Consider the following 57671-nt stretch of genomic DNA (forward strand, 5'->3'; position numbering starts at 1 on the left):
ATGCTCATGAGTTGCGCGTAGCGATCCATTGCATCAACCCAGGCGCTGGTGCATACCCTGCCAGCCACGACGCAGGGTCGTGAGCAAGCCCGAAACTTCGTCGACTTTGGTTGGGTCCAGATCGATGCCGGCGCGATACAGGCGATCGGCGCAATAGTCGTAGAGCCGGCCGAGGTTCTCGCACACTTCGCCGCCATGCTCGAAATCCAGTGCGCTGGACAGACCAGTCAGCATGTCGACGCAACGATCGAGGCTGCGCGCCTTCAGCTCGTAACGGCGGGCTTCGATGTGCGCACGGGCGCGCACCAGCTCTTCGAGCAGGCCGTCGGTCAACAACAGCACCAGTTTCACTGGCGAGGCATGCGCGACCTGCGCACCCAGGTTGACGCTGTGATAGCTGCGGTAGGCTTCGTGATTCACGATCTGGTTTGCTCCTTGGAAGTCGCGACTGACGCTCATGCGGCGGTATTGATCGTCGCGAACAGGCCCGACGTCTGACTCATCTGCGCCTGCAACGCCTGCAGTTGCGTGAACTGCTGGAGATAGCGCTGGTAGACGTTGTCGTACTGGGCATCGAGGCGCGTCTGGCGCGCGGAGAGACTCTTTTGCAGGACCTGGATGCTGTTCTGGCGGTTGGCGATCTGGCCGCCGCCGCTGGTGAGCCACTGATCCAGGTAGCTGCTCATGCCACCGAGCAAGCCGGTGGGTGCCGACACGCTGGCGCTGCCGAACACCTTGTCGAGCACGGCCGGGTCGGATTGCAGCGCTTTTTCAAGACGCGACTGATCCAGCGACAGTTGGCCATTGCGATCCGCCTTGACGCCCAGCGAGGTCAAGCTGACGCCGTCATACTCGGTGCGTAACAGGCTGTTGAGACGGCTGCTGAGCGCCCGAACACCGGCATCCGAAGCTAACGCGCCGGCAGTGCCGCTCTCGCCGCCTGCCTTCGTCAAGGAATCGATCGCAGTGCGCAGAGTGTTGTACGCAGTGATGAACTTCCGCACGTTGTCGGCCGTACCGGATGTATCGTCGCTGACCGTGAGCGCCAGCGGTGCTTCGCTTGCTGTCATGGCGCGAGTGAACGTCAGGCTCACGCCCTCGATGCCAGTGAATGTATTCGACGCCTGTTGCATCCGAACGCCGCCCTGGCCTCCCAACCAAACCACGGCATCCTGAGCAGCAGTCAGTTCACGCCCACCACTCAAAGCATCACGCAGAGCACCCGCGGGCAGCGCGCTGGTGTCGAGCGTGATCTCGCCGGCTTCGCCCGTCTTGGTCGATGTGAGCAACAGCTGAGTCTGCCCGCCAGTGGTGACCACCGAAGCAACCACCTTGCCCTGGTTGTCGTTGGCTTGATTGATGGCGCGAGCAATCTCGGCTTGTGAAATCGTGCCGTCCGCATCGGAATCCGCGGCCACCAGGTTCAGATTGATGGAGCTGCCATCGGCCAGCTGCACGGTGATCGGTCCGCCCAGGGCCACCGGCACAGCGGGCAGATCTTCAAACACGACCTGATGCGCGGTCGCGATCTGCTCCACATGGAACTGATAGGACCCGGCCTGCGCCTTCGAGGTGGTCGTCGCCGTGGCAATGCCGCTGGTGCTGAAGGAGGCAGTGAACTGCTTCAGACCCTTGCTCGAGGACAGCGAGCTGAGCGCCGTATCGAACGCGCTCAGCGCGGAACGCAACGTATTCAGCGCCGTGGATTGCTTCTGCGCATTCTGCGTCTGCGTTGTCAGTTGCGACTGCAACGGCTGCGTGTACGCGGTCGCCAATTGCGAGGCAGTTGTGACTGGGTCGAATGTGGCCATGGGATCTTCCTCGGAACGGAGTCCTTCAGTCGGTGAAAGGCGACAGAGGGGGCGAGGAACTTAAGTCGTTGGTAAAGATATTTCGGGGACGCTACTTGTTACGCCACCACACCTGCGAGGCCAGCTCGTCCTGCTGCTTCCGCTCGCGCACTTGTGTGACGTGGCGCACGTTCGCGTGCTCACGCTGCAAGACCTGCCCAAGCGCTTCCTGCCGGCGCGCGGCATTGATCAGCTCGCGTTGTGACAAAGCGAGCTGCGATTCGTGCAATGACAGATCCATGCGATGTGTGGCGACCATTCTTAACATAGCCTGTTTGTAACCCGCGCTATTCACCGCCAGCACCGGCGAACCGTCGGTCGGCCCGCTGCTCTGGCAAAGCTGCTCCAGGCGAGAGAGATTGCGCAGATAGCGCTCGCGAGTGGCTCGCTTCTCTGCTACGTCGGCGTTGAGACGATCGACCTCTCGACTCTGCAAATCGACCAGGCGGCCCAGGCTGCGCAGACGCTGACGTTCGCTCATGCCATCAATCCTTCGAGTGCAGCAATGGTTTGCGCCAGCGGCGCCGCTTCACGCGTGCCCTGGTGCAGGAACGCTTCGATGCGTGGATACAGCTCTACCGCCTTGTCGGTGGCCGGGTCCGCGCCCGGAACATATGCACCCAGCGGCAGCAGATCGCGCACCTGCGCGTGTTTCGCAACCATTGCAAGGAGATTTCGGGCAGCGCGTTGATGCGGATGGGTGGCGACCAGCGGCATGCAACGGCTGATGGATTGAGAAATATCAATCGCCGGATAGTGACCGCGTTCGGCGAGCTGACGGGTCAACACGATGTGACCGTCGAGAATGGCACGCGCCGTATCGACGACCGGATCCTGCTGATCATCACCTTCGGCAAGCACCGTATATATGGCGCTCATGCTGCCCTCCTCGCGTTCGCCGTTGCCCGCCGTCTCGACGAGTTGCGGCAGCAGGCTGAATACCGAGGGCGGATAGCCTCGTGTTGCTGGCGGCTCGCCCAGTGCAAGCGCGACTTCACGACGCGCCATCGCATATCGCGTCAGTGAGTCCACCAACAGCAACACGTCCTTGCCCTGATCGCGATAATGGGCAGCAATGGAATGACACAGCTCGGTCGCACGCAAACGCATCAGCGGCGACTCATCCGCGGGTGCGACCACGACAACGGCGCGCTTCATGCCTGTTTCGCCGAGAGACAGATCGATGAACTCGCGCACTTCGCGGCCGCGCTCACCGATCAAACCTACAACGACGACGTCGGCGACGGTCTGTCGCGTGATCAATCCGAGCAGCACACTCTTGCCGACGCCGCTGCCAGCCATCAAACCAACGCGCTGACCTTTACCCAGCGTAAGAATGCCGTTGATGGCGCGCACGCCCACATCGAGCGCCTCCTTCACCGGCTTTTTCTTCAGTGGATTGACGCGGGGCGGCTGCGTGTCGAGCACGTGCTCGCCCCCAAGGCGGCCGCGACCGTCGACGGGCTCTCCCAAGCCGTTGACGATCCGGCCCAGCCACGATGGTCCGATACGCAGGACGTCGCGGTCTGTTTGCGGCAGCACGCGCGCCCCTGTGGCGAGACCCTCGGGCCGCTTGAACGGCATCAGATAAGAAATGTCTTCGCGGAAGCCGACGACCTGCGCGTCGATCCAGTCGCCGCTGCCGGTCTCGACGCTGCAACGCTGACCGGTGCTCAACGGACACCCGCGGCTTTCCAGCAGCAGCCCGGAGGCACCGACGAGTCGACCGGTCGGTGTCGCGATCGGCACCGATTCCAATTCGAGGCCACGCAACGCCGCGCCGATCATGACGTGGCCCGCGCCTCGTCCGAATCGGGGAACAAGCGCTCTTCGATCTGTTCCATGCACGCGGCCAGCCGCTGGCTGCAACCGGCATCGGCTTCGCGCGTGCCTGCCTTCACCCGGCACTCACCCGGCTCGAGCTTGTCGTCGGCCCACAGATTCCAGCGTTCGGCCTGCACAGGATCGAGCTCGATGATGCGCTCGCAGTCTTCGGGATTCAGATATACGGAGATTTCATTCGCCGCCACGCGCGGCATCGTCGACAACGCCTCATCCACCAGCGCGAGCATCTGCGTGGGCTGCATCTGGATTTCCTTGCGAATCACCTGGCGCGCGACCTTGGCGACCAGCTCGATCACTTCCTTGCGCATGGCCGCCTGATAGTCGGCCTGCATCTGTTGCAACTGTTCCAGCATCTGGCCGGCGGGAGCGGCGAGTCGTTCGAAACGAGCCAGCGCTTCCTGCCGCCCGGCGTCGAGGCCCTGTTGCCTGCCCTCTTCCCGGCCCTCGGCCCGGCCGGTCTCCATGCCAGCGCGCAATCCGCTTTCGTGGCCTTCGCGATAGCCGCGCTCCATGCCACGTTGATAACCGTCGTGCATGGCAGCCGTGACCTGCGACGGCATCGCACCTGGTCCGGCCCAGGCGTTCGGGTCCGCCAGCTGCGCGAGCGCGGTGAATCGATGTGATCGCCAGACGCGGTTCATTCCAATACGGCCTCCGCGAACAACTGCACTTCGATCTCGCCGGCATCAGCCAGCGCTTTGACCTGCGCCATGATTTCGTTGCGCGCCTGCTCGACACGGCTGCGCGACACCGGACCGCTGCGACGCATGGTCTCTTCGAAGCTCTGCGCCTGCCGGCGCGGCATGGCGCGAATGATGGCGTCGCGCACGGCGGGCTCGGCGCCCTTGAGCGCAATGGCCCATTGCTCCACCGGCACGTCCTCCATGATTCGCAGCAGCGTCGCTTCCGGCTGCCGCGACAGAATGAAGAAGTCGTACATGCTGCGCTCGATCTCCGCGACCACTTCGGCATCGTGATTGCGCAACACCTCGACCATGCGGGCGCGATTGTCGGGCAGACGATTGAGAATCTCGGCCACCTGCCGCACACCGGCGACGCTGGTACTTTGCAAGCCGAGGCTCGCCAGGCAGCGCTCCACCAGCTCGTCCAATTCCACCAGCAACTCGTGATCGACTTCGTTCAAGCGCGCGAGATTGACCAGCACGAGATCGCGAGTCCCCGCCGGCAATGCACCGATTACCTGACCAGCGAGTGCCGGCGGCAGGAACGCCAGGAACACGGTCTGCATGCGCACGTGCTCCTGACTGATGCGATCCGCCAGCCACTTTGGCGAGGCCCACTGCAAACGCGCCAGCTTCGGACGAATGGCATCGCCATAGATGCTGTTCAGCACGCTGTCGGCGATATCCGAACCGAGCGCGAGATCGAGCGAACGCTTGAGATACGAACGCGACGCGCCATGCACGCCGCTCTGCTGACGATACTCATCGAAGAACCGCTGCAGCGAAGTCTTGACCGCTTCGACCTTGATGCCGCTGATGCGCGACATCACTTGAGTTACTTCGAGCAGCTCTTCGCGCGACAGGCAGCGAAGCACGGCCGCGGCCGGCTCCTCGCCCATGCTGAGCAGTACGATGGCCGCCTGCTCGAGCGACGAGGCTTGCGGCCCCGCCATCTGCATGACTGCATTACTCGCGTCGGACATTCTTCTGCACCCATTGCTTGACGACTTCGGCGACGCGCTCCGGCTCCTTGGCCGCCAGCGCGCGCAGATGATCAACCATCACATCGACCGGCGAGCCCGGCGGTGGCAGGTCGTAGTCTTCCAACAGCGGCCCGACCGGGATTGGACCCTTGCTGGTGTTCGGCGTCGGCAGAGCCGTTGCCGCTGCGCCCGCACCTGCGGCCGGCACGGTCGTCGCTTCGATCGACTGCACTGCCGGCACCGACAATGCGAATCGCTGCTTGGCCAGTCGCAACAGCGGACGCAAGATGAGCAGGTAGGCAATCAGAGCGGCCAGGGCGGCCGCGACCCAGCCACCGATGTCGATTACGCGCTCGGGTTCTTGCCACCACACCGGCGGTTCGGCCGGCTTCGGGAACGCGAGCGAAGAAACGACGAGGCTATCGCCGCGAGCCGCATCGATGCCGAGGCCGCTGCGCAAGATACGATCGATGTTGGCGAGTTGGGCTTCGCTCCACGTAGCGCCATTCGGCGCGGCCGCGTCGTTGAGCACGACGGCGACGCTGAGCTTCTTGAGTCGGTTGCGGCTGCGCTGAATCTGAGTGACGCTGCGGTCATAGGCGAACTGGCGCGTGGCCGCATTGCGCTGGGTGCTGCTTTCCATGGCACTGTCCGTGGCCGACGCCACGGCGACGGGCCGGTTGCTCAGAGAGCCCGGTACGCCAAGCGCCAGCGGATCGGTGTCCGTTTCCGCCCGGGTCGATTCGCTCAACACTCGCGGCGTGTCGCCATACAGTTCGCGAGTCTCCTGAATGCGATCATTGTCCACATCAGCGGTGACACTGAGCTTGAAGTTTTCGCTGCCCACGACTGGCGCCAGCAAACTCTCGGCACTGCGCAGCGTCTCTTCCTGATAATGGCTCGCCGCGCTGTTGACCTGCGTGGACTCGAAGCCTTCGGTGAGGTCCACGCGCGATGACAGCAGATTGCCCGACTGGTCCACCAGCGTGACTCGGCTCGCATCGAGGCCAGTGGCGCTGCTTGCGACCATCTGCACGATGGCGGCGATCTGCTCGTTCGACAGCTTGCGGCCCGGCTTCAGACTGACCACGACGGATGCCGAGCTCGGCTCGGCAGTATTGACCACGAACGAAGAAGACTTGGCAATCGCGATATGCACGCGCGCGGTCTCGACTGCGTCGATGGTCATGATGCTCTGGGCCAGCTCGCCTTCCAGGCCACGGCGAAAGCGCACGTCCTGCACGAACTGACTCACGCCGAGCGGATCGCTGCGATCCATCAGCTCGAGGCCGGCAGGCAACTGCGCTACGACGCCCTTGGCAGCGAGCAGCATGCGCACTTCCCCCAGACGATCCTGCGGGACCAGCACCTGCCCGGTGTCGGGATGAACACGGTACGAAATGCCGGCGCCGTCGAGCACCGACATCATGTCCGCCGTCGCGACTTTCTCGCGCGCACCGAACAACGGCTTGTATGTCGACTGATTGCGCCAGGCGAACATCAACACCACCGCGGTGATGGCGATCGCCAGCAGCACGATCGGCAACAGTCCACGCAGCAGCGCCGGCCATTCGAATGGCGCGCCGGCCGGAGCGTTGCCCTCGGCCGCGGGCGCAGCGCCATTGCGTGGCCACCATTTGGCCACTGCAGCTTTCAAGGTACTTGTCACGACAGCGTTACAACGGCAGCTTGATCAGGTCTTCCATGGCGCCGACGATCTTGTTTCGGGCTTGCATCAGCATGGAAAACGACAGACTCGCTTGTTGACTGGCCAGCATGGCGCCGACCAGATCGTCGCTGCGGCCAGCGTCGACCGCGGCCATCTTCTCAGCGGCGATGCGATCTTGTGCATCGACATCGTGCACTGCTCGTTCGAGCAGAGTGGCGAATCCATGGACTGGGTCTCGAGATTGAGTCCAGGCGGGTTGTGGCAAGGATTGCTGTAACGATGCGGCATCGTTGGCGATGCGCGTCTGCACGGCATCGATCGCGTCAGCCATGGTGCTTCGTGCAAGCGGGCTGTTGGAGAACGGCGTTACTGACATCGCTTCATCCTTTCGTCATCAGGGGCGCTCGAACCGCCGCAGTGCGTCGAGCCATCCGTACACGCGTTGCATCGACGCAGCCTCGCCGCAGTTGAGTGCGTATCGGCCCATTTGCTACGCGACGCACACTTTTTTTAGCGCCTTCAGCACATCCGCGCGTCGCTCGTTGCGAGTAAACCCGAACGCCTTGTGAGGCTCGACATGAGCACGCACATGAGATCGATCATGAGACGATCTCGCGAGTCACACAGCTGCAAAATGCGCGGACGCAACTGCGCGACGACGAACACCAAGCGACCCAACTGCATTCGTCATTAAATCTGCGTTGCCGGTTGGTGACGTGAATCACAAGTGACGAACACTTCACCCGAGCGAGCTAAAGATTTCCGATCGTACATGCGATAACCGCCCTGACGCGTGCGCGACCCCGTTGGCGACACGCGAGCGGCGCGGACAAACATTTGCAGACGAGCGAGGTGGACGAGGCAGTGATGACCAGGAAGCAGTCCAACGTCCGCGCGCACATTGTCATAGACCCTCGCACCATGGGCCGGCCGGTGCACTTGCTCGGCGGCTTCGCCAATCAACTGCGCGACGATGTGACAGACTATTTTCGAGCGCGCATCAATCGTCGCTACAAGGCTGGCTTTCAGATCGACGCGGTGTCCTTCGCCGCGGCGCCTGCCGATTCGCAGCGCTGGCTCGCCTACAGCGCCGACGACGGCCACATTCACTTCGCGGTCGACCGGCCGCTGCTGTTGTGCCTGCTGCGCTATCGCTATGGCTCGGTGATGGCCGACGTAGCAGTAGCTGACGGCGTCACGCCAGTAGCCACGGTGGACGAGCCGGAGACCGCCACCGAAGAACGTCTCGGCACCATGCTGGGGCAGCAACTCGCCGAGCTGGCGGTACGCCGTATCGAATCTCTGCAGCGAGTACCGCCCGAGACGCCCGCTGCTGTCTCGTTCCTCGAAGCAGCGATTCACACCGCCGGCGACGGCGACTGGCTGTTGCGTCTCCAGCTCAGCGAATCCCGTCACAACGTCAGCGGGAATTTGCTGCTGAAGATCCCGGGGGTTTGGATGACGCGCCTGTTGCAAGCGCTGGCGCCGAACCGCGAACGTTCCAGACAGAAACAGCTGGCGGCCACCAAGCCATTCCCAGCTCGACTGCAGCTGACGTTGCGCGCGCGCTTGCTGGAAAAGGAAGTGCCGCTGGGAACACTGCTCGATCTGCAGCCGGGTCACGTGCTGCCCATCAGCCTGGGCGATGCCGACGTCCTGATCGGCGATTCCCGGCTGTTCACCGCCAGCATCGCCGAACACCACGGCAAGCTGTGCTTGACTGCCTTGACCGACGTCGATTGAACCTGCCGCAAAGCTAGTAAGGACAGATATCGTGAACACCGCTCCCCTGCCCGCCGATGACAGCCTGCTGGCCGACCTCGAAGACGTGCTCGAAGACGAGGCTCCGGCCGCCGCGCCGGCTGCCGCTCCCCCCAAGCGCAACTTCGCCCAGATCATGCGCCGTATTCCGGTCACGCTGACTCTCGAAGTGGGCTCGGCCAAGCTGTCGCTGCAGGATCTTGCCGAGATCGAGCGCAACAGCGTCATCGAGCTCGACTCGCTGGCCGGCGAGCCGCTGACCATCAAAGTCAACGGCACCGCCATCGGCCGTGCCGAAGTCGTGGTCAGCGGCGAGAACTATGGCCTGAAGGTCATCGAGCTCAGCGATCTGAACCTGGACTCGCTCACGTCATGACCGTTACGCCGGCGCAGCGGAGCCTGCACATGCCGACGTTGATCCTGACGGCGGTGCTGTCGCTCGGCCTGTGGTCGGTTGCCGGCGCCGCGCCCATCGAAGTCATCGGCGCCAGCGCCGATGGCAACACCACCGAGTTCACCGTCAAGACTCAGGTGCTGATCATCATGACGCTGCTCGGGCTGCTGCCCGTGCTGATGCTCATGATGACCAGCTTCACGCGCTTCGTGATCATCCTGGCATTGTTGCGCCAGGCGCTCGGTCTGCAGCAAGGACTGCCGAACCGGATCGTCACCGGCGTGGCACTCATTCTTACGCTGCTGGTGATGCGCCCCATCGGCGAGCATATCTACACCGAAGCCCTGGTGCCCTTCGACAACGAACAGATCACTTTTCAGCAAGCGCTGCAGACGGCCGAGGCGCCGCTGTCCCGCTTCATGCTGGCCCAGACTCACAAGGGTGCGCTGAAGCAGATGGCGCAGCTCGCCGGCGAATCGCACATCACCGATCCCACGCAGCACGGCTTTCTGGTGAAGCTGTCCGCGTTCGTGCTGAGCGAGCTCAAGACCGCGTTCCAGATCGGCTGCGTGCTGTTCGTGCCCTTCCTGGTCATCGACCTGGTGGTGTCCTCGGTGCTGATGGCCATGGGCATGATGATGCTCTCGCCGCTGGTCATTTCGCTGCCGCTGAAGCTATTGCTGTTCGTGCTGGTGGACGGCTGGACGCTGACGGTGCAGACCCTGGTCAGTAGTGTGCAAGCGTATTAGCGCCCCCGGAATGCCAGCTCCATGAACGCCGACGTCGCCGCCAGCCTGGTCAGCTCCGCCCTGCACCTCACCATGATCCTGGTCTGTGTGCTGGTCGTGCCCGGCATGCTGGTAGGCCTGGTGATCGGCTTGTTCCAGGCCGCCACGCAGATCAACGAGCAAACGCTGAGCTTCCTGCCGCGCCTGCTGGTGACGCTGCTGGCGATTGCATTGGCCGGTCACTGGATGGCGGCCAAGCTGATGGATTTCTGTGTCGCCGTCTTCCAAGGCGCGCCGCAGCTGGTGGGCTGAGCCCGTGTCATGGAACTGGTGCTACAGCAATTGCCGAGTCTGCTGAGCGCGGTGTGGTGGCCGTTCTGCCGCGTGCTCGGCATGTTGAACGCTGCACCCATCATCGGCGAGAACATGGTGCCGATCACCATTCGAGTGCTGCTGTCCGTGGTACTGGCCGTGATCTTCATTCCTGTCGCGCAGCCCGTGACCCCCATCGATCCCTTGTCCATGGAAGCGATCGTGATCACGTTGCATCAGGCCCTGCTCGGCTTCGGGCTCGGTCTCGCATTCCATCTCATCATGGCGGTGATGCAGTTGCTCGGCTTCGTGGTGTCCTCGCAGATGGCCATGTCGATGGCCATCATGAACGATCCGATGACCGGCACCTCCTCCGACGTGATCGCTACCTTGCTATATCTGTTGTGCGTGCTGGTGTTCTTCGCCATCGACGGTCACCTGATCCTGGCGCAGGTCATCGGTGCCAGCTTTCGCACATGGCCGGTGGGCGGAGCGCTCGACATCATGACCTTGCGTGACATCGCTTATAACGTCGCCTGGGTTTTCTCCGCCGCGCTGCTGCTCGCGATTCCGGTGGTGTTCTCCACGATGGTGGTGCAAATGAGCTTCGGTCTGCTGAACCGCATCGCGCCAGCGCTGAACCTCTACTCGCTGGGCTTCGCCGCGATCATCGTGTTCGGTTTGTACATGCTCGGCTTCCTGGTGCAAGTGCTGCCAGCTCATTACCTGCGGCTGACGCAGCAGGTGCTCGAACTGCTGCGGCTGAAAACGGGGTGATGCCGTGGCCGAGAACGAGCAGGACGACAAGAGCGAAAAACCGTCAGCGCAAAAACTGCGCAAGTCGCGTGAGCGCGGCCAGGTCGCGCGCTCGAAAGACTGGACCACCGCGGTCGGCATCTTCCTGTGCGTGCAGCTGACCGTCTTGCTGGTCCCCGGCTATCTGGACGACTTCCGGCACCTGTTCGCGCGCAGCTTCGTAGCGATGGATCAGGCCGGCGATCTGGAGAACGCCAACTCCACCCTGTTCGCCACCACCATGACGCTGATCTTCAAGATGGTGCTGCCGCTGCTGCTGGTGCCCTTGCTGGTCGGCCTCGCCTCGATGTTTCCCGGTGGCTGGGTGATCAGCGCCACGCCGCTGAAGCCGAAGCTGGACAAGCTCAATCCGCTCTCCTATTTCAAGCGCGTCTTCAGTCAGCGCCATCTCATCGAGACCCTGGCCTCCATGCTCAAGGCGGTGGTGTTGATCGCGACGTTGTATTGGGTCACTCGCGGCAACATCACCGACTTCCTGGAGTTGCAGTCGCGGCCGCTGCCGGAGGCGCTCAGAGGCGCCGCCAGTCTCATGGTTACCGGTGTGCTGGCGCTGTGCGCGGTGTTCATCATCTTCGCCCTCATCGACCTGCCAATCCAGAGCTTCGTGTTCCTGCGCGAGCAACGCATGAGCAAACGCGAGGTGAAGGAAGAGCACAAGCAGAACGAAGGCCGGCCCGAAGTTCGCCAGCGCATTCGACAGATTCAGCAGAAGATGTCGCGCGGCGCGATTCGCAAGGCAGTGCCGACGGCCGACGTCGTCATCGTGAACCCGCAACACTACGCGGTCGCGGTGAAGTACGACGAGAAACGTGCCCACGCGCCGTTCGTGGTCGCCAAGGGCGTCGACGAGATGGCGCTGTACATCAAGGCCGTGGCCATCGAGCACAACGTCGAAGTCGTGCCGCTGCCGCCATTGGCCCGCGCCATCTACAACACCAGCCAGGTGAATCAGCAGATTCCGGCGGCGTTGTACGAAGCCGTCGCCAGCGTGCTGGCGTACGTGTTGCAGATCCAAGCCTTTCGCAAGGGCCGCCGCACGGTGTTGCCGACACTGCCCAGCGAACTTTCCATGCCACGCTTATGAGGTAGACCATGAGCGCAGAACCTGACAATTTCCTGAGCCGCACCGTGCAATCGCTGCGCCAGCACCGCGCGGCGGTGCCGGTGTTCCTGATGGCGCTGCTGGCGATGATCATTCTGCCGCTGCCGCCGCTGGTCCTGGACGTGCTGTTCACGTTCAACATCGTGCTGGCGCTGATCGTGGTGCTGGTCACCGTGACGAGCCGCCGGCCGCTGGATTTCTCGGTGTTCCCGACAGTGCTGCTGGCGACCACCTTGATGCGCCTGGCGCTCAACGTCGCATCCACCCGCGTCGTGCTGCTCAATGGCCATGAGGGCACGCACGCCGCCGGTCGTGTCATCGAAGCGTTCGGCCATGTGGTGATCGGAGGCAACTTCGTGGTCGGCCTGGTGGTGTTCGTCATCCTGATGATCATCAACTTCGTGGTCGTGACCAAGGGCGCCGAGCGAATTTCCGAAGTGTCGGCGCGCTTCACGCTGGATGCTCTGCCCGGCAAGCAAATGGCCATCGACGCCGATTTGAACGCGGGCCTGATCAATCAGGAGAAAGCGCAGCAGCGGCGTCGCGAAGTCGGCGCCGAGGCGGACTTCTACGGCGCGATGGATGGTGCGTCGAAGTTCGTGCGTGGCGATGCCCTCGCCGGCATCCTGATCCTGCTGATCAACATGGTCGGCGGCGTGCTCATCGGCGCGATCATGCACGACCTGTCGTTCGGCGAATCCTTCAAGCTGTACGCCCTGCTCACCATCGGTGACGGCCTGGTGGCGCAGATTCCGGCGTTGTTGCTGTCCGCCGCCGCCGCCATCATCGTCACTCGCGTTACCGATTCCGGCGACTTCGAGAAGCAGGTCAGCTCGCAGTTGCTGGCTTCGCCGAGCGTGCTCTATGGCGCGGCCGCCATGATGCTGGTGCTGGGCGCTATTCCCGGCATGCCGTGGATGACGTTCCTGACGTTCGCAGCCGTGCTGGGATTTGCGGGCTGGCGGATGAGCAAACATGCCGCTGCCGCACCCGATGCAAACGCAGCTGCGGAAGCCGCAATCATCGCGCAGCCGGCGCCCGAGTTGGATTGGCGCAGCCTGCCCTTCGTCGAGCCGCTTTCGGTCAGTGTCGGTTACAAACTCGTGGGCCTCATCGATCGGACCCAGGGCGCGCCGCTGGATGGGCGGCTCAAGGGCGTGCGTCAGACGCTGAGCGAGTCCATGGGTCTGCTGTTTCCACCGATTGCCGTGCGCGACGATCTCACACTGCCGCCGACGCAGTATTCGGTCCTGCTGCACGGAAGCGTCATCGCCGAAGCGGAAGTGCATCCGGACAAGTTGATGGCCATCGCCTCGGCGCAAGTGTACGGCGAGATCGACGGCATTCCGGGCGTCGAGCCCGCTTACGGCATGCCGGTGATCTGGATCGACCCGAGCGAGCGTGCCAATGCGCTGGGCCTGGGCTATCAGGTCGTCGACGGAGCGAGCGTCATTGCTACGCACGTTTCCAAGCTGGTCCGCGAGCATATGTCCGAGCTGATTCGTCATGAAGACGTGCCGGCGTTGCTCGAACGCCTGGCCGCCATGTCGCCCAAGCTCGCGGCAGCGGTCGAAAAGGCGCTCACGCATAGCCAGCTCTTGAAAGTGTTCCGGCTGCTGCTGGCCGAGAACGTGTCGTTGAAGGACATCGTGCCCATCGCCACGACACTGCTGGAAAGCGCCGACACCACCAAGGACCCGATCCTGCTCGCGGCCGAAGTGCGCTGCGCCCTGCGCCGGCAGATCGTGAGCTCGATCCTGGGCAAGGCCACGCAAATGAAGGCGTTCAATCTCACCGGCGAGCTGGAGAACATGCTGCTGGGCTCGCTCAACCAGGCGACCCAGAGCGGCAAGGTGGCGCTCGACAACTATCCCGTCGATCCGAACCTGCTGTCGCAGCTGCAAACCAACATGCCGGTGATGCGTGAACAGATGAAGCAGCAAGGCGTGCCTCCGTTGCTGCTCGTCATGCCACAGATTCGACCCTTGCTCGCACGGTATGCGCGCCTGTTTGCGCCCGGCCTGGCGGTGCTCTCGTACAACGAGATACCGGAGCAGAGAGACATCAGCATCATCGGTTCGCTGGGTTAGGCCCAATGGTGCTTAGTCAACCGTCTTGGTCGCAGCGATTCGCGGATAGCGTATAGCGGTTAGCCAGAAATGAGTTAAATCCTGGCCTCCGTTCTGCCCTAACCGCTAACCGCCAACCACTGCAGGGCGCCAACTAAGTGCCATTGGGGTTAGGCCGCAACTGCAGGATGACGATGGCCGCCTCCGCCGCCGCTCGAAACAGCGACGCCGATGGCAGCTCCACGATCAGGTTCGGCGGCAGCATTTCCGAAGAATTCTCGTTCACCACGCTGAGCAGCGCGTTGCCATGCGTGACCTGCGCGCGTCGCAAGCGCAAGCCGGCGCGGCTCAGCGCCGACGCGATGTTCGGTAACGCCTGCTGAATCGCCAGCAAGCTGGAGCGCTGCTCGCTGGCGACCAGCAGCTCGACCTCCTCTCCGGACGATTGAACGTGCAGCACGATGCTGCCCATGACTGGCGGCGCCAGCCCGAGCTGCAACGCCAACGGCAGGCCGCGGCGAGCCGGCTTGCGTCGCGCCCGATCGATGGCAACCACCAGGCGCAGCATCAATTGCATGCCCGCCCATGCGTAGACCGGCAACAGCCAGCGTTCGTGTGCTCCAGGATTTGGCATGAGCACCGGCTCACGATACAAAGCCGCAGTGCCGGCACGCGCTCCATTGGCATCAGCAGCGCTGTAACCGGGTGGACGTGTCCAATGCTCTTGCGCGAGCGTGCGCCAGGAATTCGCCAATGCGGCCGGATCGGGCAATTGCCAGGCGATCTGCCGCAGCACGGCTTGATCCAGTTGCATGGCTTTGTGTTGTGTCAGTGGCGATGGCGAGCTGGTGCTCGGCGAGCTCGCGGCCGAAGGGTCTCGTAATGCCAGCTCGAGATGGGGCTCGGTGGCCAGGACCTGCATCAGCAACGTGTCGCCAGGGCGCAGCCCCGCGGTCATGCGATTCAATCCGACCAGACGCAGCTCCGTGCCGTTGGCCATGGTCACGAGCAGATCGTCGCCCGCAGCATCGGCGAGCGTGAGTAACAGTGTATCTCCGGTCGTTGGCGTGGAAGCTGGCGGCGGCCTGCGGTCGCCGCTGCGTTGTTGTATAGCCCGCGGCTGGACGATCGCGGCGACGCGCTCCAAAGTCATGTGTTCCCCTGGGAAGAGGGAGCCAACCGTTGCCACGGCTGGCTCCCGTGCCGTCTGGTGTCACCGCGACTGAAGGCTCGCGGCGCGCTCACTCGCTTACTGCATCAGAGACATCACCAGCTGCGACAGGCTGCTGCTCTGCTTGAGGGCCGACGTACCCGCCTGCAACAGCAACTGCTTGCTGGTCGAATTCGACGTTTCGGTGGCGTAGTCCACGTCCAGGATGCGGCCACGAGAGGCACTCGTGTTCAGGATCATGTTGCCCAGGTTGTTGTACACGTGCTCCAGGCGGTTCGAGGAGGCACCGAGCTGCGCGCGAACCGTGCCCACGGCGTTGATGGCGTCGCCAATGTCCGTGATTACGGAATTGGTTCCACTGAGCTCAGCGCCCGGCGTACCGGCGTACGCAGTGCTGATGCCGCCCAGGGCGGCGATCAGAGTGCCCAGCCCGGTCGAAACGTCGACTTCCATCGTTTCGTTCGCGCTGGCGCCGATCTGGAAAGTGATGGCGGCCGTGCCCAGCAAGCCGGCCGCCGCCGTGGCGTCCGCGCCGTCACTGAACAGCGTAGAGCCACCGAACGAAGTGCTCTTGACGATATTGGAAAGCTCGGTGCCCAGCGCATCGTACTCGGCCTGCAACGCGGCCTTGTCGTCCGTCGTCGAAGAGGCGTTGAACGCTTCGGTCGCGAGGTCTTTCATACGCAGCAGCACGTTGGTCAGCTCGTTGAACGCGCCTTCGGCGGTCTGCATCATCGAGATGCCGTTCTGGGTGTTGCGCTGAGCGACCGCCATGCCGCGGGTCTGCGCGTTCAAACGAGTGGCGATCTGCAGGCCGGCGGCATCGTCCATCGCGCTGTTGACGCGATAACCCGTGCCGAGGCGGGTCAGAGAGGTCGTCAGGGACTTCTGCGTGTTGCCAACCGCATTCTGCGATGACAGCGACGCAGCGTTGGTGTGAAGGGAAAGCATGTCTGAGCTCCTGGTGGTTGTCGTGTCGAGCGCGGCACCATCGGTCATCTCGCGCTCTCTACCTTTGAAGGCGGCGAGGCGCGCGCAGTTCTTAAAGCGTCTCGATGAGCTGCTGACGTCGTTTTCGGAGCCAGACGCGGCGTCGGTCAAACAAAAAAGGAGCCAACCGTTGCCACGGCTGGCTCCCGTATCGTCCAGTGAGCGCCACGCCATCGGGCGCGCGGCGTGCTCACTCTTACTGCATCAGAGACATCACCAGCTGCGACAAGCTGCTGCTCTGCTTGAGGGCCGACGTACCCGCCTGCAACAGCAACTGCTTGCTGGTCGAGTTCGACGTTTCGGTGGCGTAGTCCACGTCCATGATGCGGCCGCGCGAGGCGTTGGTATTCAGCATCATGTTGCCCAGGTTGTTGTACACATGCTCCAGGCGGTTTGACGAGGCACCGAGCTGCGCCCGCACTTTGCCGACCGCATTGATGGCGGTGTTGATCTGCGTGATGCGGGCGTTGGTGCCAGCCGTCAACTCCGTGCCCGTGCCCGGCGTCGCCGCCGCATAGTTGGCACTCACGGCGTTCAACGCGGTGGACAGCGCCTGCAGGTCGGCTTGAACGTTCACGACCATCGTTTCATTGGCGCTCGCGCCGATCTGGAAGGTGATGCCCGTGGCCGAGGCGCCCAGCAAGCCGGCGGCCGCGCCAGCGGCCGGAACCGCCGTGCCGTCAGTGCTGAACAGGGTCGAGCCGCCGAACGAGGTGCTCTTGATGATGTTGGCAATTTCCGAACCCAGCGCATCGTACTCGGCCTGCAGCGCGGCCTTGTCGTCCGCCGTCGAAGAGGCGTTGAACGCTTCGGTCGCGAGGTCTTTCATACGCAGCAGCACGTTGGTCAGCTCGTTGAACGCGCCTTCAGCGGTCTGCATCATCGAGATGCCGTTCTGCGTGTTGCGCTGAGCGACGGCCATGCCGCGAGTCTGCGCATTCAAGCGAGTGGCGATCTGCAAGCCGGCGGCATCGTCCATCGCGCTGTTGACGCGATAACCCGTGCCGAGGCGGGTCAGAGAGGTCGTCAGGGACTTCTGCGTGTTGCCAACCGCATTCTGCGATGACAGCGACGCAGCGTTGGTGTGAAGAGAAAGCATGTCTGAACTCCGGGTGGTTGTCGTGTCGAGCGCGACACCATCGGTTGCCTCGCGCCCTCAATCCCTGAAGGCGGCGGGCCGCACGGAGTTCTTAAACAGCGACAGTTGCTCGCCAGGCCGGAAATCTTGTGACTTGCATCACATTTCGAGCGCCGATTTAGAAGGCGTCGCCGGGCACTCTCACCCAACCTTCCATGAGCACGCGCGCGCTGCGGCTCATGATGGCCTTCGTGACCGTCCATTCGCCGTCGACCTGGCTGGCTTCGGCCCCCACTCGCAACGTCCCGGACGGATGACCGAAACGCACCGTATTTCGCTCGCCACCGCCGGCCGCCAGATTTACCAGCGTACCCGGTATCGCTGCCGCCGTACCGATGGCCACCGCGGCCGTGCCCATCATTGCGTGATGCAGCTTGCCCATCGAGAGCGCGCGCACCAGCAGATCGATGTCACCCGCCTGCACATGCTTGCCGCTCGAAGAGACATAACTTGCCGGCGGTGCGACGAAGGCGACCTTTGGCGTGTGCTGGCGCTTCGCTGCCTCTTCGAGCGTCTTGATCAGACCCATGCGAATGGCGCCGTGTGCGCGGATGTTCTCGAACATCGCGAGCGCTTTGGCGTCACTGTTGATGGCGTCCTGCAGCTCCGTACCCGTATAGCCGATGGCATCGGCGTTGACGAAGACGGTGGGAATGCCGGCGTTGATCATGGTCGCCTTCAGCGTGCCCACGCCTGGCACGTCGAGGTCGTCCACCAGATTGCCCGTAGGGAACATCGATCCGCCCGCGCCCTCTTCGTCCGCGGCGGGATTCATGAACTCGAGCTGCACTTCGGCGGCAGGAAACGTCACACCGTCGAGCTCGAAATCGCCGGTCTCCTGCACGGCTCCATCGGTGATGGGCACGTGAGCAATGATGGTCTTGCCGATGTTGGCTTGCCAGATGCGCACCGTCGCGATGCCGTTGCGTGGAATGCGACTCGGATCGATCAAGCCGTTGCTGATGGCGAACGGGCCGACCGCGGCCGACAGGTTGCCGCAGTTGCCGCTCCAATCGACGAACGGCTTGTCGATGGACACCTGCCCGAACAGATAGTCGATGTCGTGATCGGGCCGGGTGCTCTTCGACAGGATCACGGTCTTGCTGGTGCTGGAAGTCGCACCGCCCATGCCATCGATCTGCTTGCCGTAGGGATCGGGACTGCCGATGACGCGCTGGAGCAGCGCGTCGCGCGCGGCACCCGGCACCTGGGCGACCGCAGGCAGATCCTGCAGACGAAAGAACACTCCCTTGCTCGTGCCGCCACGCATGTAAGTGGCGGGGATTTTGATCTGAGGTGCGTGGGCCATGGCTATGAATGAAACAATCAGGCGACCTTGGACGATTCGAGGAAGTCCTGCGCGAACCGCTGCAACACTCCACCCGCCTCGTAGATTGAGACCTCTTCGGCGGTGTCAAGGCGGCAAGTCACGGGCACTTCGACGCGCTCGCCATTGCGGCGATGAATGACCAGCGTGAGATCTGCGCGAGGCTTGCGCTCGCCGATGACATCATACGTTTCGGTACCGTCGATGTTCAGCGTCTTGCGGTTCACGCCGGGTTTGAACTCCAACGGCAGCACGCCCATGCCGATCAGGTTGGTGCGATGAATGCGCTCGAAGCCTTCGGCCACGATCGCTTCAACACCCGCGAGCCGCACACCCTTGGCGGCCCAGTCGCGTGACGATCCCTGACCATAGTCCGCGCCAGCAATGATGATCAGCGGCTGCTTGCGCTCCATGTAGGTCTCGATGGCTTCCCACATGCGTACCACCGTTCCTTCTGGCTCGATACGCGCCAGCGAGCCCTTCTTCACCTGCCCATCCACCACAGCCATTTCATTGACCAGCTGCGGATTGGCAAACGTTGCGCGCTGCGCGGTCAGGTGATCGCCACGGTGCGTGGCGTAGGAGTTGAAGTCCTCTTCGGGCAAGCCCATCTTCGCCAGATACTCGCCCGCTGCGCTGTTCGGAAGGATGGCGTTGGACGGCGAGAGATGATCTGTCGTGATGTTATCGGGCAGCACAGCCAGTGGCCGCATACCCTGCAAGGTGCGCTCACCCGCCAGCGCTCCTTCCCAATACGGCGGGCGGCGGATGTAAGTGCTTTGCGGCCGCCAGTTGTACAGCGGGCTGATCTTGACCGCGCTGGCAGCGCTCGGCGCGAACATCGGCTCGTACACCTTGCGGAAGTGCTCGGGCTTGACGCTCCTGGCCACGATGGCGTCGATCTCTTCATCGCTCGGCCAGAGGTCCTTCAAGGTGACTGGCTTGCCCTGGGAATCCACGCCCAGCACGTCCTTTTCGATGTCGAAACGAATCGTGCCGGCAATGGCGTAGGCGACCACCAGCGGCGGCGATGCCAGGAACGCCTGCTTTGCATAGGGATGAATGCGGCCGTCGAAATTGCGATTGCCGGACAACACCGCGGTCGCGTACAGATCGCGATCGATGATCTCCTGCTGGATCTTCGGGTCCAGCGCGCCCGACATGCCGTTGCACGTCGTGCAGGCGAACGCGACGATGCCGAAGCCGAGCTTTTCCAGCTCGGGCAGCAACTTCGCCTCTTCCAGATACAGCTGCACGGCCTTGGAGCCGGGTGCGAGCGATGTCTTCACCCAGGGCTTGCGAGTGAGGCCACGAGCATTCGCGTTGCGCGCCAACAAGCCGGCGGCAATGACGTTGCGCGGATTGCTGGTGTTCGTGCAGCTCGTGATGGCTGCAATGATCACGGCGCCATCGGGCATCTGACCGGGCACTTCTTCCCACTTGCCGGCGATGCCGCGCGCGGCGAGATCGGTGGTGGGCAGACGCTTATGAGGATTGGACGGGCCCGCCATGTTGCGGACGACGGACGAGAGATCGAACTTCAGCACGCGCTCGTACTCGGCCGTCTTCAAGCTATCGGCCCACAAACCGGTCTGCCTGGCATAGATCTCGACCAGTTTCACCTGCTCATCGGCGCGGCCGGTGAGCTTGAGATAGTCGATGGTCTGCTGGTCGATGTAGAACATCGCCGCAGTGGCACCGAATTCCGGTGTCATGTTGGAAATGGTCGCGCGATCGCCCAACGTCAGCGCGGCCGCACCTTCGCCGAAGAACTCGATGTAAGCGCCGACAACCTTTTCCTTGCGAAGGAACTCGGTGAGCGCGAGCACCACGTCGGTAGCGGTGATGCCTGGCCCCGGCTTGCCCGTCAGCTCGACACCAACGATGTCCGGCAAGCGCATCCACGACGCGCGACCGAGCATCACGCTCTCCGCCTCCAGGCCGCCGACCCCGATGGCAATCACGCCCAGCGCGTCGACGTGCGGAGTGTGGCTGTCCGTGCCAACCAGCGTATCCGGAAACGCCACGCCATCCACGGCATGAATCACTGGCGACATCCGCTCCAGGTTGATCTGGTGCATGATGCCATTGCCCGGCGGAATCACATCCACGTTGCGGAACGCCAGCTTGGTCCAGTTGATGAAATGGAAACGATCGTCATTGCGACGATCCTCGATCGCACGGTTCTTGGCGAACGCATCCTTGTCGTAGCCGCCGTACTCCACCGCCAGCGAGTGGTCGACGATCAACTGCGTCGGCACCACCGGATTGATCAGCGAAGGATCGCCGCCCTTCTCCGCGATGGCGTCTCGCAAGCCAGCCAGGTCCACCAGGGCGGTCTGCCCGAGAATGTCGTGACAGACCACGCGAGCCGGGAACCACGGAAAGTCCAGATCCCGCTTGCGCTCGATCAGCTGCTTCAGCGAGTCCGTGAGCGTCGCTGGATCGCAGCGACGCACCAGGTTCTCGGCGTGCACCCGCGAGGTGTACGGCAACGTGGCGTAAGCATGCGGCTTGATCGCGTCGACGGCTTCGCGCGCATCGAAGTAATCCAGCTGCGTTCCGGGCAGGCGTTTGCGATAGGCGGTATTCATGACTTACTTGCGTTGCTCGATGGGCACGAACTTCAGGTTTTCGGGACCGGTGTAGTTGGCGCTCGGGCGAATGATCTTACCGTCGATACGTTGCTCCAGGACATGCGCGCTCCAGCCAGAAGTGCGCGAGATGACGAACAGCGGCGTGAACATGGCGGTCGGCACGCCCATCATGTGATAGCTCACGGCGCTGAACCAATCGAGGTTCGGGAACATCTTCTTGATTTCCCACATCACCGTTTCCAGGCGCTCGGCGATGTCGAACATCTTGGTGTTGCCGGCCTCCTTGGACAGATCGAGCGCGACCTGCTTGATGACCTTGTTGCGCGGATCGGAGATCGTGTAGACGGGATGGCCGAAGCCAATGACCACTTCCTTGCGCTCGACGCGAGCACGAATGTCCTTTTCGGCTTCGTCCGGCGTGTCGTAGCGTTTCTGGATCTCGAAGGCGACTTCGTTGGCGCCACCATGCTTCGGACCACGCAGGGCGCCAATGGCACCGCAGATCGCCGAATACATATCCGAGCCGGTGCCGGCGACCACGCGAGCGGTGAACGTCGACGCATTGAACTCGTGCTCGGCGTACAACACCAGCGAGGTGTGCATGGCCTTGACCCACGAACGCGGCGGCTTCTCTAGATGCAACAGATGCAGGAAGTGGCCGCCGATCGAATCCTCATCCGAATCGGTTTCGATGCGCTTGCCATTGTGCGCAAAGTGATACCAGTACAGCAGCATCGAGCCCAGCGATGCCATCAGCTTGTCCGCGATGTCGCGCGCGCCGGCATGGTTGTGGTCGTCCTTTTCCGGCATCACGCAGCCGAGCACCGAAACGCCAGTGCGCATCACATCCATCGGATGAGCCGACGGAGGCAACTGTTCGAGCGCGGCCTTCACCGCGGCCGGCAAGCCACGCAGTGCCTTCAGCTTGGTCTTGTATGCCTGCAACTCGGCCATGGTGGGCAACTTGCCGTGCACCAGCAGGTGGGCGATTTCCTCGAACTCGCACTGCGCGGCGACGTCGAGAATGTCATAGCCGCGATAGTGCAGATCGTTGCCGCTGCGACCGACCGTGCAAAGCGCGGTATTGCCGGCGACGGTGCCGGACAGAGCAACTGACTTTTTCGGTTTGAACCCGGTCTGGGTCGTGTCGGTCATTATGAGTCTCCTTCGCTAGAGAATACTGGTGCAGCGGGTTACTTCTTGGCCTTGAACAGCGCGTCCAGATACTGTTCGTAAGCGTGATACCCGATGCGCTCGTACAGTTCTTCGCGCGTCTGCATGGTGTCGATGACATTGCGCTGATGGCCGTCGCGACGGATGGCGATGTAGACATTCTCCGCAGCCTTGTTCATGGCGCGGAACGCGCTCAGCGGGTACAACACCATGGACACGCCCGCTTCCTTCAGCTCGGACACCGAGAACAACGGCGTCTTGCCGAACTCGGTGATGTTCGCCAGCACCGGCACTTTTACGGCATCGACGAAGCGCTTGTACGTCGGGATATCGTAAGCGGCCTCTGCAAAGATGGCATCAGCACCCGCTTCCACGCACTTGATCGAGCGGTCGATGGCAGCGTCGATACCGTGCACGGCGATCGCGTCGGTGCGTGCGATCAAATAGAAATCGGGATCGGTCTTGGCATCGACCGCGGCCTTGACGCGATCCACCATCTCTTCGGTGGAAACCAGTTCCTTGCCGGGACGATGACCGCAGCGCTTGGCGCCCACCTGATCTTCGATATGGCACCCGGCAGCACCGAACTTGATCAGGCTCTTCACGGTGCGCGCGATGTTGAAAGCGCTCGGACCAAAGCCGGTGTCGATGTCGACCAGCAGCGGCACATCGCACACATCGGTGATGCGGCGAATGTCGGTCAGCACATCGTCGAGATTGTTGATGCCCAAGTCGGGCATGCCCAAGGAGCCCGCCGCGACGCCGCCGCCGGACACGTAAATCGCGCGGTAGCCGGCCCGCTTGGCCAGCAGTGCGTGGTTCGCATTGATCGTGCCCACGATCTGCAGCGGCTGCTCGGCCGCCAGGGCCGAGCGGAAGTTGGATCCGGCGGAAGCCATGCGAGTCTCCTTGGAAATCTGGGGGTTGCAGGGACAGAGCAAGACTTATGCCACGGCTCTGGCGCCGACACCGAAGTATAACACATTGAATTTACGAATCATTTTCACAGTGCCGTGGATGCGGCCGCGACTGGCGGTTTCAATGGCGAAACATTAAAGTTTCACACCTGAAACCGGATGAAACTGCTGTCATGAATGCTCCTGCACGCTTTCCTATCGCCCGCCCCGCCAGCGCCCGGCCGAACGATCCGCCACGGATCGTCGCGGTGGGTCTGCATCGGCTGAAAGACCTGTTCCGCGATCTCGTGCCGGCCTACGCCCAGGCCGCGCGGGTCGAGGTGCTGGATAGTGGTTTCGAGACCGCGGTCGACAGTATTCGCGATCTCAGTCGTTCCCAACCCATCGATGTGCTCGTCGCGGCGGGTTCGAACGGCACCTTTCTCCGACAGCACCTCGATTTGCCCGTCGTGCTGGTGCGGGTCGGCGGTTACGACATCTTGAGCGCGCTTGGTCGGGCTCGGAGCATTTCATCACGCATCGCGCTCGTCACGCATGGCGCTCTGCCCGCCGAGGTCGAACGTTTCAACGAGTTGTTCGGGTTGGGTATCGAGCAACGCAGTTACCGCACGACAGACGATGCGAAAAACTGCGTGCTCGAGCTGCGCGCGCGCGGCGTCGAGGTCGTAGTCGCGCCCGGTTTGGTAGCAGACCTGGCCGAAGCAGCCGGGATGGCGAGCGTGTTCTTGTACTCGGAAGACGCCGTTCGCGAAGCATTGGATGACGCCGTTGAAATGGCGCGTCTGTCGCGCATGGAAGCAGCGAAGCGCGAGCGACTGAACACCATCCTGGGGCAACTGCGCGATGGCGTCGTGGCGGTCGACATGGATGAGCGCATCGAGATCCTGAATCCCGCCATGGCGCGACTGCTGGAACGGCCGGCAAGCGATCTGGTTGGTCGCAAGCTCGGCGATATCGCCCCCGAGCTGTCGCTGGCGCGAACGCTGCGCGAGGCGCGTGCTGAAATCGATGAGCTGCAAAAGCTCGGCTCGCGGGCCGTGCTCACGAGCCGGCTGCCAATCACCGAGCAAGGCTCGCAAACCGGCGCCGTGCTCACCTGCCAGGACCCGGAGTCCATCCAACGCGTCGATCGACATTTGCGGGCCCGGCGCGACAAGCCCGCCGCCAATGTTCGCTATCGACTCGCCGATCTCGTCGGCACCAGCCCCGGCATCGTTCACACCCGATCGCTCGCCGCACAGTACGCGGGCAGCGATGCGACGGTGCTGATCTTCGGCGAAAGCGGCACCGGCAAAGAGTTGCTTGCCCAGGGCATCCACGCCGCGAGCAGCCGTGCGAACCAGCCGTTCATCGCCATCAACTGCGGCGCGTTTCCCGAGGCATTGCTGGAAAGCGAGCTGTTCGGCTATGAGGAAGGTGCGTTCACCGGCGCGCGGCGCGGCGGCAAGCTCGGCCTGTTCGAAGCCGCGCACACGGGCACCATCTTTCTCGATGAGATCGGCGAAATGCCGGTGTCGCTGCAAACGCGATTGCTACGCGTGCTGCAGGAGAAAGAAATATTGCGAGTGGGCGCTATCGAGCCGACTCGCGTCGATGTCCGCGTCATCGCGGCCACGCATCGCGATCTGACCGAACGCATCGTCACCGGCGAATTTCGCCGCGACCTCTACTATCGACTGAACATTCTGCGGCTGGAATTGCCCGGCCTGCGCGACCGGCGTCAGGACATTCCTGAGCTGGCCAGGCATCTGGCCCGCAAGATCGCCACGCGCACCGGCATCGATATCACCAACGACCCGCGGGTACATCAATTGCTGGAGGCGGCTCGCGGTTACGAATGGCCTGGAAACGTTCGCGAGCTGGAGAACCTGCTGGAGCGCGTCGCGATGCTGGCGAGCCCTGCGAACGCGGCACTAAGCGACATGCAGCTTCGCGAACTGATGCCCGAGATCACCAGCGCCGCGGCCGTTGCACCCGCCTCCTCCATTTTCATGCAGCGCGCCGAACACGAGATCGATCTGATTCGGCGCGTGCTCGAGGAGTGCGGCGGGTCCTATGCGAAAGCAAGCGCGCGGCTGGGCATCAGCCGCACGACGCTATGGCGGAAACTAAAACGACAGCGAGTTCCCTAGGTCTTTGCGCATGATTCGATTCTCGCGCGCCGGCGACTTGAACATGATGCCGTCGGCACGGGAGAGCGACTGCTTCGCGCTCACACCCGGAATGGGCATCGCGCCCGACGCGGCCGGACAGACCGTGTTGTTGCTTGCCCGGAACGCGAGCGCCGCAGCCAGGCGGCCTTCCAACGGGTCACCGAGCTGACGAGTGAAATCGTCCGCTACCGAGCATCCAGGCAACTTGATGCTGGCGGCATCCTGCGAGTTTGCGGGTGCGAAGCCGTCCGAATAATTGCCTTCGTCTTTCGCATTGAGGCCCTGGAACTGGATCGAGAAATACGTGGTGCCGCAATTGTCCTGCGGATAGAAGCCATACGGCTTGCCGCAAGTGGTCGAACCGATCTGATAAACCTGCACGTCTACGCCGCGCAGGCCGTTGATGATGGCTTCGCTGGCCGAGCAAGTGTTGTTGCTGGTGATGACGTAGACGCGCTCCAGGTTCAACCTCGGCAGCGGCACGCCCACTGTTCCCGAGAAACCCAACGTGGTCGTATGGAACGGTGTCGGCTCGAGCGGCTGGCCGGTGACTGGATTGGTGTTCGGATGCTTGTCGTTGAACACCAGCTTCTCGAACGTCTGGCCGGAGGTGCGCGAGTTGCCGGCGATCATGTAGGCCAGCTGGCTGGCGATGGCGAGATAGCCACCGCCGTTGTAGCGCAGATCCAGAACCAGATCCTGAATGCCGGCGTTGCCAAGCGCGTTCACGGCAGTCCTCAGCTGCCCTTCGGCAGTGGCAATGTGATCGTTGAACACCAGATAGCCCACCGGCACGCCGGACTGGTTGATGACACCGGACATGAGCACCGGCTGATGCGTAATCTCGCTGCTGGTCAAGGTGACAATGCGCGTCTGCCCATCCGCATAACGAATCGTGAACACATGCTGCTCGCCTGGATCAACCGGAAAGAACGCAGCATTGAGCTGATCCACCGCGGCATCGGTGTCCGCATTGATCACATCCACGCCGTCCGCGGTCAGCACCTCGCCGCCACGCGAAAGATCCTGAGTCGCTGCGGGAGAGCCCGGTTCGACAAAGGCGATGACGACCTTGCGTGGCGGGCGCTGGGCAAGAATCACCCACTGCGCGCCGTAGCCAACCTCGATACCACCCTCAGACAGTTCCTCCCACGCAGCGGTTGGATAGGTGAAGTGAAACTGATCCTTTGCGCGGCCTGACGGCGTGGTCAACGGTGTTTTCAATCCTTGGAAATACTCCTCGGTAGAAAGGCCGCGCGGATTGGTATCGGGCACTTCCCCGTACCACAGATACAGATCATTGGTCCAGGACCGCAGGAACATGTTCTCGGTGAACGTCGAACCGCTTTGGTCATCGGTGCCTGCGCGGGGCGCGGCGCATTGCTTGGCATAGGTCGAGGATGGATTGAAGATGCCTGGGATGTAGCCGTTGTTGCCACCGACGATGCCGCCGCTGCCGCCGCTACTCATGCCGCCGCCCGGATCCGTTCCAGGATTGCCGCCGAGCGGCGTGCTGTTGCCGCCGCCGCCCCCGCATCCCGCCAGAGCCCACATCGCAGCAATCAGCAAGACTTCCCGTGTCATGAATTTCATATCGACGACCTGCTCCCTGGGCTTCCGAATCCGCGCTTTGTACTACGTATGTCGCACCAGAAGTATGACATGGTACACATTTGCATCCGGCCGTTTATGAATGCCGCCGTCTAGCGACGTCGTGACAGCAGCGGCTTCGGCCCGCCTTCGACACCGACCAGAGCCAGCGACGTAAGTAACAACGCCTGCGGCCCGAGCCACGCGTTCACCGGTTCGTACCATTCGTCGAGCGAATGCGCTTTGTCCGCAATGCCGCCGCCGGAGGCCGTGATAGCAGGAATGCCCAGTCCCATCGGCACATTGGCATCGGTGCTGCCCCCGACAGTCAATGGCCGCTTTTGATCTAGAACAATCATTGCGTTGATCCATGCCGACGCGACGGCATTGTCATCGCCGCCCGCGCCCGCCGGACGGTCGCCCAACAGCTTACGTTCGACTCGAACAGGCTCGGCATTCCAACGCTTGCCCTCCTCGATGCCGGCGCGATCCGCCGCCGCGAGAATCTTCTCTTCCATCGCAGCCAATGCCGCGGCGGATTCGGAACGGATATCGAGTCGCAATTGCGCTTTTTCGGCAATTGCATTGATGGCCGTGCCACCCGAGACGATGGAGACCGTGAAGGTCGTCTTGGGCTCCGCGGGCGCCTGCAGGTCGGAAATCGTACTGATCGCACGTCCCATGGCATGTACCGCACTGGGCGTGCCGAAGTTCTCGAAACTGTGTCCGCCGGGACCGGTGAATGTTATTTCCCAGCGATGGCTACCCACCGCGCGTGTCACTACTTCCGACTCACCGGGCGCGAGGCGCGGCGATTCGGTGCCGTCGACAGAAATGAAACCGTCGATGTCCTGGCGATCACGGAACAGCGCCTTCACGCCCCGCAGGTTGCCAAGACCTTCTTCACCGACCGTGGCGACGAACAGCACGTCACCTTGCGTGCGCAGCTTTTGTTCCTGCATTGCTCGCAACGTGGTCAGCAACACAGCGAGGCCGCGTGCGTCGTCAGTGATTCCCGGGCCGTAGTAACGGTTGCCCTCTTTGCGAACCTTGAGCACGGTGTCCTCGGAGAACACCGTGTCCAGATGCGCCGAGAGCACCAGTGTCGGTCCGTTGCGACTGATGCCTGCGCGCCGGGCAATGATGTTGCCCTCAGTGTCGATGGAAATTTCGCTCAGGCCCAGCTCACGCAGGCGGCGAACGTAGTCATCGGTTCGACGACCTTCCTGATATGAGGGTGCTGGAATTTCGGCGATCTCGATCTGCTCACGTAGCGTGCGTTCGTCTTCGCGTCGAATCTGTTCCAGAGCGGCCTTTACCGCGGGCTTGCCGCTGATGGCTTTGAACGCAGCCTGCGCATTCGCGGCCTCGGCCTGCGATCCAAACAACACCCCCGACAACCACACCACGCTGGCGAGCCTCATGCTGACGAGGCTCGCCGACTTCATACATCCCATCGCTTGCATCCCGCTGGCCCAGGCGAAGTCCCGAATCATAGCGAACCATGATCCGGCCTGCCCGGGTTGCAGACCGTTACGCCTCGGCAGGCGCGCTCACCGGAGGCGTGACCGCCGCAGTCGACTTCAGCAAGCCGTCGAGCCCGTTGCCCGACAGGCCCACTTCCTTGATGAGCTGATCGATCACCGGCGCGTAAGCGCGATACTTCAACGCCGCTCCCACCGCTTGTTCGGCCAGGTTGCCGCCACCTGACGCGGCGGCGTACTCGCCCGCTCTCGCGCCGGAATCGCCGGTGTTGAGCCCATCGACCTGCATGATGCGAATCGAATCGATGCTCTGCATCGGCCGTACCGCCTCTTCGATGATCTTCGGCAGCGCCTGGATCAACGCAAGCTTCTCCTGCAGCGAGATCTGAGCGTTCGAAAGCGTGTTGATGGCTTCGTTCAAGGCGCGCTTACCGGCGGCCTCGGCTTCGTAGTTCTCGCGATTCGCCTTGGCGAGCGTGCGGATCGCGTCGGCTTTGGCTTCCGAAGCTTCCTTCTCGGCGAGCGCCGACACTTTCACGCCGATGGCCTGCCGCTCGGCTTCCTGGGACGCGAGCACCAGCGTCACCTGCTTCTCGCGCTCGGCCTTGGCGACTTCCTCGGCGGTCTTCACCGCCTGCTCCGATTTCACGGCTTCGGCCAGCGCCAGATTCGCGCTGGCCTGTGCCTTCGATTGCTCTTCGGACTTCTGTGCGATCGAGATCGCCTTGTTCTGATCGGCAATCTGCGTGGCGCGCTGCTGATCGATGGACGCGATCGCAATCTCGCGCTCGGCCTCGACTTCACGCTGACGCACGGCCTGTGCCTTCGCAACTTCGGCTTCACGGATCTGGCGCTGCGCGGTGATCTTCGCCTCTTCGGCTTCTCGCGCTCTCTCGGCCTGCACCTTCGCCACGATGGCGGCCTGTTCGGCTTCGCGAGCGGCGACCTCCTGCGCCTGTGCCAACTCGGCGAAGCGCTTCTGGCGATCGATCTCCAGCTGCAACTGCTTGGCTTCGAAGTTCTTGCGCGAGATGGCCACCGAGGTGTCCTGCTCGATTTCGTTGCGTTCGCGATTGCGTTGCTGCGTCTGTTCGGTGAGCCGCGTCAGACCTTCGGCATCGAAAGCGTTGTTGGGATCGAAGAACTGCATGGCGGTCTGGTCGATGCGCGTGAGCGACACGCTCTCCAGCTCCAGGCCGTTCTTCAACAGATCCTCACTGACCGCGTTCTGCACGCCCTGGATGAAATCCTGCCGCTTGTCGAGCAGTTCCTGCATGGTCATCCAGACGGCGGCGGCGCGCAGCGCGTCGACGAACTTGTCTTCGACCAGCTGCGACAGCGCCTCCGGATCGATAGTGCGCTGACCCAATGTTTGCGCCGCGTTCGCGATGCCTTCCTTGGTGGGCACCACGCGCACGAAGAACGCCACGACCACATCGACGCGCATGCGGTCTTTGGTGAACAGCGAATCCTTGCCGGAGCGCGTGACTTCCAGCTTGAGCGTATTCATGTTGACCAGAATGGTCTCGTGAAACACCGGAAGCACGATGGCACCGCCGTCCATCACGACCTTCTGTCCGCCCATGCCGGTGCGTACGAACGCTCGCTCCTTGGAGGAGCGGCGATACAGCCGCGAGAGGATCATGACGATCAGCATCAACGCGACGAACCCGATGCCCGCGAGGAACAAGTAGTTCATCAATTCCAAGTCCGACATGGCTGTCTCCCCAGCACGGTTGGTGAACGCTGCGCGTGGTCCATTCGTCCGGATCGGAGCCGATCATCGGAGCAGATGATCAGAGCTGACGATCAGAGCAGATCCGGCCAGGGATTGACCGCCCCGGCGAAACGATTGCCGGAGAGCTGCCTGGTGAGCAGCACGCGTTCCCCGCTTTGGAACGTCATGCCGTCCAGCTCCGGTTCGACCATCACGTAAAGGGTGTACCCGTGCTCGTTCGTGACCTTGGCCTGCGCGGCGTAGCCCGGCCGCGCGGTGCCGTTGACAATGGTCGCGACGCGGCCGATCAACGAGTCGAACGAGACTGCGAACGTTTGATCCTGTGGAATGAACCGGGCGATGACGCCGCCGCACAGGCGAACCACCGGCACGGTTACGACGCAGGCGACGATCACCGCCAGCAGCGTCGGCACCCAGATGCCGAAGAACCGGTGCACGATGAGATTGAGCGCGAAGCCCGTGACGGCGAAGCTCGCCAGGAACAGCACCAAGAGCACGAGCAGCGGCACGCGCCCGAACGACAGCAAGCCGAGCCACTTGTCGAAAGGTCCGGCGATGCCTTCGCCCGGATCGGGAAGCAGCTGCTGCAGGGATTGAGAGAGACTCGCCCCGACCACCAGCGCAACGGTTTCGACGACGGCGATCAGCACCAGGAGGAAGGTTGCCACCGTGAACGGCCAGGTTTGCGCGGCGAACAGCACGTGTCGTTTATCCCTCAACTGAAGCTGTTGAGGGCAGTATCAGTACAGCACGCCACCAATGCAACGTGCTGCCGGCGAAAGACCCGCGGTTACCGGCGAATGCGCCTTAGAACCAATGGTGCTCAGTTAACCGCTCTTGTCGCAGCGGTTCGCGGACAGCGGTTAGCCAGAAATGTGGCCTCCGTTCTACCCCAACCGCTAACCGCCGGCCACTGGAGGGCGCCAACTAAGTGCCATTGGCCTTAGAGCTGCTATTCGCTCTCCAGCCAGGCGTTGAAGCGTTGCGTGAGCTCGCTGGAGTGCTCGACCCAGAACTGCCCATCCAGCGCCAGGGCGTGAGCCAGGTTCTGCGCGTTCGAGGGCGTGTCGACCAGCAGCGCCGGATCGAGACTGGCGATGGCCTGGCGGTTCGACAGGCCGGTGGGAATGAAGTGCGCCAGCCGTGCCTCGTGCTCTGGCTGCTTCATGTATCGAACCAGCCGCAGCGCCTGCGATTTGCGCTGGCTGCCCCGCATGATTACCCAGAAATCGACGGCGTAGATATTGCCGTCCCACACTACCTTGAAGTTGCGGCCGCCCTCGCGATTGGCGACCAGCAGGCGGCCCGGGCTGGTGACGGACGCAACCACCTGTCCCGAGGTGAGCAGCTCCGGCACCTGCGAAATCGACGTCCACCACACGGCGTGCGGCTTGATTTCGTCGAGCTTTCGGAACGCCCGGTCCACGCCCTCCTTGGTCCGCAACACTTCATATACGTCGGCCGGCTCGACCCCGTCGGCCATCAAGGCGAATTCGAGGGTGTACTTGGGCGTGCGACGCAGGCCGCGACGCCCCGGGAAGCGGCGCACGTCCCAGAACTCGGCCCAGTTGCCCGGACCGTTCGGCATGCGATCGGCGTCGTAGCCGAACAGCTGCGACCACACCATCGCACCGACGCCGCAATCCTGCACCGAAGGCTCGATGAAAGTTTCGCGCCCGCCGAGCGCCTGCCAGTCGATCCGTTCGAACAGCCCCTCCGTGCAGCCGAGCAGCAGTTCTTCGACTTCGACTTGCACGACATCCCAATCGCCGCTGCGCGCCTGCTGGCGCAGCACGTCGAGACCGCCGTGCCAGGTGTCCTCGTGCAACTGGATGCCGGTGTGCACCACGAACGAAGTCCAATAGGCATCGCGATGCGCGCGTTGCGAGCTCCCGCCCCACCCGACTACGGTCAGCGGCTTGGGCGGCGCCTTCGCTTCGCATCCGGCCAGCAACAAACAAACGATCAGCGCGACGGCCTTCCATTGCCAATGTCTCAATCCCATACCTCCGTGTAGACGCGCGCGAAATTGCCGCCGAGCAGCTTGTCGATGCGCCGAGCGGGCCAGCCGCGAGCGCTCAGATCCTCCGCCAGGCTCAGGAAGCGGCGTGGATGGTTGTATTCGGAAATGAATCGGTAGCGCTCCACCGATTCCTCCGGTGATGCGATTCTCTGCGCCACGCGGCCTGCCTGTCTCTTTCGCATCGCCTCGAGGTACTGCTCGTCGACATGATGCGCGGATATGTCGCCGTCGGTGCCGAGGCCGACGTGATCTTCACCGCACACGTTGACCGCGTGCTCGATGTGACGGATCAGATCTGCTTTGGTGGCATTGCCTCGTGGAACGAGGAACGGCATGAAATAGATGCCGACGACGCCGCCCCTGGCGGCCAGTGCCTTCAGCTCGGTGTCGAACACGTTCCTGGGATGATCGTGCAGGTCGCGGCAGCCGGTGTGACTGATGACCGGTGGCGCCTTGGCCTCGCGGATCGCTTCGGCAATGGTGGTGCGGCCACCGTGACTCAAGTCCATCACGACGCGCGTGCGGTTGAGCTCGGCGACCAGATCGCGGCCGAGGTTGCTCAGGCCGCTGTCCGCACGCTCCAGGCAGCCGTCGCCGACGAGGTTGCGAGTGTTGTAGGTCATCTGCATCACTCGCAGCCCCAGCGCGCGTAGCATTGCAACGCGCGACAGGTCGTTCTCCAGGAGTGATGTGTCCTGGACGTTGTAGATCAAGCCGAGCCGGCGTGTGGCTTTTGCCTTGTCGAGGTCCGTGGCTCGGTGGATTCGCATGAGCACGTCAGGAGCGGCGGCGACCAGTTCGTCCAGCGTGGCGACCCGGTGGATGAATTTCGCAATCCGGTCGCCAATGCTGCCGACGCTCAGCGTGACACTGACCGCGGTGAGGCCCGAGTCGCGCAGGTCTTTGAGCAGTCGTGCCGAGGGTGCGGTTTCGATCGTCGCGCTGGGATCGGGGTCGCCGAGGACGCCGAGAGCATCGATGACGGTTGCGCGCTCGTAGTCCATGGCGGTGTAGGCGTCGCGCTCGGCGCCGATGGCGCAGTTGGCGGCGAGCGCCGCGCTGGTGGCGATGAATCGTCGTCTACTCCACATATCACTGACACCTCGGTTTTTTTGTGTACACGACACCGCCCTTCATCACGAAGCGCACGTGCTCCAGCCCGCTGACCGACTTCAGCGGGTCGCCGCACACGGCAACGATGTCGGCCGCTTTTCCCGGCGCGAGCGAACCGATCTCCTTTGACAATCCGAGGTGATCCGCCGAACCGATCGTTGCGGCACGGATGGCCTGCAGCGGCGTCATGCCTGCCTGCACCAGCAGCGAGAACTCGCGAGCATTCGTGCCATGCCTGGCAACGCTTGCGTCGGTGCCGAACGCGATCTTCACGCCGCCAGCGTGCGCGCGTCGTCCCATGCCGAGCATCTTAGGTCCCACCTCGAGCGCTTTCGCTTTAGCCGGCGGGCTCAAGAAACCCTTCGGATCATTGGCCCACGCGGACACAGTTGCTCCCGCGAGCAAGGTGGGAACGAGATAAGCACCGTTGGCTTTGAACAGCTCGATCGACTCGGCGTCCAGGAAGGTGCCGTGTTCGATCGAGTCGACGCCCGCTCTCAGCGCCGCATTTACGCCTGCAGTGCTGTGTGCGTGGGCGGTAACACGACGGCCCATGCCGTGCGCCGTCTCCACGATGGCTCGCAGCTCCGCATCAGTGAACTGCTGGCCCACACCCTGGGCAATGTCAGCGAGTACCGAGCCGGTGGCGACGATCTTGATGATGTCCGCGCCGCGCCCGATGTGATTGCGCACCAGGCGACTGCAGTCATCGGCGCCGGTGCACAGGTTGCCTCGTCGGATCGTTGTCGCGACGTCGGGGCGATAACCATGGATGTCGCCGTCGCCGCCATGCGGGCTGAGCACGTGACCGGCCGCGACGATGCGAGGGCCTGGCACGTCGCCGCGCTCGATGCCATCGCGCAGCGCGAAGATGGCGTCGTTCTCGTCACCCAGATTGGCGACGGTCGTGAACCCGGCTCGCAATGTGATTTCGGCGAAGCGTACCCCTTGGACGGCCCAGTCCGCGGCGGTCATGGTCACGCGGTTCATGCGGTCGTTCGGGCCGTTTTCGTGGCACAGGTGCACGTGGCTGTCGATCAAACCCGGCAGTACGAATTCGCCGCGCAGATCGACGACCTGCCCGGCTCCGTCGACATAGCCGTCGCGCAGCTCCGCGATGCGGCCGTCACGAACAACGATGGTTTGTTCGTTGAGCACCCGGCCGCTGGCGGGATCGGCGAGCAGGCGGCCGGCGTGAATGTAAGTAACTTCAGCCGAAGCCGCCGTCGCCAGCAACGACGCCACGAAAACGAGGATCGTGCCGATGCACGCTCGAAAAGCCGTCCTGTCACTCACGTGCGTTCTCCGCTTCGATCCAGGCATCGATATTCTCTTCCAGCATCGGCAGTGGCAGCGGCCCGCTGCCGAGCACCACGTCGTGGAATCTGGTCAGCTGAAAATTCTCGCCGAGCGCCCGCTGCGCACGTTCGCGCAGCTCGACGATCTTGAGCATCCCGACCGCATACGAGGTAGCCTGCCCCGGCATCACGATGTAACGATCGATCTCGCGTTGATTGTCGTAGTGCGAGCCCGGCATGTTGGCATCGAGATAGGCCACCGCCTGTTCCCTGCTCCAGCGCTGGTCGTGCAAGCCGGTATCGATGACCAGCCGTGCGGCACGCATCAGCTCCATGGCCAGACGTCCGAACTGCTGATACGAGTCTCGATACAAACCCATCTCGGCCGCGAGCCGCTCGGTGTATAGCCCCCATCCCTCGCTGTATGCCGCCACGGAATTGAGCTTGCGAAAGCGCGGCAAGTCGCCCAGCTCATGAGAAATGGCCACCTCCATGTGATGACCCGGAATGGCTTCGTGAAACAGCACCACGGGCAGCAGGTAACGTGGCGCCGCCTTCATGTCGTAGAGATTGATATAGAACACGCCGGGCTGCGAGCCGTCTTCCGAAGGATTCTGGTAGAACGCCTTGGCCGAGGACTTCTCCCGCCAGGCCGGCACCGGCTTCACCACCACATCCGCTTTCGGCACGTGACTGACCAGCTCTCGTTGGCGGCCCTTCACGACTTGCAACAGCGCTTCGGCATCCTTCACGTACTGCGCCCGCCCAGCCGCGCTGTCCGGATAGTAGTGACGAGGATCCTCGCGCATGTCCGCAAAGAACTCTTGCAGCGAGCCGCTGAAGCCGACCTGCTTCATGATCGCCCGCATCTCATCGTGAATGCGCGCGACCTCCTTCAGACCGAGCGCGTGAAGCTCCGCCGGCGCGAGCGGCAGCGTCGTGTAGCTCTCGATGCTGAAGCGATAGTAGTCGGCGCCGTTGGGCAACTTCCAAACGCCGGCCGTGTCGGTCGCGGTGCGTTGCGCCGCCCGCAACTCCTCGATGAGCGCACGAAAGCCGGGGCCGAAGCCCTCGATCATCGCGGCCTGTGCCTGGTCGATGAGAGTCCGAGTATCAACGGCGGAGAACTTGGCTTGCGCGAGCTTGGCGCGAAAGTCCGCCAGCACCGGACTGTCCTCGTCGGCGTGCCGGGCGACGTCCTGGAACGGACGGCCCGCGAGCAGATTCTCCGCTTCGCCGAGCACGAGGTCATAAACGAAGCGCGGCGGCTGCACTCCCTGCTTGGCTTGCGCTTGCAACTGCGCCACCAACTCCATCATCAGCGGACGAACACCGCGCAGTCGCGCGATGTACGCCTCGGCGTCGGCGCGATCGCTGATGGCATGACGATTCAGCAGCGTGGCCGCGACGCTTCGATGCAACCCGCCCATCTGGGTGACCAGGTAGTTCGAGTGCCGCCACTGGAATGCCTCCAGTTCCTCGCGCGAGCCGCGTTCGAACAGTCGATAGCTGAGCCGGGCGTTGGCATCGAGCTTCTGAAAGTCGAAGCGGCGCAGCTCTTCCAGGTCGCCACGCACCAGCTCGACATCCTCGAGCTGCCGGCGCTCGCTGATGTCATCCCACTGATCCTGCTGAGTCTTCAGGCCGAGCCGCGTCTGGCGCATCGGACTGCGCGCCAGCGAGCGTTCGAAGACCCGCTCGAAGAATGCGTTTATGCGCTGCGACTCGGTCGGCGCCGCAGACACCGTTCCCGACAATGCCAGCAACACCACCGCAGCAATTGCAACTGACTCTCTCATGCCTTCCCTACCCGGCGTCGCGGGCTGCACGCAGCGTCTGCGTGCAGCCCGTGCTTCATCAGAAGTGAGTGAACAACGTCAGGAAGTAGCGGCGGCCGATCGGGTCGTAGCCCGAGAAGCCGCGAGGCAATGCATTGAGCGGAATTTCCTGGTCGAGCACATTGACGGCACCGAGCTGAGCACGCACGGCGTCGCTGAACCGGTAACCGAGCGTGAGGTTATGCAGCGCATACGAGGGGATGCTGCTCGCTGTGGACGCCTCCGGATCGACATTGAAGCTCACGTCCACCGAGCTCTTCCACAAAAACGTCTGCCAGTCTATGTCCAGCTGATTCCACCGATAGCCGATGTTGAACTGCACCGAATATTCCGGAACATCTCGCAAGCCGGCCTGATCGACCGCTTCGTCGCCCGCGAACATCCTCTCCTCGAACTTGGCGGTGTAGAACACGGTGGCGCCCAGGCTCAACGAGCCCGGCCCCGCGTCGAACGCCGATTGGGTCGAGACGATCAGGCCCTCGAAGTCGAGCGTGGACAGGTTGATGTAGGTCTGCTCGAAGCCGTTCGCCAGATCGCCCACTTGTCGGCGGGGAGAATTTGGCGGCAACGCGGCGATGTCGGCCGCCGTATAGCGCCGGAAGCCATCGCAGGCGGCGTTCGGAAACGTATTGCTGTCGTAGCAGTTCGCGACGCGCTGCCCGATGCCGATGGGCTGGATGCCGCCTTCGAGCTTGATGTCGGTCCAGTCGATGGCCATGCGGAAATTCGGCCACGCCGCCGGTTGAAACACGATGCCCACCGACCACGACTCGGCGATCTCGTTGTCGAGATGCGGATTGCCGACCTGGCTGCCCGCTGGCGAGAACATTCCGGTGGTACCCCGGGTGTCGAATGCCGCCGGATCGGCCACGCCCGCCGCAGCGAGCGCGGCGGTACAGTTCGCGGCACGCGCGGATGGATTCGGTCCGCTCGTGATCAAGCGTGAGTCGCAAGGATCGTTGAAGGGCGACAGCACCGGTGAATTGGCGAACAGCTCGGTGATGGCCGGCGCGCGAATCGCTTCGGTATATACGCCGCGGAACATCAAACCATCACTCCATCCCGGCGTGCGCGGCTCGATGCGGCCACCCGCCGACCAGGTGGTTGCGCCGCCGGTCAATGAATGATCGACGTAGCGGACCGCGCCTTCCAGGCTCGCGCTCTTGATCAGGGGCACATTGGAGCCCGGCTCGATCAGGGGGGCCAGCAACTCGGTGTAGAGCTCGTTGGTGTCGAAGCCGCCGGAGATCGGAAACGCCGAGGCGACCTGCCCCGGCGCTCCGAGCAGGATGTTGCCCGTCCTGAAGGCACCATCGGGCGAGAATGAGCCTGTCTCCTCGCGGTGTTCATAGCCGAGGTTGAACGCGATCGGCGCGGCGACGCCGAACGGCAGGTTGCCGCTTAGGTTCGCCGTCGCCACGCGCTGCGTGTTGACGGTGATGGCGGTCGCCGGAATGCTCACAAAATCCAGCGCCGCCTGGCTGAAGTTGTTCGTGCCGAACAGGTTCAGCGGCGCGCAGTTGTCGCTGGGATCGCTGCAGACGATCTCGCCGGTAGGAGCCGTGGTGACGTCGATCGCCTGCACCAGCCGGTCCGGATTGATGAACGTCAGCTCGGAGACACCACGGCTGCGGCCGTAGTTGAAAGACACATCCCACGACCACCGCTCGCCGAACGCATCGAACCCGCCTTCGAAGCCGCCGACCAGTCGATACAGATCGACCGCCATGCGTCCGCCGGTGCGATCGACCAGATCGCTCAGGTTGCGATTGATATCGAAGGTCGCGTTCGGCCCCAGGTTCGCGATCAGCGTGTCGCGCGCCTGCTGGGTGAGGAAGGGATTGTTCACCGAGAAGGTCAGGCGCGGCCCGCCGAGCAGACCGGGCGCGACGAACGCGGCCAGTTCGCTCAGTTCCCGGCCGCGCGTGTTTGCGTACGACAGTTCGAAGATCGCGCGGACATGGTCGTTCACGTCGAAATGCCCGATCGCATTGATCAGCGTGCGCTGCGTGGGCGTCAACAGCGAGAAGTGATCGGCCGGATTCATGCCATCGCCGCCGCTGACGAGCGTCGGCAACAGACCGCCGGAGTCATCGAGCACGGTGCCGACGTTGAATGGCACCAGCTCGCCGTTTGGCGCGAAATGCAGCGGCCGGCCCTGGGAGTCGTAGATGTAGTTCGGGCTGGTGAAGAACGGGGGGAACACCAATCCCGGCAGGCCGCCGCCAACCAGCGGCGCCAGCGTGTTCGCGTGCGGCAAGCCGCCTTCGGTCAGAAAGGGATAGCGCAGCGTGCCGACCACCTCCGCCGGGATGCCGTCGTTCGGCCCGGTGTCGGCGAGATTGGGAATGAGTCTGTAGAACTCGGGAAATCGGTCCGAATACAACAAACCATCGGTTTCGTTGTACTCGATGCCGACGGCGATGTTGCCGCGGTTCTCCATGAAGTTGCCGCCCATCAGCGCGCGAAAGGTCTTGGTGTCGCCGCCGCCATCCTCGGTGGTGCCGTACTGGGCCGAAGCCTCGAAGCCCTCGTAATCCTTTTTCAGAATGATGTTGACCGTGCCGGCGATGGCATCCGCCCCGTACACGGGCGCGCCGCCGATCGACACGACTTCCATACGATCCACCAGGCCGACCGGAATCGTGTTCATGTCGACTTGCGCGCCGGCTGTGCCACCGACGGCCGGCGCGTTCGAGGTCACGTAGCGCCGCCCGTTGACCAGCACCAGCGTGCGCTGCGAGCCGAGGTTGAATAAATCGACGAACGTCTGGCCGACGCTGTGTGTGCCCTGCCCGGTGCCGACCGTGTCGACGCCGGAACTGCCGAATGTCGGCAACGCATTCAGCGCCTCGGCCACGTTCGTGTAGCCACGCCGCTCCATCTGTTGCGAGTCCGTGACCAACGCCGTCTGCAGCGTATCGAAGCCCAAACGCTTGATGCGCGTGCCGGTGACCACGATTTCCTGCAACTGATCGGCGTCGAAACGCTCATCCGGCGGCGTGCCCGGCATGGCGTTGGCGCGACGACGAATGGTGACGGTGTTCTCGCTGCTGGCGACGACTTCGAGGCCCGTCCCCTCCACCATCATCTGCATGGCTTCGATCGGCGAGTAGTCGCCGCGCACGGCATTGGTCTTGATTCCCAGCAAATGCTCTTCGGCCGCGAAGACTTGCAGCCCCGACGCACGTGCCCAGCTCTGGATGGCCACCGACGCGGGCTGCGCCGGAATATCGAAAGTGACTTTCTGCTGCGCCAGTGCAGTAGAAACGGCGAGCGCCAATGTCAGCAGCCCGCCAGCGATCTTCTTGCTTCCCCGTGTTCGCATGTGTCTCTCCCACGCGTTGTTCGATGGGAGCTAAGATGTGCGGCCGAGCAAAATCCGCTACTGCGTCAAACGTAAAGTCTTGTCTTGTTCGATGACGCGCATATTGAAGGCCACGGCGGCGGCATGCGCGAAGCCGCGCGCGTCGCCGATCTTGAAGTTGCCGACGAACGCTTTCTGCGCGAGCTCGGCATCGTCTATCACGACCGTCACGGAGGAATAGCGATTGACTTCGGCGATGGCCGCGGCGAGGCGCTCGCCATCGAAGACCAGTCGTCCTTCCCGCCAGGCCAGGCGCTGCGCGATCACCTCATCGCTCAACGGCTCCACTTCGATGGGCTGCGCGGCTTGGGCGATGACTTCTTCATTGTGATGCACGCGGTGGATGGCTCCCTTGTCCGCATCTGCCGCTCGCGTGACCTCGACGACACCCTCGGTGACGGTGACTTCGACACCTTCGGGCTTCATGCGAACGTTGAACGCCGTGCCCACCGCCCGCACGAACACGTCGCCTGCCCGCACGACAAACGGCCGTTGCTCGTCGTGAGCCACCTGGAATGAAGCCTCACCACGCCGCAGGACGATATGGCGCTCGTCGTCATCGAACTTCACTTGCAGCACCGACTGCGTATTGAGCGCGACCGCCGAGCCGTCATCGAGCAACAAGCGGCGCGTCTCGCCGCGGTCGGTACTCTCGCGGCCGGCGAGATAGCGGCTGGAAACACCAACGCTCGCCAGCGTCAGCGCCAACACGCAGGCGGCGATGGCGGCGGCACGCCGGAACGAATCCGTGAACCAACGCGGCCGCGGAGCACTCATCAGCTCGCCGGCGCCCAGCGCGGCGACTCGATCCATGTCGCACCAAATGGCCTGGGCACGAATAAAGGCGCCGCGATGGCGCGAATCCGCTGCCAACCATGCATCGAGCTCGCGCTGCTCGGCCTCGCCGATCTCGCCGCGATCCATTCGCATCACCCAGCGGGCGGCGCTGTCGTCGATGTCATCTTTGCCGATGACGGTATTCATGGGCTTTCACTTTGGGCTGCGCGGCCGCTGCGTCGGCCACCTTCATTTCGTTCATGAGCAGGCGCAGCGCCTTCACCAGGTGCTTCTCAACCGTGCTCTCGGACAATTGCATGCGCTCGGCGATTTCCTTCTGCGACAGCTCCGCGAACTTGCGCAGCTCGAACGCCTCGCGGCACTTCGGCGGCAGTTTGGTGAGCATGTGTTGCACGCGTTCGATCTCTTCGCGGCCGCTGATGCGGCGCTCGAGCCCGACAGCCTCGTCGGCGATGTTCAGCGAATCGATATCGGCGATGGTTTCGATGGAGACGACGCGCAGCCGGCGCAGCACCTCGCCGACGACGTGGCGAGCAGTGACAAAGAAATAGGCACGCGGATTCATGATGCGCTCGGGCCCGGTGGCCCACAGGCGAGCGTAGGCTTCCTGGACGATTTCATCGACGTGGCAATCGGGCAGCCCGCGCACCCGGCGCGCGAGCCAGCGCCGCACGTCTGCTTCGTGCGGCAGCACTTCCCGCGCGAACCAGCGAATATGTTCCCCGCGGTCCATTGGTCGATGTTACTTTTCCGGAATTCTGCGCACCACCTTTCCCGCTTCGTCCAGAAACTCGACACTGGCCTCGCCGGCGCCGTCCACCTTCAGCACCAGGCGCGGCCGGCCTTGCTTGTCGGCCAGGCGCACCATCGAATCATCCAATACCTTACCGGCGAACAAGCGCTCGCCCTGAGGGCCCCAGCTCTTGGCCAGAGCCATCATCTCGGCGCGGATCTCGTCGCGCTCGGCGTCGGTCGCGGCCCGGGCGGCCCGGTCGCTGAGCTCGATCGCCGGCTCCATCGAGGCATTCGGGCGATCCCAGACCTTGAAACCGGCGGCGCGTTTGCCGTCCTGCTCGCTGTACATCATGCCGACGGTCTGATCCTGCTGGAACTGGTCGAAGGCCAGGTTGGCGCTGGCGCCCCACTTGTCGCCAACCTTGTCGGCGTCGAACGTGAGACCGCCGACTTCATCGCCCTGCTTGTTGAAGAACAGGAAACCGGCGGTATCGCGGGCATGGTGCTTGTATTCCTTGCCGCCCCAGTACAGGCCGGGAAAGTGCTTGCGGTTGGAAATGATGACACGCGGCTTGCCGTCCGGCTCCACCACGTTGATCCGCTGCACGTTGATCTGTTCGAAGGTCGCTATTTTCGAAGCGGAATTGGCCTGCCCGATGGCCACGAACCCTACCGCCACGCTGATCAACGCCAGCCAGCCGAACACCAGATGATTGCGAATCGCGGCCATACAGCAGCCCTTTCTCTTGCTTGTTCAGATCACGATGGACGGCGAATCGAAATCCGCCATCCGTCAACCAGAATCAGTAGCCCCAGCTGGCCGTATCCGTGCCAGCAGGTGCGTGCTGCTTCACGTGCACGGCCATCTCGCGGATCATTTCGGCGAAATCCGTGAGGTGCCAGTTGTGACCTTGCTTGGGCCGGCCGTATTCGAATCGGCCCGGGTAGTGCGGGTCCTTGCTGTCCCTGAGCATGGCCTCGAAGTCGTAGACGGCCAGGTTCAGATAGAAGTTGTCCATCTCGCCGGCGAAGAAATTCAGCTTGCCCACCAGCTTGGGCCCGAGCGTCGGCCAGTTGCGGCGGGTGTACTCGGTGAGATCGTAGCCATGCTCGCGGTAGTAGTTGGCCACGTCCCGGTCGATGACGCCGGTCTGCTTGTCGAACAGCATGGCCGGGTAGCCGTCCGGCCCCACCGGGCCGTGCACGCTTTGCCAGGCGTCGAACTGGGAGCCCGAGCGTCCCTTGCTGCCCAGCGCGGCTTCCAGCCGCGCGACTTCGCGGAAGGTATGTGTGACCTGGCCTTCCACCGTCCGTCGCATCGGACGCTCCGCGGTGCTGAACAACGAATTCGCCACGGCGAACGCATTCTCGTCGCGGTAGATATTCATCAGCTGGTAGTGCGTGAAATCGATCGGATCGGGATTGAAGATCCATGCTCCGCCGAAGTAGTCGGGATACTTCAATTGCAGCGCCAGGCTTTCCCAGCCCCCGGTCGAAGCACCTTGGACGATGCGCGCGTAGCTTTGCGGAATCAGCCGGAATTTCTTTTCCAGGTAGGGAATCAGTTCCTCGGTGAGCGCCCTGCCATAGGGACCGTTGTTGGCCGAGTCCACCGAGTAGGCTTCCAGGAAATACGGGCTGGACTGCTCCATGACGATGACCACGAAGCGCGGAAAGCCATCGCTGATCCAGCTTTGATAGAACTCGTAGCCGGTCTGCACGTTGGCAGCGCGCGCCCCGAGATCCCGCTCATGGCTGGCCGGATCCGGATTGAAACGGAACGGCCGCGTGGGCTCCTGGCTTTGCGCGTATATCGTCGGATACTTGGTTTTCGGATGCTTGTCGTAGTCGCGAGGTACCAGCGCCGTTGCGCCGAGATACACCGGCGTGCCCCAGAACTCGCTGAGGATCTTGCTCTTGATACGCACGTGGCGCAGCCATTGGCTGTCCTCGGGCTCCTCGACCGGCCCGATCACCTCGGTCAATTCGAAGCGCGCCGGGCGTGGCTGCTTGGGGTCCAGATGCAGCTGCTGGGTCTTGCTGAACAGATTGCCCGGCAACATGTGGAACGGCATGCGACGGTGCTGGGTCGGCACCCAGATCGTGTGACCATCGGCGCGGCGCACCTGGCTGTAACGAATCAGAGTCGCCTGCACGAAGTAGTCGCCGGCCGGCAAGTCATTCAAGCTCGCCAGCGGAAAACTCTGCGCCGTGGCATCAGCGCTCGCCGTCCGCCCCGGCGGCAATTGCTCGAGATCGACGCCAACGATCACCGGGCCGGTCAGCCCGATCACCATGCGCGGCTCGGGTGTCTCGTGTTTGGCGATGGCGATCAGCAGGCGCCCGGTCACCGGCTCGGCCGACACGCTGCGCGGGATCGAAACATCGAAACGCAACCCCTCCGCGTCGGCGCGCGCGGCCGGCAACAACAGCACTGCCAGCACCAGGAGCGCCAGCCAGGGCAGGCGATGACTCATAGGATCTCCCCTTCACGATGTTGCGGGCCACGTCATTCGAGGCCGCTCGGCAGAACGATGTACGAGTGGCGAGAATCCGCCAGCGCGGCATAGGGGAAATCGCCGCGCCATGCATCGTGCATCGATGATGTTCACAAGAACGATGCGGGGAACCCGACCGATGCCACGTAGCTTCAGCACTCTGCTGACGATCCTCATGATGTTCGCGATGGCGCACCTCGCCGCCGCCTCCGCACCCAAGCCCGCGCACTACGATGTGCACGTACGATTCAATGCGGCTAATGGCGATTTCAAAGCCGATGTCACCATGACACTGCCGCCGGAGGAGCTGCGGGATCCGGCATTTCTGTTCGGCGGCGATGCGACCATCGACGCTGTCGAGATGAGTGTCGGTGGCACCAGCCGCGTCGAAGCGGTCGACAGGCCGCTGCCCGACTTGAAGCTGGTGACACTGCAGTTCGACCAGCCACCGACGCGGACAGTCAAGGTGCGCTTTCGTTACCACGGCTCTGTCAACGGGGAGCGCGAACTGCCGGCCTTCACCCCGAACGGGGTCGAGTTGCGGCTCGAGCATTTCTGGTTTCCCGTGCGACGCGACCTCGGATTGTTCTTCACCGTGCGCGCCAAAATCGAAGGCATGCCGGAGGGCGTGACCGTCGCCGCGCAGAGCAACCATCGCCTGCGCGGCACGACGCTGACGATCGATCGCACCATACCGGACACCGATGTGCCGATCGCGGCCTTGCGGGGCATGGTCAAGCAAGTCACCGACGACTTCGAGTTCTACAGCGCGGCGCCGGACGATCCCCGGGTCGCGCACACCTACGAGCATGCGCGAGGCTCGGTGGAATTCTTCAGTCGCAAATTCGGGCCGCTGCCCGAGCCGTTGCGCGTCGTGGCAGTGCCCCGTAACGTCGGCAGCGCATACGCACGTCGCCACTACATTGCGGTCGCCTCCCCGGCCGGCGGGCCCACGTCGTTCGATCCACTCGCGGTGTCGCGAACCATCGCACACGAGATCTATCACGCCTGGCTGCCGAGCCCGGAAGGCGGCGGCGAGAATCATTGGATCGCCGAGTCCCTGGCCGAATACTCGGCGCTGCGTTACCTCGAAGTGGCGTTCGGCGAGCAGCAGATGCGCAGTTTTCTGGCCCGCAAGATCGTGCCCGCGCTGGAAGGCGGCTCCCTGCTCACACCGGACCGTCCGAGCGGAGCTGCGCTGTATCAGAAAGGCCCGCTGTTGCTGTTCAAGCTGGAGGAGCGCATCGGGCGCGATACGCTCGATGGGATCCTGTATCGGCGGGACCGTCCGCGCAGCACCACGGCGTTCATGAACCTGCTGCAAGCCGCCGCTGGCGAGACGGTGGCGAACGAGTTCCATCAACAGCTGATTCAACCGGGACTGCCGGCGGATCTGGTGACGCCAACCCGATATTCGGTGGTCATGTCCGGCACCATCGTGGGCGAGCTGAGCGTCACGCCCGCCACTGGCCGGGAACGGCGCACGACTTTCAAGTACGACGATCGCGGCCGCGGGCCCGAGCTCGACATCGTCAGTCGTTACGACGAGAACGGCATGCTGCTGAGCTATCGGCTGCAAGGACTCGACTACGCCAAGCGCCCGATCCAGGAAACATTCGCGGTCAGCGACGGCAAGGCGCGCTGGACCAGCAACGCCGGCAGCAGCGAGACGGAAGCCAAGGGTTACTACCTGGCAAATGGAGCCCACGCCGAAGACATGGCAGCGCTGGCGCGCGCGTTGCTGGTGGCCAAAGAGGATCTGGCGTTGCTGCCTGCCGGCACTGCGCACATAGAAATGGCTCAACAACTGACGGTCAGCGGCTCGAGCGGGCCGATGAAGATCGTGCTGTTCTTGCTCTCGGGCATCGATCTGGATCCACAGCCACTCTGGCTGGATTCGCAAATGGAGTTGTTCGCGACGGCATCGACGTGGCAAAGCGTGGTCCGCGCCGGCTTCGAGGGCGCCCTGCCCGAGCTGATCGCCGCCCAGGATGCAACGCTGTCGACGGCCCGCATCGACAAGGGCAGGCAGCTGCGCAGACAGCCGCAGCGGCCCGTCCTGATCCGCAATGCCCGAATGTTCGATGCCGAACGTCGCGTCATGAAGCCAGGCATGTCGGTGCTGGTGCAGGGCGACCGCATCGTCTCTGTCGCGCCGACGACGGATCTCGCCGCGCCCAGCGATGTCGAGATCATCGACGCCAGCGGCCAAACGCTATTGCCGGGGCTGTGGGAGATGCACGCGCACGTGTTCGCGGAAAGCGATGGTCTGCTGAGCTTGATGGCGGGCGTGACCAGCGATCGCGATCTGGGCAACAACCCGGAGGCATTGGGGCGCTTGTCACGGCTGTTCGATGATGGCTCCCTGCCCGGCCCCTGGATCACCGCGGCGGGATTGATCGACGCCCGCGATCCGATGGCCGCGCCGATCGGCACTCTGGTCGGCACGCCCGAGGAAATGCGGGACGCCGTCAATGCCGCGGCGGACCGTGGCTATCCGCAAGTGAAGTTCTATAACTCGCTGTCGCGCGAGCTGCTCGAAGTTGGCATTGCCACTGCGCGCGAACGAAACCTGCGCATCAGCGGGCACGTGCCGGCGGGCATGACGCTACGGGAAGCGATCCTGGCCGGCTATCAGGAGGTCAATCACGGCAACTTCTGGTTCTTGAATTTCATGCCGCCGGAGGTGCTGAAGCTCACCAACACGCCGGTGCGCTTCTCCGCCGTGCTGGAGCATGGTCATGAGCTGGATCTGAAATCCGCCAAGGTGCGCGAGCTGATCGCGTTGATGAAGCAACGTGGCGTGGTCGTCGATCCGACGCTGGTGACGTTCGAGAACATGTTCACCGGCTACAAGGGCGAGATGGCTCGATGGATGGTGCCGTGGGCCGATCGCTTGCCGCCAGCCGTCGTGCGCACCGGACAATCGGGCGGTCGCGCCTCCACGACGGAGGAACGAGCCAGGTACACGAAGTCGTTCACACGAATGAAGCAGATGCTGAAACTGCTGCACGAGGCGGGCGTGCCGATCGTGGCCGGCACGGACGGCAGTGCGCTGCTCTACGCCCGCGAACTGGAGCTGTACGTCGAAGCTGGCATTCCCGCCGCCGATGTCCTGTATATAGCCACGCTCGGTGCTGCCCGGGTCATGGGACAAGATCGGGAAGTCGGCTCCATCGCCGCCGGCAAGCGCGCCGACTTGATCCTCGTCGACGGCGATCCGCTCGCGAACGTCGGTGACGTGCGACGCACGAAGCTGGTCATCAAGGGAGGCGCGCTGTACGACGTCGATGCGCTCGCCGCCGCGGGTCTGGGAGGTGCGCGATGAGAAGCAATCGAGTCTCCTACGAAGCTCGCGCCGCTGTCACTGCGGATTCGCAGTGCACACACTACACGATCTACAATCAGCGACACGGAATCGGCCGTGCGAACCGGGAACTGCCGCGGATGAATTTCAAAACCACAAAGTTCGGAATCGCGTTGTTGGCCGCCATCGTCGTGATGACGGGAACGGCATCCGGGCAGGCAACGCCCGGCGGCCAGATTCCAGCGGATTTCAAGCCGCCGACCGAGACGCAGAACTATGTGAAGCGCGTAGAGATGGTGCCCATGCGAGATGGCACCAAGTTGTATACCGTGATTGTCATTCCCAAGGGAGCGAAGCACGCGCCGATCGTTCTTACGCGCACGCCATACAACGCCGCAGGGCGCGCCAATCGCATGGAGAGCCCCAACATGAAGTCGGTATTGCCGCTCGCCGATGAAGCTTTCGTGGATGCTGGATACATCCGCGTCTATCAGGACGTGCGTGGCAAGTATGGCTCCGAAGGCGATTACGTGGTGAACCGCCCGGTGATCGGTCCGCTCAACCCGACCAAGGTGGATCACGTCACCGACGCCTACGACACCATCGAGTGGCTGGTGAACGAGTCCAATCTGCCCGAATCGAATGGCCGCGTGGGCATGATCGGCTCTTCCTACGAAGGGTTCACGGTCGTGATGGCGCTGCTGGACCCGCATCCGGCACTCAAGGTCGCCGTGCCGGAAAGCCCGATGGTCGATAACTGGATGGGCGACGACTGGTTCCATTACGGCGCGTTCCGCCTGGCCAACATCGGCTGGATCGGCTCGCAGACCGGCTACAAGGGCGCCGGCAAGAAGCCGGGCACCGGCAGCTACGATCATTACGAAGAATTCCGCCGCATCGGCGGCGCCAACGAGTGGGCGAAAAAATCCGGCTTCGATCAGCTGCCCTTCTGGCAGCTCATGCTGGAGCACCCCGCGTATGACGCGTTCTGGCAAGGCCAGGCGCTCGACAAACTGGTGGCGGCGAATCCTGCCAACGTGCCGACGCTTTGGGAACAGGGCCTGTGGGACCAGGAGGATATGTATGGAGCCATCATGACCTGGGAAGCGCTCAAGGCCAAAGGCAAGACCGGCAACAACTTCCTGGTGATGGGGCCCTGGCGGCACAGCCAGATCAATCGCGAAGGCCGTTCGCTCGGGCCGTTCCAATGGGAAGGCGATACAGCCGCGCAGTTCCGCGAACGGATGGTGCTGCCGATGTTCAATCACTATTTGAAGGACGGGCCGCCGGTCGAGATTCCCACGGCCACCCTCTACAACACCGGCGAGAATCGTTGGGAACGTTTCTCGGATTGGCCGCTGGCCTGCGAGCAGGGCTGCCCGGCGCCGCTCACGCCGATCTATTTGCAAGCCGATGGCGGTCTCGGTTTCGACAAGGGCGCTGCCGGTGGCGATAGCTATGTTTCCGATCCCGCGAAGCCGGTGCCGTATCTGCCCCGGCCCGTGAACTTCGACGACGGGCGTTGGCCGGATTGGCTGGTGAGCGACCAGCGGCATGCGGACGGACGGCCCGATGTCATGACGTATCAAACCGAAGTGCTCACCGAGCCCGTGCGTTTGTCTGGCGCGCCGATCGCGGAGATCTTCGCGAAGACCACCGGCAGCGACGGCGACTTCGTGGTCAAGCTGATCGATGTGTATCCCGACGAAGTGGCATCCGATCCGAAGATGGGCGGTTATCAGCTGGCGCTCAGCATGGACATCTTCCGTGGCCGCTATCGAGACAGCTTCGAGAAGCCGAGCGCGATCCCGGCCGGTAAAACCCAGCGCTATCGATTCCGTCTGCCGGTGGTGAACCACGTGTTCCGGCCGGGGCATCGGATCATGGTGCAGGTCCAGTCGTCGCTGTTTCCGCTGTACGATCGCAATCCGCAAAAGTATGTGCCGAACATTTTCCTGGCGAAGCAACAGGACTTTCAAAAGGCGACCGTGACCATCGAACGTGGTGGCGCGGCCGCGAGCGCTGTCTGGTTGCCGCTGGTGAGAGCTGAAGGCAGCTAAGGCTGCCTTGACAGGCCCTTTATCGCGCTGATCGAGCCATGATCCGGAAATCCCGCACCTGGCCGACACTCATCTTGTTTGTATCCGCTTGGTTGCTGGCGGCGGCTGCGTATGCGCAGCCGCTGCGAGTGATGACGTTCAACATTCGCCTGCCGACCGATCGTGATGGCGTGAACAACTGGGACGCTCGACGCGACATCGTGGTACAGATGCTGCGCGCCGAAGATCCCGACGTTATCGGCACTCAGGAGTTGTTCAAGCGTCAGGGCGACGACTTGGTGGCGAGCCTGCCGCAGTATGCATGGTTCGGCGCGGACCGCCGCGGTGGCGATGAAGACGAGCACATGGGGGTGTTCTATCGCAAAGATCGTTTGCGTGTGCGCGAGTCCGGCGACTTCTGGCTATCGGACACTCCCGAGGTCCCCGGCAGCCGGACGTGGGGAAACATCTATCCTCGCATGGTGACTTGGGCCCGCTTCGAGCGCATCGCCGACGGCGCTACATTCACGCTTTACAACACTCACCTTCCCTATCGGGACGAGGACGAGCCGATACGGATACGTTGCATCGAGTTGCTCGAGGCTCGACTCGACCGCTTGCCTCGCGATGAACGCGTGATCCTGACGGGCGACTTCAATACGTCGCCTGACAGCCAGGTGCATACCCTGCTCTCGGCTCAGCTCGCCGATGCCTGGACTGCCGCATCCCGGCGCATCGGACCGGAAGCCACTTTTCACGACTTCACGGGAACGCCAAAGCGGCGTATCGACTGGATCATGTTCCGGGGATTCACCGCCAGGTCGGCGAAGACTGTGACGACCGAACGTGACGGGCGGTACCCCTCCGATCACTTTCCAGTGATCGTGGAATTCGAGTTGCCTTCCAGACCGGGCAATTGAACGACGAACTCGCGAGCCCAAGCCAACCGGCGCGCCCGATCGAGCTTCTTCAGCGCCGCCTCCGCCTTGAGCGCCTCCGACTTGCTCGCGAAAGCGCGTGCACCGAGTACGCTGACTGGCGGATTCGAGCGAGTGAATTTCGCTCCCTTGCCGCTGATGTGCACAGCGAAGCGCGCCGCCACATCGGTCGCGATACCGACATAGGTGCGGCCATCTCGACAGCCGAGCAAATAGAGCCACCAGGACTGCGTCATGCGCAAAAGGTTAGCATTTAGAGGTGGACGGGAGCACGCCGCGAGGGCAGGATCGGCTCCGATGCCCACTTCAGGAGGCCAATGATGATCAAAGTCAGTGTGATGTATCCCTACAAGCCCGACACCCGCTTCGATCATGACTACTACCGCGACAAGCACATGCCCCTGGTGCAGGCGCGCATGGGATCTGCCTGCCGCTTTTATACGGTGGACAAGGGACTGAGTGGTGGCACCGGCGGGCCGCCGACGTATGTGGCCATGTGCCACATCTACTCTGACTCCGTCGAAGCCTTCAGCGCCGCCTTCGGTCCGCATTCCAAGGAAATCCTGGCGGACATCAAGAACTACACGGACCTGCAGCCGGTCATGCAGATCAGCGAGGTCGTGGTCGGTCAGCCGTAGGCAGCGGCCTCAACTCTTGCGCTTCGAGGTGGCCAGAGCTTTGCTCCGGCACGCCTTGAAGCGTTCGAGCAACTGCAGGTACATCCCTTCCTCGATGGGACCGGCGCCGAGCCATTCGATGGTCAAGGCATCGATCTGACCGGTTTCCGCCTTAATGCCCTGCCCCATGCTGTTCATCAGCAGTTGCATCTGATATTCGCGGCGTAATGCCTGGTCGGCTTCCGGCGTCGGAGTGTCGGTCAGCAGCTCGGCGCGAATGCAGAGTGTTCGTAGCGCCAACTCGTTCGCGGCGAGATCGCTCTCTCCTTCTCGCGAAAGCGCAGCCTTGACGGATTCGAGGCCGCGCTTGGGAGACCTGGCTGCTCCAGCGATGCGTTCCTCGGCAGCTGCTTTCAGCGTGTCACATTCCGCAGCATCGGCCTGCCGAGCCAGCGCGAGACGATAGGCCCGTACTGCGTTCGCTGCGTCGAACAGATGGGTCCAGCCCTGCTCGGCTTCCCGGGCGTGTTGTTGTGCCACTGCCTGATGGCAACGATCGAAGGCGCGCTCGAACCGGTCCTGCAATTGCCGCGCATGAGCTCTCGGAAGATCGCCGATGGCGTCGAAAGCAACCCGCAGCTCAGGAAGCTTCTTGACGTTCTCGACCAATTCCGAACCCGTGAGCGCAGCAATTTTCTCCAGCTCCTCGCACAGGCCGGCGGCTTGCAAACGCTTGCCCTCCCACGCTTCGGCCTGACTGGCGGACTCCTGCTGCCGCCGTTGAAACAACGCATCGCATTGTTGACGGAACTCGTCCCAGAGCTTGCGATCGTCATCGCGCGGCACCATGCCGACCGACTTCCATTGTTCCTGCAGTCGCTTCGCCTCGTCGATCGCCTTCCTGGTATCGGAAGACTGCAACAGTCCGCGCACGCGCGCGATCAAGGATCGCTTCTCCTTCACATTGCGCGCGTACTCGGCATCCAGCCGGCTCTGCAAGGTGGCGGTCAGCTGATTGAACTTGCCCTGCAGTTCTTCTGCGTCGGCCGGATCCACTGGAGAGTGCTGACGCCATAACTGCCGAGCCTCACGCAAGGCAGTGGCCACAGTGCGCCAATCGGGCTGCTCCCAATTGTGTTGCGATTCGAAGGCAGCAAGACGCTCGAACAGCTGTCCGCGCTGGCGCAGGTTTTCCTGCTTCACCTGAGCCTGTTGCTCGAAGAACTCGCGGCAGGGCTGATACGCCTTGTGCGCGGCCTCGTTGAAGCGTTGCCAGTCCGCTTCGATGTCCTCGCGCGCACCTTTGCTCAAAGCTCGCCACTGCTCCTGCAGATCCTTGATGTGACCTGCAAGTGCCGAAGGATGCAGCGTCGCGCCGATCAGAGCCTCCATCCGCTCGATGAGCTCCGCGCGCTTCGGCGCGACCGAGAAGCTCTTCCAGTCGTTGATCTCTTGCAGCTTTTCATCGAGCTGTCGCAGTTGATTCGTGAGATGCGCGGGCAGCGGTGGCGCGCTCGCCAGCTTTTCTTCAATCGCTCGACGCAAGCCCGCAGCCGTTCTGCTGCTGCCGGACGCGAGAGCGCCCTGTGCCTTTCGCAACAAACCGCCGATCTGCCGCACCGCATGCGCTTCGGCTTCCTGCTTCTCTGCTTTTGCCTTGCGCTCTTCTTCCTCGATTCGCGCACGTTCAGCGGCGGCAGCAGCGGCCGCCTGCTCTTCCTGTTCGCGCTTTTTCTGAGCCAGGGCTGCCGCATTCGCCGCGGCCAGTTCGCGCGCCGCTTCAGCTGCGACCTGACGAAGGTGTTGCGCGATGGTCTCGCGCGATCGGTCTATAGCCTGCTGTGTCTGTTGCACGATATCCGGCGCCGCATGCTCGACCACCGCCTGCCAGCGGATCTCCAGTTGCTCCAGTGCCGGCGTGAACAACGGATCGTAGGGTCGATGACTGTGTCGCTCGATGGCGGCAGACACAGCGTTGATCTCGCTCTGCACCTGCTCGGCCTCGCGCTCCTGGGCCAGCAAGGCATCGCGCTTGCGAGTCAGGATCTTGTAGACACTCTTGTCCTTGCCGCCCCGAGCATCTCGCAGCAGTTGCCGGATCTGCGCCGGATCGTCGATGGCTTCCGCCGCACGCTGCCGGATCTTGGTCGACGTGCCTTCGATGACCAGTGCCGCCACTGTCTGAAAATCCGCCGCCGAGATGGCGGCCGTCAACCGCGCCTCCTCCTGCTCGGCGAGCAAAGCCACCTCGGGAGCGACCGGCGCGGCCGCTGGAGGGGGAGCAATCTCCCGGGGTGCCGCCGCGGTCGAAGGAGGCGGCGCCTTGCGAAAGCGCGTAAACAGGGACATCGATGGATTCCTGGACTCGGGAATGGACTCGAAATGGACCCCGGGAATGAACCGAGGCGCCTCTGCCGGCTGCGTAGTTTACCGAAGACGCGGCGGCAACGGCCTGGGACTGATGAAGCTTGCGCTATGATCGCGCCAGACTGTATGTGTTGCCCGACAGGTCTGAAATGACGCTCGACGCCGTCCGCGCCCTCTCCCTCGAAGAAATGCAGCAGGCGCGTCAACGCATCGCGCCCTGGGTCGTCCGGACGCCGCTGTTGCGCCTGGACACGGGCAAGGATGGACCCGATATCCGCCTGAAGCTGGAGAATCTCCAGATCACCAACTCCTACAAGCTGCGGGGCGCGCTCAACGCCGTGGCCTCGCTCGACGAGGCGCAACGCCGTCGTGGCGTATGGACGATCAGCGCTGGCAACGCCGGACAAGGCATTGCCTATGCGGCCGGCCGGGTTGGGGTGCCATGCACGGTGGTCGCGATCGAAACGGCACCGACGGCGAAACTCGACCGCATGAGAGCGCTCGGCGCCACGCTGGTCCCGGTTTCATTCGCCGACGCCTGGCAGGCCCTGGACGAACGTCGCTATGCCGGCGTCGAGGGCACGTTCATTCATCCGTTCGACGACGACGCATTCATCGCGGGCCATAGCAGCCTCGCGTTCGAGATTCTGGAAGATGCACCAGAGGTGAGCAGCGTGGTCGCCGCGGTTGGCGGTGGCGGATTGCTCACCGCTGTCGGCAGCGCCATCAAAGCACTCAAGCCGCAGACCAAGGTGTACGGTGTCGAACCGGAGACCGCCTCTCCTCTCGCCGTTTCGCTCGCCAAAGGCTCGCCGCAACCGTTCCCGCAGTGGCAGGCCTCTTTCGTCGACGGTGCCGGCGGCAAGGGCGTGTTCCCTCGCATGTGGCAGCGGCTGCGGCCCGTCATCGACGGCTCCATCGTCGTCAGCCTCGAGGAAACCCGCCTCGCCATGCGCGAGATCGCGGAAAAGACGCGCGTCATCGCTGAAGGCGCCGGTTCCCTTCCCTTGGCCGCGGCCCGCAGCGGCAAGGCCGGTGACGGAACCATTGTCTGCGTGGTTTCTGGCGGGAATATCGATCTGTCCAAGTTCATCAGCTTGATGGCCGATTAGTACGCTCGCCCAGAGCGTCCCTGATGGCATCCGCGGGATGAAACCCGCGTTGCGCACTTTGTAATCCGGCTCCATCTCGGCCATCGAGTATCGATGTGCTTGGCCGAGGGCCTGATAGATCGCCCAGTGTTGCTGCAGGTGCGGATGCACAGTGTGAAGTGCAGGCCACATTTCGACCCGAAGCGGTCCTTGTGATGCGATTCGTAATTGGAATCGCAGGCCGAGCGTCACGCTTCGCGCCTCCACAACAGCAAATAACACTGGGAGAACGGAATGTATTGTCGGAACGCAGTGCATGGGATGTTGGTGCTTGCAGGAATGGGGATGGCCTTCGGTGTGCAAGCGCAAGATGCTACGAGTGGTTTCTACGTCGGCGCTGGCATCGGCCAGAACAAGCTCGAAGAGAGCAACGCTGATCTGGGCTTCAGCTTCGACGGTGATGACACCGCATTCACCCTGTTCGGTGGGTACCAGTTCAACCCGTGGCTCGCCGCCGAGGTGGGTTTCATCGATGGCGGCTCGCCATCCGACACGGTCCAGGGAGTAAACATCGAGGTGGACAGCACGGCCATCGAGGTGGCGCTGGTCGGCAAGGTTCAGGTCAACCGGGCGTTGACCTTGTTCGCACGCGCCGGCCTGCTCGCTTGGGATATCGAAGCGACAGCCCGCGCGGGTGGTTTTTCGGCACGCGTCGAAGACGACGGAAACGATTTGTCGTACGGATTGGGTGGCGTATTGGCTGCGGGGCCTGCCCTGGACATCAGACTGCAATGGCGCTCGGCAGAGCTGCAGGACACTGACCTGAGCCTGATCGACGTCTCTGCGATCTGGAAGTTCTAAACGAGGTCGCCAGCAACGAGGCCCGGTTACGCCTGCGAGGGACCGGGCCTCGTCAACGATTTGGATCTACGTGGCTATCCCGCGGTCGGTGAGGTTGAGATGGAATCGTTTTTACAAGATGAAGCGCAATCAGTTGCGAGCTGATATTCAGGCCGGTATCGCAAGCGGTGACGCCGGCACACTCGACGTCGAGGAGATCAAGCGGCGTGGTCGCCACAGTCACGGTGAAACGTACTTGGCCCGCGTCCGAAAAACGGTGCTGCCGCGCTTAGCATCGAAGACGATGCGCGAGCAAAGCTCAAATGCTGAACTATTTGGCGGCGAAACCCGCCTGGGTCCAGAGCCCGATGACGGGCTGACAGCTCGCTGGAACCTTCATGCTTCTGCCGTGGGAGAGAGCCCCAGGGAAGTTGGTAGCGGGGGCGTGATGTGGGCTGTTCCGGCGGTCCCTCAGAGCGTGCGGCTGAAGTAGCCGCGCAATCGTCCAGCACCGCGCCGGTGACTAGGGGGTCACCACCCCCATAGCCCGCTCTAAGCCATATCTTGGCGCAGGGGCTAGGCGCCTTTGTGGCGGGGCTGTACCCTTACTGGCCCGAGTAAGCCAGAAAGGCCGAACAGATGGCGGAGAATGAAAAGACGGGGAAGGCGGACGAAAAGATCGACTGGGACAAGATCGAGTGGGACAGTCGCCGGCTGCACAAATATAGTTTGGAGCAAATCCAGGAGGCGTTCGGCAAAGCGCTGCTGGAACTGACCGGCAAGCCGTATGACGTGGAGATCAGATCGCTGAATCGACACCCGGAGAATGAGCACTCATCGTCTCTATTCGACGCAGTGGATATGACGTTACGCGTGAAGAAGCACCGAGAACCGTCGGCGTTCTAAGGGTTCACGTCGCTCGGGCCGTTGCCTTCCTCAGCAGTCGATTCACGGCCTGACTCAGCTCGCTATTGTTCTTCAGAGCTTGCGTCGTCCTCTCCGCGAGATCAGTGAGTAGTAATCGGATGTCCTTCGCTAGTTCCAGGCATTGCTCATCGTCCTCGTTATGGAGCCCGGCGCTCAGTGCATCGTGCAACAGCGTGAGAGGGTTATGCCCTCCGGAGTGGCGCAGGCTATCCGGAATTGCGTCCTTCACCGTTTTCACCGCGTTCTCAAAGCTGATCATCTTCGCCGCTTTGTCGAGCGTGTCGAGCACGTCCTGCTTCGCGCCTTGAGCGACCGCGACCTTGCGGATTTCAGCGATGATTTTGTCCTTATGGCTCTCCACGAACCGCCGGTAGTATGCGAATGCTCCAATTCCGAGCCCCGCAGTTTCGGCATGATAGCCTCGCTCGAAGAACTTAATCTCATCGTCCAACACATCTTTAACGGCATTCGGACGCGGCTCGCCAAAAGCAGGGACCTCGCCGATCTTCATTATCTCGGCACTGTTGCCCGTAAGATTGGTGCCCATCCCGCCGAATCGAACTCTGAGCGCGTACGTCTTAAATGTCTTCTGACAATTTCGACACCGGTAAGTCGCGAAGTGATTACCGAAATGCCCGCTAGCGTTGTTGGGAAGCTGACAGGTCAGATCCTCTGACGTGGGATCGAAGAATCTCATCCCGGAGCAAGTACCCTGCGGGCAATGTAGTTTGATGGCTGGAAGCGCTAATGCGACCCTGACATAGGCCGTAGACTCACGCGAAAGCCCCTGATGTCACTGTAGTTGCCGCCCCGATAGATCTGTAACCTAGGGGCGTGAGGCGATGAAGTGGCACGATACGGACAAGCATTTAAAGAGCGTGCGGTAGCTCGACTGCTGCCGCCGGAGAGCGCACCGATCCAGCAAGTTTCGCAAGAACTGGGCGTTTCGGTGGCGACCCTAGAGAGATGGCGAGCGGATGCATTGACTACACCGATTCGAGAACGGGTTTGGACCGCCGCAGCGCGGCTGCAAGCCGTGATCGCGACGGCAGCGATGGACGAGACCCAGCGCAGCGCTTGGTGTCGCGAGCATGGCGTGTATCCGGCCGAGCTGCAGCAGTGGAAGGACAACGCCACGGCGGCGCTAAGCGAGGCGCCGGAAGAACGCGCCACGGCCCAGCAGAGTCGTGAGGCGAAGAAGCGCATCAAAGAACTCGAACGGGACTTGCGACGCAAGGAGAAGGCGCTCGCCGAGACGACAGCCCTGCTGGTGCTGTCAAAAAAATTCGAGGCGATCTTGCAGCGGGACGAGGAAGAATGATCGCGCTGGAAGATCGCCAGAGGACGGTGCAGTGGTTGGAGGCGGCCTGCCGCGAGGGAGCGCG

The 57671-nt window shown here is 62.9% G+C and carries 49 protein-coding genes (2 of these 49 running past the window's edge); 17 read left to right on the forward strand and 32 right to left on the reverse strand.

Going from position 1 to position 57671, the window contains the following annotated elements; all coding sequences use genetic code 11:
- From VGE08_RS22990 to VGE08_RS23030, 9 genes are all read right to left on the reverse strand, one after another.
- On the reverse strand, positions 1–29 hold the 5' end (the start) of the coding sequence (locus VGE08_RS22990; protein ID WP_331070266.1) for a hypothetical protein. Its footprint begins 283 nt before the window's first position; the window shows 29 of its 312 coding nt (coding positions 1–29); the start codon lies at positions 27–29; the stop codon falls past the left edge of the window.
- A gap of 4 nt (positions 30–33) precedes the next feature.
- Entirely contained in the window at positions 34–459 is a 426-nt protein-coding gene (gene fliS / locus VGE08_RS22995) for a flagellar export chaperone FliS (protein WP_331070267.1), read from the reverse strand.
- A complete protein-coding gene (gene fliD / locus VGE08_RS23000) occupies positions 456–1811 on the reverse strand; it encodes a flagellar filament capping protein FliD (RefSeq protein WP_331070268.1) in 1356 nt (451 codons plus the stop codon). The genes fliS and fliD overlap by 4 nt, the downstream gene beginning before the upstream one ends.
- Before the next feature lie 91 nt (positions 1812–1902).
- Entirely contained in the window at positions 1903–2331 is a 429-nt protein-coding gene (locus VGE08_RS23005; protein WP_331070269.1) for a flagellar FliJ family protein, read from the reverse strand.
- On the reverse strand, positions 2328–3638 hold the full coding sequence (fliI, locus tag VGE08_RS23010; protein WP_331070270.1) for a flagellar protein export ATPase FliI: 1311 nt from the start codon (positions 3636–3638) through the stop codon (positions 2328–2330). The genes VGE08_RS23005 and fliI overlap by 4 nt, the downstream gene beginning before the upstream one ends.
- Complete coding sequence (gene fliH, locus VGE08_RS23015) at positions 3635–4336, reverse strand: flagellar assembly protein FliH (protein ID WP_331070271.1); 702 nt, start codon at positions 4334–4336, stop codon at positions 3635–3637. Before fliH ends, fliI begins: the two co-directional genes overlap by 4 nt.
- Positions 4333–5361: a flagellar motor switch protein FliG gene (locus VGE08_RS23020; RefSeq protein WP_331070272.1), complete on the reverse strand. Its 1029-nt coding sequence runs from the start codon at positions 5359–5361 to the stop codon at positions 4333–4335. The genes fliH and VGE08_RS23020 overlap by 4 nt, the downstream gene beginning before the upstream one ends.
- Positions 5345–7006, reverse strand: a complete 1662-nt coding sequence (gene fliF / locus VGE08_RS23025) for a flagellar basal-body MS-ring/collar protein FliF (RefSeq protein ID WP_331070273.1) — start codon at positions 7004–7006, stop codon at positions 5345–5347. The genes VGE08_RS23020 and fliF overlap by 17 nt, the downstream gene beginning before the upstream one ends.
- Before the next feature lie 31 nt (positions 7007–7037).
- The gene (locus VGE08_RS23030) at positions 7038–7406 is read right to left on the reverse strand and encodes a flagellar hook-basal body complex protein FliE (RefSeq protein WP_331070274.1); all 369 of its coding nucleotides are present in this window, start codon (positions 7404–7406) and stop codon (positions 7038–7040) included.
- A gap of 491 nt (positions 7407–7897) precedes the next feature.
- Between VGE08_RS23030 and VGE08_RS23035 the strand changes: the two genes are divergently transcribed.
- From VGE08_RS23035 to flhA, 7 genes are read left to right on the forward strand one after another with little or no spacing between them, the layout of a single operon-like run.
- Positions 7898–8773 carry a FliM/FliN family flagellar motor C-terminal domain-containing protein gene (locus VGE08_RS23035; RefSeq protein WP_331070275.1) on the forward strand — a complete coding sequence of 292 codons (876 nt, stop codon included), beginning with the start codon at positions 7898–7900 and terminating at the stop codon, positions 8771–8773.
- A 31-nt stretch (positions 8774–8804) separates the two neighbouring features.
- A complete protein-coding gene (locus VGE08_RS23040) occupies positions 8805–9167 on the forward strand; it encodes a FliM/FliN family flagellar motor switch protein (RefSeq protein ID WP_331070276.1) in 363 nt (120 codons plus the stop codon).
- Positions 9168–9196: 29 nt separating this feature from the next.
- Complete coding sequence (fliP, locus tag VGE08_RS23045; protein ID WP_331070277.1) at positions 9197–9934, forward strand: flagellar type III secretion system pore protein FliP; 738 nt, start codon at positions 9197–9199, stop codon at positions 9932–9934.
- 21 nt (positions 9935–9955) lie between these two features.
- Entirely contained in the window at positions 9956–10225 is a 270-nt protein-coding gene (fliQ, locus tag VGE08_RS23050; RefSeq protein ID WP_331070278.1) for a flagellar biosynthesis protein FliQ, read from the forward strand.
- A gap of 9 nt (positions 10226–10234) precedes the next feature.
- A complete protein-coding gene (gene fliR / locus VGE08_RS23055; RefSeq protein WP_331070279.1) occupies positions 10235–11002 on the forward strand; it encodes a flagellar biosynthetic protein FliR in 768 nt (255 codons plus the stop codon).
- Between the two features lie 4 nt (positions 11003–11006).
- The gene (locus VGE08_RS23060) at positions 11007–12125 is read left to right on the forward strand and encodes a flagellar type III secretion system protein FlhB (RefSeq protein WP_331070280.1); all 1119 of its coding nucleotides are present in this window, start codon (positions 11007–11009) and stop codon (positions 12123–12125) included.
- 8 nt (positions 12126–12133) lie between these two features.
- On the forward strand, positions 12134–14233 hold the full coding sequence (gene flhA, locus VGE08_RS23065; RefSeq protein ID WP_331070281.1) for a flagellar biosynthesis protein FlhA: 2100 nt from the start codon (positions 12134–12136) through the stop codon (positions 14231–14233).
- A 133-nt stretch (positions 14234–14366) separates the two neighbouring features.
- On the opposite strand, the gene VGE08_RS23070 is transcribed toward flhA, so the two are convergent.
- The 7 genes from VGE08_RS23070 to prpB form a co-directional block, all read right to left on the reverse strand.
- A complete protein-coding gene (locus VGE08_RS23070) occupies positions 14367–15365 on the reverse strand; it encodes a hypothetical protein (protein ID WP_331070282.1) in 999 nt (332 codons plus the stop codon).
- Between the two features lie 96 nt (positions 15366–15461).
- Positions 15462–16334: a flagellin gene (locus VGE08_RS23075; protein WP_331070283.1), complete on the reverse strand. Its 873-nt coding sequence runs from the start codon at positions 16332–16334 to the stop codon at positions 15462–15464.
- A 235-nt stretch (positions 16335–16569) separates the two neighbouring features.
- Positions 16570–17472: a flagellin gene (locus VGE08_RS23080; protein WP_331070284.1), complete on the reverse strand. Its 903-nt coding sequence runs from the start codon at positions 17470–17472 to the stop codon at positions 16570–16572.
- Between the two features lie 157 nt (positions 17473–17629).
- Positions 17630–18820 (reverse strand): 2-methylaconitate cis-trans isomerase PrpF, encoded by a 1191-nt coding sequence (gene prpF / locus VGE08_RS23085; RefSeq protein ID WP_331070285.1) that lies wholly within the window; start codon positions 18818–18820, stop codon positions 17630–17632.
- A 17-nt stretch (positions 18821–18837) separates the two neighbouring features.
- A complete protein-coding gene (gene acnD, locus VGE08_RS23090; protein WP_331070286.1) occupies positions 18838–21432 on the reverse strand; it encodes a Fe/S-dependent 2-methylisocitrate dehydratase AcnD in 2595 nt (864 codons plus the stop codon).
- A 3-nt stretch (positions 21433–21435) separates the two neighbouring features.
- The gene (prpC, locus tag VGE08_RS23095; protein ID WP_331070287.1) at positions 21436–22590 is read right to left on the reverse strand and encodes a bifunctional 2-methylcitrate synthase/citrate synthase; all 1155 of its coding nucleotides are present in this window, start codon (positions 22588–22590) and stop codon (positions 21436–21438) included.
- A 38-nt stretch (positions 22591–22628) separates the two neighbouring features.
- Positions 22629–23507: a methylisocitrate lyase gene (gene prpB, locus VGE08_RS23100; protein ID WP_331070288.1), complete on the reverse strand. Its 879-nt coding sequence runs from the start codon at positions 23505–23507 to the stop codon at positions 22629–22631.
- 191 nt (positions 23508–23698) lie between these two features.
- On the opposite strand from prpB, the gene prpR reads away from it, so the two are divergent.
- Positions 23699–25657 carry a propionate catabolism operon regulatory protein PrpR gene (gene prpR / locus VGE08_RS23105; protein WP_331070289.1) on the forward strand — a complete coding sequence of 653 codons (1959 nt, stop codon included), beginning with the start codon at positions 23699–23701 and terminating at the stop codon, positions 25655–25657.
- Here the strand turns inward: prpR and VGE08_RS23110 are convergent.
- The 13 genes from VGE08_RS23110 to VGE08_RS23170 form a co-directional block, all read right to left on the reverse strand.
- Positions 25634–27271, reverse strand: a complete 1638-nt coding sequence (locus VGE08_RS23110) for a S41 family peptidase (RefSeq protein ID WP_331070290.1) — start codon at positions 27269–27271, stop codon at positions 25634–25636. The two genes, prpR and VGE08_RS23110, sit on opposite strands and share 24 nt — an antisense overlap.
- 110 nt (positions 27272–27381) lie before the next feature.
- Positions 27382–28692 (reverse strand): M20/M25/M40 family metallo-hydrolase, encoded by a 1311-nt coding sequence (locus VGE08_RS23115; protein WP_331070291.1) that lies wholly within the window; start codon positions 28690–28692, stop codon positions 27382–27384.
- 109 nt (positions 28693–28801) lie between these two features.
- Entirely contained in the window at positions 28802–30469 is a 1668-nt protein-coding gene (locus tag VGE08_RS23120) for a flotillin family protein (protein WP_331070292.1), read from the reverse strand.
- Between the two features lie 92 nt (positions 30470–30561).
- The gene (locus tag VGE08_RS23125) at positions 30562–31209 is read right to left on the reverse strand and encodes an OB-fold-containig protein (protein WP_331070293.1); all 648 of its coding nucleotides are present in this window, start codon (positions 31207–31209) and stop codon (positions 30562–30564) included.
- A gap of 233 nt (positions 31210–31442) precedes the next feature.
- Positions 31443–32489, reverse strand: a complete 1047-nt coding sequence (locus tag VGE08_RS23130; RefSeq protein WP_331070294.1) for an ABC transporter substrate-binding protein — start codon at positions 32487–32489, stop codon at positions 31443–31445.
- Complete coding sequence (locus tag VGE08_RS23135) at positions 32486–33604, reverse strand: dipeptidase (RefSeq protein WP_331070295.1); 1119 nt, start codon at positions 33602–33604, stop codon at positions 32486–32488. The genes VGE08_RS23130 and VGE08_RS23135 overlap by 4 nt, the downstream gene beginning before the upstream one ends.
- Before the next feature lies 1 nt (position 33605).
- Positions 33606–34922 (reverse strand): metal-dependent hydrolase family protein, encoded by a 1317-nt coding sequence (locus VGE08_RS23140; protein WP_331070296.1) that lies wholly within the window; start codon positions 34920–34922, stop codon positions 33606–33608.
- The gene (locus VGE08_RS23145; protein ID WP_331070297.1) at positions 34915–36723 is read right to left on the reverse strand and encodes a DUF885 domain-containing protein; all 1809 of its coding nucleotides are present in this window, start codon (positions 36721–36723) and stop codon (positions 34915–34917) included. The genes VGE08_RS23140 and VGE08_RS23145 overlap by 8 nt, the downstream gene beginning before the upstream one ends.
- Positions 36724–36781: 58 nt before the next feature.
- On the reverse strand, positions 36782–40090 hold the full coding sequence (locus VGE08_RS23150; protein ID WP_331070298.1) for a TonB-dependent receptor: 3309 nt from the start codon (positions 40088–40090) through the stop codon (positions 36782–36784).
- A 57-nt stretch (positions 40091–40147) separates the two neighbouring features.
- Positions 40148–41113: a FecR family protein gene (locus VGE08_RS23155; RefSeq protein WP_331070299.1), complete on the reverse strand. Its 966-nt coding sequence runs from the start codon at positions 41111–41113 to the stop codon at positions 40148–40150.
- Entirely contained in the window at positions 41088–41660 is a 573-nt protein-coding gene (locus VGE08_RS23160) for an RNA polymerase sigma factor (RefSeq protein WP_331070300.1), read from the reverse strand. Before VGE08_RS23160 ends, VGE08_RS23155 begins: the two co-directional genes overlap by 26 nt.
- A 9-nt stretch (positions 41661–41669) precedes the next feature.
- Positions 41670–42392, reverse strand: coding sequence for a hypothetical protein (locus VGE08_RS23165; protein WP_331070301.1), 723 nt, complete (start codon positions 42390–42392; stop codon positions 41670–41672).
- A 73-nt stretch (positions 42393–42465) separates the two neighbouring features.
- On the reverse strand, positions 42466–44139 hold the full coding sequence (locus tag VGE08_RS23170) for an alpha/beta hydrolase-fold protein (protein ID WP_331070302.1): 1674 nt from the start codon (positions 44137–44139) through the stop codon (positions 42466–42468).
- Between the two features lie 160 nt (positions 44140–44299).
- Here VGE08_RS23170 and VGE08_RS23175 point away from each other — a divergent pair, with 160 nt between their 5' ends.
- The 3 genes from VGE08_RS23175 to VGE08_RS23185 all read left to right on the forward strand — a co-directional run bounded on the left by VGE08_RS23175 (position 44300) and on the right by VGE08_RS23185 (position 50426).
- Complete coding sequence (locus VGE08_RS23175; RefSeq protein WP_331070303.1) at positions 44300–47488, forward strand: amidohydrolase family protein; 3189 nt, start codon at positions 44300–44302, stop codon at positions 47486–47488.
- Between the two features lie 173 nt (positions 47489–47661).
- A complete protein-coding gene (locus tag VGE08_RS23180; protein ID WP_349258784.1) occupies positions 47662–49527 on the forward strand; it encodes a CocE/NonD family hydrolase in 1866 nt (621 codons plus the stop codon).
- Positions 49528–49565: 38 nt separating this feature from the next.
- On the forward strand, positions 49566–50426 hold the full coding sequence (locus tag VGE08_RS23185) for an endonuclease/exonuclease/phosphatase family protein (RefSeq protein ID WP_331070305.1): 861 nt from the start codon (positions 49566–49568) through the stop codon (positions 50424–50426).
- On the opposite strand, the gene VGE08_RS23190 is transcribed toward VGE08_RS23185, so the two are convergent.
- Positions 50375–50680 (reverse strand): GIY-YIG nuclease family protein, encoded by a 306-nt coding sequence (locus tag VGE08_RS23190; RefSeq protein ID WP_331070306.1) that lies wholly within the window; start codon positions 50678–50680, stop codon positions 50375–50377. The genes VGE08_RS23185 and VGE08_RS23190 overlap by 52 nt on opposite strands.
- A gap of 84 nt (positions 50681–50764) precedes the next feature.
- Between VGE08_RS23190 and VGE08_RS23195 the strand changes: the two genes are divergently transcribed.
- Positions 50765–51082: an EthD family reductase gene (locus VGE08_RS23195; protein WP_331070307.1), complete on the forward strand. Its 318-nt coding sequence runs from the start codon at positions 50765–50767 to the stop codon at positions 51080–51082.
- Between the two features lie 9 nt (positions 51083–51091).
- On the opposite strand, the gene VGE08_RS23200 is transcribed toward VGE08_RS23195, so the two are convergent.
- Positions 51092–53410, reverse strand: a complete 2319-nt coding sequence (locus VGE08_RS23200) for a DUF349 domain-containing protein (protein ID WP_331070308.1) — start codon at positions 53408–53410, stop codon at positions 51092–51094.
- Between the two features lie 167 nt (positions 53411–53577).
- Here VGE08_RS23200 and VGE08_RS23205 point away from each other — a divergent pair, with 167 nt between their 5' ends.
- The 4 genes from VGE08_RS23205 to VGE08_RS23220 all read left to right on the forward strand — a co-directional run bounded on the left by VGE08_RS23205 (position 53578) and on the right by VGE08_RS23220 (position 56265).
- On the forward strand, positions 53578–54540 hold the full coding sequence (locus VGE08_RS23205) for a threonine/serine dehydratase (RefSeq protein ID WP_331070309.1): 963 nt from the start codon (positions 53578–53580) through the stop codon (positions 54538–54540).
- A gap of 273 nt (positions 54541–54813) precedes the next feature.
- Positions 54814–55380 carry a porin family protein gene (locus VGE08_RS23210; RefSeq protein ID WP_331070310.1) on the forward strand — a complete coding sequence of 189 codons (567 nt, stop codon included), beginning with the start codon at positions 54814–54816 and terminating at the stop codon, positions 55378–55380.
- A 118-nt stretch (positions 55381–55498) separates the two neighbouring features.
- Positions 55499–55852, forward strand: coding sequence for a hypothetical protein (locus tag VGE08_RS23215; RefSeq protein ID WP_331070311.1), 354 nt, complete (start codon positions 55499–55501; stop codon positions 55850–55852).
- 146 nt (positions 55853–55998) lie between these two features.
- Positions 55999–56265 (forward strand): hypothetical protein, encoded by a 267-nt coding sequence (locus VGE08_RS23220; RefSeq protein WP_331070312.1) that lies wholly within the window; start codon positions 55999–56001, stop codon positions 56263–56265.
- Between the two features lie 4 nt (positions 56266–56269).
- Here VGE08_RS23220 and VGE08_RS23225 read toward each other — a convergent pair whose 3' ends face one another.
- Positions 56270–56833, reverse strand: a complete 564-nt coding sequence (locus tag VGE08_RS23225; RefSeq protein WP_331070313.1) for a hypothetical protein — start codon at positions 56831–56833, stop codon at positions 56270–56272.
- Positions 56834–57133: 300 nt separating this feature from the next.
- Between VGE08_RS23225 and VGE08_RS23230 the strand changes: the two genes are divergently transcribed.
- Positions 57134–57671, forward strand: a protein-coding gene (locus VGE08_RS23230) for an IS3 family transposase (RefSeq protein ID WP_331070314.1) whose coding sequence is annotated in 2 segments (ribosomal slippage) — positions 57134–57572 and positions 57572–57671 — 1563 coding nt in all; it runs 1024 nt beyond the window's last position. Because the reading frame shifts where the segments join, the coding sequence is not laid out codon by codon here.

It is taken from the genome of Steroidobacter sp., assembly GCF_036406195.1.
Classification (GTDB): Bacteria; Pseudomonadota; Gammaproteobacteria; order Steroidobacterales; family Steroidobacteraceae; genus Steroidobacter.

Coding starts and splice junctions, on each gene's coding strand:
- VGE08_RS23135 (WP_331070295.1), bottom strand. CDS start 33,604: ATGTGGAGTAGACGACGATTCATCGCCACCAGCGCGGCGCTCGCCGCC.
- prpB (WP_331070288.1), bottom strand. CDS start 23,507: ATGGCTTCCGCCGGATCCAACTTCCGCTCGGCCCTGGCGGCCGAGCAG.
- VGE08_RS23145 (WP_331070297.1), bottom strand. CDS start 36,723: ATGAGAGAGTCAGTTGCAATTGCTGCGGTGGTGTTGCTGGCATTGTCG.
- VGE08_RS23110 (WP_331070290.1), bottom strand. CDS start 27,271: ATGAAATTCATGACACGGGAAGTCTTGCTGATTGCTGCGATGTGGGCT.
- VGE08_RS23210 (WP_331070310.1), top strand. CDS start 54,814: ATGTATTGTCGGAACGCAGTGCATGGGATGTTGGTGCTTGCAGGAATG.
- prpC (WP_331070287.1), bottom strand. CDS start 22,590: ATGACCGACACGACCCAGACCGGGTTCAAACCGAAAAAGTCAGTTGCT.
- VGE08_RS23170 (WP_331070302.1), bottom strand. CDS start 44,139: ATGAGTCATCGCCTGCCCTGGCTGGCGCTCCTGGTGCTGGCAGTGCTG.
- VGE08_RS23165 (WP_331070301.1), bottom strand. CDS start 42,392: ATGGCCGCGATTCGCAATCATCTGGTGTTCGGCTGGCTGGCGTTGATC.
- VGE08_RS23180 (WP_349258784.1), top strand. CDS start 47,662: ATGACGGGAACGGCATCCGGGCAGGCAACGCCCGGCGGCCAGATTCCA.
- fliQ (WP_331070278.1), top strand. CDS start 9,956: ATGAACGCCGACGTCGCCGCCAGCCTGGTCAGCTCCGCCCTGCACCTC.
- acnD (WP_331070286.1), bottom strand. CDS start 21,432: ATGAATACCGCCTATCGCAAACGCCTGCCCGGAACGCAGCTGGATTAC.
- fliS (WP_331070267.1), bottom strand. CDS start 459: ATGAGCGTCAGTCGCGACTTCCAAGGAGCAAACCAGATCGTGAATCAC.
- prpF (WP_331070285.1), bottom strand. CDS start 18,820: ATGGCCCACGCACCTCAGATCAAAATCCCCGCCACTTACATGCGTGGC.
- VGE08_RS23200 (WP_331070308.1), bottom strand. CDS start 53,410: ATGTCCCTGTTTACGCGCTTTCGCAAGGCGCCGCCTCCTTCGACCGCG.
- VGE08_RS23195 (WP_331070307.1), top strand. CDS start 50,765: ATGATCAAAGTCAGTGTGATGTATCCCTACAAGCCCGACACCCGCTTC.
- VGE08_RS23215 (WP_331070311.1), top strand. CDS start 55,499: ATGAAGCGCAATCAGTTGCGAGCTGATATTCAGGCCGGTATCGCAAGC.
- VGE08_RS23185 (WP_331070305.1), top strand. CDS start 49,566: ATGATCCGGAAATCCCGCACCTGGCCGACACTCATCTTGTTTGTATCC.
- fliR (WP_331070279.1), top strand. CDS start 10,235: ATGGAACTGGTGCTACAGCAATTGCCGAGTCTGCTGAGCGCGGTGTGG.
- VGE08_RS23160 (WP_331070300.1), bottom strand. CDS start 41,660: ATGGACCGCGGGGAACATATTCGCTGGTTCGCGCGGGAAGTGCTGCCG.
- VGE08_RS23070 (WP_331070282.1), bottom strand. CDS start 15,365: ATGACTTTGGAGCGCGTCGCCGCGATCGTCCAGCCGCGGGCTATACAA.
- prpR (WP_331070289.1), top strand. CDS start 23,699: ATGAATGCTCCTGCACGCTTTCCTATCGCCCGCCCCGCCAGCGCCCGG.
- VGE08_RS23175 (WP_331070303.1), top strand. CDS start 44,300: ATGCCACGTAGCTTCAGCACTCTGCTGACGATCCTCATGATGTTCGCG.
- VGE08_RS23080 (WP_331070284.1), bottom strand. CDS start 17,472: ATGCTTTCTCTTCACACCAACGCTGCGTCGCTGTCATCGCAGAATGCG.
- VGE08_RS23120 (WP_331070292.1), bottom strand. CDS start 30,469: ATGTCGGACTTGGAATTGATGAACTACTTGTTCCTCGCGGGCATCGGG.
- VGE08_RS23115 (WP_331070291.1), bottom strand. CDS start 28,692: ATGAGGCTCGCCAGCGTGGTGTGGTTGTCGGGGGTGTTGTTTGGATCG.
- VGE08_RS23155 (WP_331070299.1), bottom strand. CDS start 41,113: ATGAATACCGTCATCGGCAAAGATGACATCGACGACAGCGCCGCCCGC.
- VGE08_RS23220 (WP_331070312.1), top strand. CDS start 55,999: ATGGCGGAGAATGAAAAGACGGGGAAGGCGGACGAAAAGATCGACTGG.
- VGE08_RS23035 (WP_331070275.1), top strand. CDS start 7,898: ATGACCAGGAAGCAGTCCAACGTCCGCGCGCACATTGTCATAGACCCT.
- VGE08_RS23225 (WP_331070313.1), bottom strand. CDS start 56,833: ATGGGCACCAATCTTACGGGCAACAGTGCCGAGATAATGAAGATCGGC.
- VGE08_RS23020 (WP_331070272.1), bottom strand. CDS start 5,361: ATGTCCGACGCGAGTAATGCAGTCATGCAGATGGCGGGGCCGCAAGCC.
- fliH (WP_331070271.1), bottom strand. CDS start 4,336: ATGAACCGCGTCTGGCGATCACATCGATTCACCGCGCTCGCGCAGCTG.
- fliP (WP_331070277.1), top strand. CDS start 9,197: ATGCCGACGTTGATCCTGACGGCGGTGCTGTCGCTCGGCCTGTGGTCG.
- VGE08_RS23005 (WP_331070269.1), bottom strand. CDS start 2,331: ATGAGCGAACGTCAGCGTCTGCGCAGCCTGGGCCGCCTGGTCGATTTG.
- VGE08_RS23075 (WP_331070283.1), bottom strand. CDS start 16,334: ATGCTTTCCCTTCACACCAACGCTGCGTCGCTGTCATCGCAGAATGCG.
- VGE08_RS23150 (WP_331070298.1), bottom strand. CDS start 40,090: ATGCGAACACGGGGAAGCAAGAAGATCGCTGGCGGGCTGCTGACATTG.
- VGE08_RS23205 (WP_331070309.1), top strand. CDS start 53,578: ATGACGCTCGACGCCGTCCGCGCCCTCTCCCTCGAAGAAATGCAGCAG.
- flhA (WP_331070281.1), top strand. CDS start 12,134: ATGAGCGCAGAACCTGACAATTTCCTGAGCCGCACCGTGCAATCGCTG.
- fliD (WP_331070268.1), bottom strand. CDS start 1,811: ATGGCCACATTCGACCCAGTCACAACTGCCTCGCAATTGGCGACCGCG.
- VGE08_RS23190 (WP_331070306.1), bottom strand. CDS start 50,680: ATGACGCAGTCCTGGTGGCTCTATTTGCTCGGCTGTCGAGATGGCCGC.
- VGE08_RS23030 (WP_331070274.1), bottom strand. CDS start 7,406: ATGTCAGTAACGCCGTTCTCCAACAGCCCGCTTGCACGAAGCACCATG.
- fliI (WP_331070270.1), bottom strand. CDS start 3,638: ATGATCGGCGCGGCGTTGCGTGGCCTCGAATTGGAATCGGTGCCGATC.